51 protein-coding genes, 1 tRNA gene, 2 rRNA genes, 1 pseudogene and 1 riboswitch (2 of these 56 cut by a window edge) are annotated in these 57671 nt (G+C 47.0%); of the genes and pseudogenes, 20 read left to right on the top strand and 35 right to left on the bottom strand.

Features of this window, described 5'->3' with window-relative positions; translation table 11 throughout:
* A protein-coding gene (speE, locus tag PAV_RS09950) for a polyamine aminopropyltransferase (protein ID WP_005545692.1) crosses the window boundary here: on the bottom strand, positions 1-447 show its 5' portion. Its footprint begins 381 nt before the window's first position; only the first 447 of its 828 coding nucleotides appear in the window; it begins with the start codon at positions 445-447; the stop codon falls past the left edge of the window.
* A 397-nt stretch (positions 448-844) separates the two neighbouring features.
* Between speE and PAV_RS09945 the strand changes: the two genes are divergently transcribed.
* The gene (locus PAV_RS09945; protein WP_005545690.1) at positions 845-2914 is read left to right on the top strand and encodes a transglycosylase domain-containing protein; all 2070 of its coding nucleotides are present in this window, start codon (positions 845-847) and stop codon (positions 2912-2914) included.
* A 75-nt stretch (positions 2915-2989) separates the two neighbouring features.
* On the opposite strand, the gene abc-f is transcribed toward PAV_RS09945, so the two are convergent.
* Positions 2990-4975, bottom strand: a complete 1986-nt coding sequence (abc-f, locus tag PAV_RS09940; RefSeq protein ID WP_005545688.1) for a ribosomal protection-like ABC-F family protein — start codon at positions 4973-4975, stop codon at positions 2990-2992.
* 106 nt (positions 4976-5081) lie between these two features.
* The gene (locus PAV_RS34565; protein WP_005545686.1) at positions 5082-5234 is read right to left on the bottom strand and encodes an RAxF-45 family protein; all 153 of its coding nucleotides are present in this window, start codon (positions 5232-5234) and stop codon (positions 5082-5084) included.
* 254 nt (positions 5235-5488) lie between these two features.
* On the opposite strand from PAV_RS34565, the gene PAV_RS09935 reads away from it, so the two are divergent.
* Both PAV_RS09935 and PAV_RS09930 read left to right on the top strand, forming a co-directional pair.
* Positions 5489-6373: a LysR family transcriptional regulator gene (locus tag PAV_RS09935; RefSeq protein ID WP_005545685.1), complete on the top strand. Its 885-nt coding sequence runs from the start codon at positions 5489-5491 to the stop codon at positions 6371-6373.
* Between the two features lie 207 nt (positions 6374-6580).
* A complete protein-coding gene (locus PAV_RS09930; protein WP_005545684.1) occupies positions 6581-7789 on the top strand; it encodes an NAD(P)-dependent malic enzyme in 1209 nt (402 codons plus the stop codon).
* 183 nt (positions 7790-7972) lie between these two features.
* Here PAV_RS09930 and PAV_RS09925 read toward each other — a convergent pair whose 3' ends face one another.
* Positions 7973-8473, bottom strand: coding sequence for a YwhD family protein (locus PAV_RS09925; RefSeq protein WP_005545683.1), 501 nt, complete (start codon positions 8471-8473; stop codon positions 7973-7975).
* A 118-nt stretch (positions 8474-8591) separates the two neighbouring features.
* On the opposite strand from PAV_RS09925, the gene PAV_RS09920 reads away from it, so the two are divergent.
* The 3 genes from PAV_RS09920 to PAV_RS09910 all read left to right on the top strand — a co-directional run bounded on the left by PAV_RS09920 (position 8592) and on the right by PAV_RS09910 (position 12335).
* The gene (locus PAV_RS09920) at positions 8592-10568 is read left to right on the top strand and encodes a M1 family metallopeptidase (protein ID WP_005545682.1); all 1977 of its coding nucleotides are present in this window, start codon (positions 8592-8594) and stop codon (positions 10566-10568) included.
* A 4-nt stretch (positions 10569-10572) separates the two neighbouring features.
* Positions 10573-11394, top strand: coding sequence for a hypothetical protein (locus PAV_RS09915; RefSeq protein ID WP_005545680.1), 822 nt, complete (start codon positions 10573-10575; stop codon positions 11392-11394).
* A gap of 316 nt (positions 11395-11710) precedes the next feature.
* Positions 11711-11852: riboswitch (cyclic di-AMP (ydaO/yuaA leader) on the top strand.
* Positions 11853-11855: 3 nt separating this feature from the next.
* Positions 11856-12335, top strand: coding sequence for a C40 family peptidase (locus PAV_RS09910; protein ID WP_005545679.1), 480 nt, complete (start codon positions 11856-11858; stop codon positions 12333-12335).
* Between the two features lie 298 nt (positions 12336-12633).
* Here the strand turns inward: PAV_RS09910 and PAV_RS09905 are convergent, their stop codons facing one another.
* From PAV_RS09905 to PAV_RS09885, 5 genes are all read right to left on the bottom strand, one after another.
* Positions 12634-13155, bottom strand: a complete 522-nt coding sequence (locus tag PAV_RS09905; RefSeq protein WP_005545678.1) for a hypothetical protein — start codon at positions 13153-13155, stop codon at positions 12634-12636.
* A 171-nt stretch (positions 13156-13326) separates the two neighbouring features.
* Positions 13327-13932 (bottom strand): response regulator transcription factor, encoded by a 606-nt coding sequence (locus PAV_RS09900; protein WP_005545676.1) that lies wholly within the window; start codon positions 13930-13932, stop codon positions 13327-13329.
* On the bottom strand, positions 13929-15110 hold the full coding sequence (locus PAV_RS09895) for a sensor histidine kinase (RefSeq protein WP_005545674.1): 1182 nt from the start codon (positions 15108-15110) through the stop codon (positions 13929-13931). Before PAV_RS09895 ends, PAV_RS09900 begins: the two co-directional genes overlap by 4 nt.
* Positions 15111-15845 (bottom strand): ABC transporter permease, encoded by a 735-nt coding sequence (locus PAV_RS09890; RefSeq protein ID WP_005545671.1) that lies wholly within the window; start codon positions 15843-15845, stop codon positions 15111-15113.
* A gap of 89 nt (positions 15846-15934) precedes the next feature.
* Positions 15935-16843 (bottom strand): ABC transporter ATP-binding protein, encoded by a 909-nt coding sequence (locus PAV_RS09885; protein WP_005545670.1) that lies wholly within the window; start codon positions 16841-16843, stop codon positions 15935-15937.
* Between the two features lie 292 nt (positions 16844-17135).
* On the opposite strand from PAV_RS09885, the gene PAV_RS09880 reads away from it, so the two are divergent.
* The 3 genes from PAV_RS09880 to PAV_RS09870 all read left to right on the top strand — a co-directional run bounded on the left by PAV_RS09880 (position 17136) and on the right by PAV_RS09870 (position 20301).
* The gene (locus PAV_RS09880) at positions 17136-18500 is read left to right on the top strand and encodes an ABC transporter substrate-binding protein (protein ID WP_005545664.1); all 1365 of its coding nucleotides are present in this window, start codon (positions 17136-17138) and stop codon (positions 18498-18500) included.
* 90 nt (positions 18501-18590) lie between these two features.
* Positions 18591-19175, top strand: coding sequence for an RNA polymerase sigma factor (locus PAV_RS09875; protein ID WP_005545662.1), 585 nt, complete (start codon positions 18591-18593; stop codon positions 19173-19175).
* Entirely contained in the window at positions 19156-20301 is a 1146-nt protein-coding gene (locus tag PAV_RS09870; protein WP_005545661.1) for a DUF4179 domain-containing protein, read from the top strand. The genes PAV_RS09875 and PAV_RS09870 overlap by 20 nt, the downstream gene beginning before the upstream one ends.
* A 49-nt stretch (positions 20302-20350) precedes the next feature.
* On the opposite strand, the gene PAV_RS09865 is transcribed toward PAV_RS09870, so the two are convergent.
* Complete coding sequence (locus PAV_RS09865) at positions 20351-21097, bottom strand: YggS family pyridoxal phosphate-dependent enzyme (RefSeq protein ID WP_005545659.1); 747 nt, start codon at positions 21095-21097, stop codon at positions 20351-20353.
* A gap of 262 nt (positions 21098-21359) precedes the next feature.
* On the opposite strand from PAV_RS09865, the gene PAV_RS09860 reads away from it, so the two are divergent.
* From PAV_RS09860 to PAV_RS09850, 3 genes are all read left to right on the top strand, one after another.
* The gene (locus tag PAV_RS09860) at positions 21360-21650 is read left to right on the top strand and encodes an ArsR/SmtB family transcription factor (protein ID WP_005545657.1); all 291 of its coding nucleotides are present in this window, start codon (positions 21360-21362) and stop codon (positions 21648-21650) included.
* Entirely contained in the window at positions 21647-24130 is a 2484-nt protein-coding gene (locus PAV_RS09855; RefSeq protein WP_005545655.1) for a DsrE/DsrF/DrsH-like family protein, read from the top strand. The genes PAV_RS09860 and PAV_RS09855 overlap by 4 nt, the downstream gene beginning before the upstream one ends.
* 380 nt (positions 24131-24510) lie before the next feature.
* Entirely contained in the window at positions 24511-25692 is a 1182-nt protein-coding gene (locus PAV_RS09850; protein ID WP_005545653.1) for a GNAT family N-acetyltransferase, read from the top strand.
* A 121-nt stretch (positions 25693-25813) separates the two neighbouring features.
* Here the strand turns inward: PAV_RS09850 and PAV_RS09845 are convergent, their stop codons facing one another.
* The 3 genes from PAV_RS09845 to PAV_RS09835 all read right to left on the bottom strand — a co-directional run bounded on the left by PAV_RS09845 (position 25814) and on the right by PAV_RS09835 (position 28715).
* Positions 25814-26365, bottom strand: a complete 552-nt coding sequence (locus tag PAV_RS09845; RefSeq protein ID WP_005545650.1) for a GNAT family N-acetyltransferase — start codon at positions 26363-26365, stop codon at positions 25814-25816.
* A gap of 195 nt (positions 26366-26560) precedes the next feature.
* Positions 26561-28000 carry an alpha/beta hydrolase family protein gene (locus PAV_RS09840; protein ID WP_005545648.1) on the bottom strand — a complete coding sequence of 480 codons (1440 nt, stop codon included), beginning with the start codon at positions 27998-28000 and terminating at the stop codon, positions 26561-26563.
* Positions 28001-28127: 127 nt separating this feature from the next.
* Positions 28128-28715 (bottom strand): NAD(P)H-dependent oxidoreductase, encoded by a 588-nt coding sequence (locus PAV_RS09835; protein ID WP_005545647.1) that lies wholly within the window; start codon positions 28713-28715, stop codon positions 28128-28130.
* A 129-nt stretch (positions 28716-28844) separates the two neighbouring features.
* Here PAV_RS09835 and PAV_RS09830 point away from each other — a divergent pair, with 129 nt between their 5' ends.
* Positions 28845-29285, top strand: a complete 441-nt coding sequence (locus tag PAV_RS09830; RefSeq protein WP_005545645.1) for a MarR family winged helix-turn-helix transcriptional regulator — start codon at positions 28845-28847, stop codon at positions 29283-29285.
* A 76-nt stretch (positions 29286-29361) separates the two neighbouring features.
* Here the strand turns inward: PAV_RS09830 and PAV_RS09825 are convergent, their stop codons facing one another.
* Positions 29362-29778: an NUDIX hydrolase gene (locus PAV_RS09825; protein ID WP_005545644.1), complete on the bottom strand. Its 417-nt coding sequence runs from the start codon at positions 29776-29778 to the stop codon at positions 29362-29364.
* 162 nt (positions 29779-29940) lie between these two features.
* On the opposite strand from PAV_RS09825, the gene PAV_RS09820 reads away from it, so the two are divergent.
* The 3 genes from PAV_RS09820 (at position 29941) to PAV_RS09810 (ending at position 31681) form a co-directional block, all read left to right on the top strand.
* Positions 29941-30249, top strand: a complete 309-nt coding sequence (locus PAV_RS09820; protein WP_005545641.1) for a hypothetical protein — start codon at positions 29941-29943, stop codon at positions 30247-30249.
* On the top strand, positions 30224-30670 hold the full coding sequence (locus PAV_RS09815; RefSeq protein ID WP_326101577.1) for a phosphotransferase: 447 nt from the start codon (positions 30224-30226) through the stop codon (positions 30668-30670). The genes PAV_RS09820 and PAV_RS09815 overlap by 26 nt, the downstream gene beginning before the upstream one ends.
* Before the next feature lie 105 nt (positions 30671-30775).
* On the top strand, positions 30776-31681 hold the full coding sequence (locus tag PAV_RS09810) for a Gfo/Idh/MocA family protein (protein WP_005545637.1): 906 nt from the start codon (positions 30776-30778) through the stop codon (positions 31679-31681).
* Between the two features lie 317 nt (positions 31682-31998).
* Here the strand turns inward: PAV_RS09810 and PAV_RS09805 are convergent, their stop codons facing one another.
* Positions 31999-32850, bottom strand: a complete 852-nt coding sequence (locus PAV_RS09805; protein WP_005545635.1) for a sulfurtransferase — start codon at positions 32848-32850, stop codon at positions 31999-32001.
* 207 nt (positions 32851-33057) lie between these two features.
* Between PAV_RS09805 and PAV_RS09800 the strand changes: the two genes are divergently transcribed.
* The gene (locus tag PAV_RS09800; protein ID WP_051135105.1) at positions 33058-33576 is read left to right on the top strand and encodes a GNAT family N-acetyltransferase; all 519 of its coding nucleotides are present in this window, start codon (positions 33058-33060) and stop codon (positions 33574-33576) included.
* Positions 33577-33766: 190 nt separating this feature from the next.
* On the opposite strand, the pseudogene tnpA reads toward PAV_RS09800, so the two are convergent.
* From tnpA to PAV_RS09770, 6 genes and pseudogenes are all read right to left on the bottom strand, one after another.
* Positions 33767-34234: pseudogene (tnpA, locus tag PAV_RS09795) on the bottom strand (IS200/IS605 family transposase).
* Between the two features lie 189 nt (positions 34235-34423).
* The gene (locus PAV_RS09790; RefSeq protein ID WP_005545627.1) at positions 34424-34717 is read right to left on the bottom strand and encodes a hypothetical protein; all 294 of its coding nucleotides are present in this window, start codon (positions 34715-34717) and stop codon (positions 34424-34426) included.
* Positions 34718-35045: 328 nt separating this feature from the next.
* Positions 35046-36314: an acyl-CoA dehydrogenase family protein gene (locus PAV_RS09785; RefSeq protein WP_372515374.1), complete on the bottom strand. Its 1269-nt coding sequence runs from the start codon at positions 36312-36314 to the stop codon at positions 35046-35048.
* Between the two features lie 76 nt (positions 36315-36390).
* Entirely contained in the window at positions 36391-37197 is an 807-nt protein-coding gene (locus tag PAV_RS09780) for an ATP-binding cassette domain-containing protein (RefSeq protein WP_005545625.1), read from the bottom strand.
* 129 nt (positions 37198-37326) lie between these two features.
* On the bottom strand, positions 37327-38088 hold the full coding sequence (locus PAV_RS09775; protein WP_040735758.1) for an ABC transporter permease subunit: 762 nt from the start codon (positions 38086-38088) through the stop codon (positions 37327-37329).
* A 256-nt stretch (positions 38089-38344) separates the two neighbouring features.
* On the bottom strand, positions 38345-39463 hold the full coding sequence (locus PAV_RS09770) for a sulfonate ABC transporter substrate-binding protein (RefSeq protein ID WP_005545623.1): 1119 nt from the start codon (positions 39461-39463) through the stop codon (positions 38345-38347).
* A 399-nt stretch (positions 39464-39862) separates the two neighbouring features.
* Between PAV_RS09770 and motA the strand changes: the two genes are divergently transcribed.
* On the top strand, positions 39863-40654 hold the full coding sequence (motA, locus tag PAV_RS09765; RefSeq protein ID WP_005545622.1) for a flagellar motor stator protein MotA: 792 nt from the start codon (positions 39863-39865) through the stop codon (positions 40652-40654).
* Complete coding sequence (locus PAV_RS09760) at positions 40647-41474, top strand: flagellar motor protein MotB (protein ID WP_005545621.1); 828 nt, start codon at positions 40647-40649, stop codon at positions 41472-41474. Before motA ends, PAV_RS09760 begins: the two co-directional genes overlap by 8 nt.
* A gap of 97 nt (positions 41475-41571) precedes the next feature.
* On the opposite strand, the gene PAV_RS09755 is transcribed toward PAV_RS09760, so the two are convergent.
* Positions 41572-43914, bottom strand: coding sequence for a PAS domain S-box protein (locus PAV_RS09755; protein ID WP_005545620.1), 2343 nt, complete (start codon positions 43912-43914; stop codon positions 41572-41574).
* A 417-nt stretch (positions 43915-44331) separates the two neighbouring features.
* On the opposite strand from PAV_RS09755, the gene tadA reads away from it, so the two are divergent.
* Positions 44332-44820, top strand: coding sequence for a tRNA adenosine(34) deaminase TadA (tadA, locus tag PAV_RS09750; RefSeq protein ID WP_005545619.1), 489 nt, complete (start codon positions 44332-44334; stop codon positions 44818-44820).
* A gap of 115 nt (positions 44821-44935) precedes the next feature.
* Here the strand turns inward: tadA and PAV_RS09745 are convergent, their stop codons facing one another.
* From PAV_RS09745 to PAV_RS09690, 13 genes are all read right to left on the bottom strand, one after another.
* Entirely contained in the window at positions 44936-45874 is a 939-nt protein-coding gene (locus PAV_RS09745; protein WP_005545618.1) for a DUF6612 family protein, read from the bottom strand.
* Between the two features lie 271 nt (positions 45875-46145).
* Positions 46146-47039, bottom strand: a complete 894-nt coding sequence (locus PAV_RS09740; RefSeq protein WP_040735756.1) for a YitT family protein — start codon at positions 47037-47039, stop codon at positions 46146-46148.
* A 315-nt stretch (positions 47040-47354) separates the two neighbouring features.
* Positions 47355-47507 carry a small acid-soluble spore protein P gene (locus PAV_RS09735; protein ID WP_005545614.1) on the bottom strand — a complete coding sequence of 51 codons (153 nt, stop codon included), beginning with the start codon at positions 47505-47507 and terminating at the stop codon, positions 47355-47357.
* Positions 47508-47526: 19 nt separating this feature from the next.
* Entirely contained in the window at positions 47527-47697 is a 171-nt protein-coding gene (locus tag PAV_RS35250; RefSeq protein ID WP_005545612.1) for a hypothetical protein, read from the bottom strand.
* An 11-nt stretch (positions 47698-47708) separates the two neighbouring features.
* Positions 47709-48068 carry a hypothetical protein gene (locus tag PAV_RS09730; RefSeq protein WP_005545610.1) on the bottom strand — a complete coding sequence of 120 codons (360 nt, stop codon included), beginning with the start codon at positions 48066-48068 and terminating at the stop codon, positions 47709-47711.
* Positions 48069-48174: 106 nt separating this feature from the next.
* Positions 48175-48263: transfer RNA gene (locus PAV_RS09725), tRNA-Ser, on the bottom strand.
* Between the two features lie 78 nt (positions 48264-48341).
* Positions 48342-49619, bottom strand: coding sequence for a serine--tRNA ligase (serS, locus tag PAV_RS09720; RefSeq protein WP_005545608.1), 1278 nt, complete (start codon positions 49617-49619; stop codon positions 48342-48344).
* A 167-nt stretch (positions 49620-49786) separates the two neighbouring features.
* Complete coding sequence (gene pdxT / locus PAV_RS09715; protein WP_005545607.1) at positions 49787-50380, bottom strand: pyridoxal 5'-phosphate synthase glutaminase subunit PdxT; 594 nt, start codon at positions 50378-50380, stop codon at positions 49787-49789.
* A 119-nt stretch (positions 50381-50499) separates the two neighbouring features.
* Positions 50500-51381 (bottom strand): pyridoxal 5'-phosphate synthase lyase subunit PdxS, encoded by an 882-nt coding sequence (gene pdxS, locus PAV_RS09710; RefSeq protein WP_005545606.1) that lies wholly within the window; start codon positions 51379-51381, stop codon positions 50500-50502.
* Between the two features lie 135 nt (positions 51382-51516).
* Complete coding sequence (locus tag PAV_RS09705) at positions 51517-52905, bottom strand: D-alanyl-D-alanine carboxypeptidase family protein (RefSeq protein ID WP_005545605.1); 1389 nt, start codon at positions 52903-52905, stop codon at positions 51517-51519.
* 123 nt (positions 52906-53028) lie between these two features.
* The gene (gene guaB / locus PAV_RS09700) at positions 53029-54492 is read right to left on the bottom strand and encodes an IMP dehydrogenase (RefSeq protein ID WP_005545604.1); all 1464 of its coding nucleotides are present in this window, start codon (positions 54490-54492) and stop codon (positions 53029-53031) included.
* Between the two features lie 340 nt (positions 54493-54832).
* Positions 54833-54949, bottom strand: a 5S ribosomal RNA gene (gene rrf, locus PAV_RS09695).
* A 77-nt stretch (positions 54950-55026) separates the two neighbouring features.
* Positions 55027-57671, bottom strand: a 23S ribosomal RNA gene (locus PAV_RS09690) (it continues 283 nt past the right edge of the window).

The following is a 57671-nucleotide window of genomic DNA, read 5'->3' as shown; positions in this document are numbered from 1 at the left end:
ATATTCATTCTTGCTGTTCAAAATATGCATGTATCCATCATTCACGATAACTTCTACACGCGGGTTGTCCAGCTCGCCTGCAATTTCAGGCAAATACTGCTTGGAGTATTCGATGACTTTGCCGTCGATTTCAACGAGAACTGCCTTCTCTACTCCAGGGTGCTTCATGATTTCGCGGATAACTCCGCCGTCGCCGCCGCCGACGACAAGTACTTTTTTCGGATTCGGATGAGTTACAAGGGCCGGGTGTGCCACCATCTCATGGTATACGAACTCGTCTTTGATCGTCGTCATAACCATGCCATCCAGTACGAGCATCCGTCCAAATTCTTCGGTATCCAGCATCGCTAAATGCTGAAACGGCGTTTGCTCCTCCACGAATGTCTCGCGGATTTTTGCCGTAATGCCAAAGGTAGGCGTTTGCTTCTCTGTAAACCACAATTCCATAACATCAACCTTCTTTCATAATCATGGTATCGTTGGCTTAGTTCCCGAAATGCTCGTAATGGTTCCTATGTGTAACATTCGTAACACTTCATCTCCATTTTGCACCAAACACAAAGTATTATATCGGTTCCCCCCCAAAATGCAATCATTTTCCGAAGTCAAGTTGAATATTTGCACAATTTTCAGAACTATCAAAGCTCTGAAAGCCGCTTCACCACTGGATTTTTGAAATTGTGAAAAATGCTCTTGAATATTCTGCTTTTCATAGTTTCCAACCCTTTTTCAGTGCACAAAATGTGAAAAATTACTAATCAAAAGGAATAACCTTCCTCCGCTTTTTCCATACTGAATGGTAACCACTAAATAGCCCGTTGACGGTCGAACAGGAGGCGCTGCCATGCAGCGGTTAAGCGGTAAGAAGACAGAGGACAAACGGAGGCTCAGGATTTGCCGTTGGCTCAAAATAACAGGTTGTTCGGTTGCGCTCCTTTTAGGTGCTTGCGGCATCCTGCTTGGGTATCTGTATGTAACGGATCTGCCAGCGTCCGATATGCAACAGCCCTCTATCATCTACGACGGTCATGGAGCGGAACTAACGTCATTGGCAAGCGGTCAGAAGCAGCAGCACTCGGTCAGACTGTCCGATATCGCTCCAGACGTCATTCATGCAACCATTGCAACAGAAGATCGGCAATTCTACCATCATGTCGGCATCGACTTCAAAGGAATCGCACGCGCAATGCTCGTCAATATTGAATCGATGTCTAAAAAACAGGGAGCCAGCACCTTGACGCAGCAGCTTGCCCGCAATCTGTATCTCAACCACGAGCGGACATGGGCTCGCAAGGTGAAGGAAGCGCAATATGCGCTTCAACTGGAGATGAAATACAGCAAAGACGATATTTTAGAGCAATATCTGAATCAAGTATATTACGGACACGGCGCATACGGTATCGAGGCCGCAGCACAGCTTTACTTTGGCAAGAAGGCCCGTGACCTAACGCTGGCAGAGAGTGCAATTTTAGCTGGCATTCCACGCGGACCAAGCTATTATTCACCCTATTTCAATATGAAAAATGCTAAGGACAGACAAAAAGTTGTACTCCAGGGTATGGTGGAGACCGGATATATTACACAGAAGCAGGCGCAGAACGCCTACAATGAAACGGTAGCCATTCGGCCTAAGGAGGAGCGAAGCGAACTGCTTGTAGCTCCTTATTTCCGTGATTATGTCCGACAGGAGCTCGATTTGCTCGGCATTCCCGACCAGCAAATAGAGGCCGGAGGCTTGCGCGTATACACGACGCTTGATAAGCGGGCACAGGCAGCAGCCGAACAAGCGATATCGAAATTTATTCCCGTGGAAGGAGATTTACAGGCAGCTCTTGTCTCTATTGATCCCCGTAACGGCTATATGAAGGCGATGGTCGGCGGAAAAAATTATCGCATGAATCAATATAATCGCGTGTTCGCAAATACTCGCCAGCCCGGCTCGTCCTTCAAGCCATTTGTCTACTTGGCAGCGCTCGAGAAGCGAGCCATCACAGCAGTGACTCACTTCGTCAGCCAGCCGTCTACATTTACGTATGACAATGGCAGACAACAATATAAGCCAAGCAACTATGGCGGCAAGTATTACGGTAATATTGATTTACGCCATGCTATGGCGGTATCTGACAATATCTTTGCGGTAAGCACAATGATGAAGATCGGGCCTGAAGAGGTTATATCCCTTGCGCGTCGTCTCGGCATTGACAGCGGCATGAAGCCTCTCCCTTCTCTAGCGCTAGGCACATTCCCTGTTAGCCCGATCGAGATGGCATCCGCATACGGCGTATTCAGCAATGAAGGCAAACGCGCAATTCCCCGTTCCGTATTGAAGGTTATCGACAGCAGTGGCAATGTCTTATACGAAGCGCCGCCTGTTCAAGCGGAGCAAGTAGTTAAGCCAGCAGATGCTTACGTGCTTACCAGCCTGATGGAAAGTGTATTCGAATCCGGCGGCACCGGCAGCCGCGTAGCTCCTAGCATGAAGCGCCCTGTTGCCGGTAAAACGGGAACGACAGATACGGATGCCTGGATCGTCGGGTACACGCCAGAACTCTCAACAGCAGTCTGGGTCGGATATGACAAGGGCAGAATGATTTCAGTGACAGAGTCCCATAAGGCTGCTCCGATATTCGCTGAATATACGGAACAGGCATTGTCCAATGTACCACCTAAAATATTTACGGTTCCAGACAATGTCGTCAGCGTCTATATTGATACCGATACAGGTAAACTAGCAGGCGATAACTGCCCTAATAAGCGTCTGGAGACCTTCGTCAGCGGAACAGAGCCCACTGAATGGTGTGAACTCCATGTTCAATCACCGGCAGAGCCGCGAAAAAACGAAGAGAAGCGGCCGACAAAAGAATTGGAAAAACGCTCGTGGTGGCAGCACTTGAAGCGCTGGTGGAGTGAGTAATGCCATCCATCTATAACACAGCCCCTAGCTGCATTGCAGTCTAGGGGCTGTGTATTCGCTATTGTTGTTTTGGCCTTACTGCTCCTCTACGGCCATCCAGCCACGATACAGCTCATCTAATTGCTCGCGCAGCACATGCTGTCTTCCAAGCAGTTGTGTCCAATCAACATCCTTATCTCCTTCTGTAGACAATGCAGTCATCTCCTCTTCCAGTTGACAAAGCTGTTCTTCTACAGTTTCTATTTCCTGTTCCCATTGTCGTACGGGCTGATCTTTCCGTTTTCCTTGTGCCTGATTGCGGTATCCTCCTGCATTCATCTTGTCGCCGCCAGACTTTGATTGACGCGCTTGCGGACTCTGCTCCGACACATTCGTAGCTGCATGCGGAGCCACTGGCATCGATTCTAGATGTCTGGCTCGACTCACCCAGGACTGCAGCTTCTCCTTGCACTCATCGTAGTTACCGATATGAACAGAGAGCTGTGTCTGTTCCAGCACCCACAGCTTACGCGCAACTCGATTAATGAAATACCGATCATGCGAAATAACCAGCAGCGTTCCAGGGAAAGACTCCAGTGCCTCCTCCAACGCTTCTCTTGAGTCGATATCCAGATGATTGGTCGGTTCATCAAGCAACAGCAAATTCGGCTTCTGATACATAAGCAAGGCAAGCCGGAGCCTGCTCCACTCTCCGCCCGACAGATTCGCAATTCGCTTGAATACATCAGCACCGTAGAATAGGAATCTGGCAAGCTCCCCTCTGGCCGCTCCTTCTTCCATCGCGACTGTCTCGCAAAAATATCGGAGCACCGTTTTATCCTCAGCAGGCGGTGCTTCTTCCTGTGCCAGATAGCCTACATCCACACGCGAACCGACGCGAATATCCCCCTCATCTGGAGCAATGTGGCCAAGCAGCATTTTCATTAATGTACTTTTCCCTGCCCCATTGCCACCAAGCAAGGCAGTACGTTCACCGTATAACAACAGCCCGTTCACTTGGTTCAACAACTTTCGCCCGCCGTACACCTTAGTGATTCCATCAAGCGTGAGCACCTGCTTGCCAGAGCGATCCTCCTGCTTCAGCTTTAATTCCATGGTTCGCCGTTCCAGCACAGGACGCTTCAGCTTCTCCATCCGGTCGAGCGCCTTCTGCATGGAAGCGGCACGGCGATGGAAGCCCGGATTCGGCGGGTTCGAGCGATTTCCCCATTCGATCAGTTGCTTAATCGTCTCCTGCATCTTCTTAATCTTCTTCTGCTGTTCCTGATAGCTGGCAAATTGCTGCAGCAGCCTTTCTTCCTTCTCCTTCTGATAACCGGAATAGTTCGTATGATAGATGACTGCCTCTCCGTCCTCAATCTCCACCATTTTACCGGCCACACGATCAAGAAAATACCGATCATGCGAGACGATCATCACGGCTCCTGAATAAGCAAGCAGGAAAGATTCCAGCCATTCGATGGCTGCCATATCCAGATGATTGGTAGGCTCATCAAGCAGCAAAATGTCCGGTTGCTTCAACAGCAGTGCAGCGAGCCCTACCTTCGTCTTCTCTCCCCCGGAAAGTGAGGAGAAAGGACGATTGTATTGCTCTTCTGTGATTCCAAGTCCGGCACTGACCCGCCGAATGGAAGCCTCCATTTCATAGCCGCCTGCCCGCTCGAATCGCTCCATCAGTTGGCCATACTGCTGCAGCAATTGAGACATCTGCCCCTCGTCTTCGGCTGTTGAAGGATCTGACATTGCCGCTTCCATTCGCTTCATCTCCTGCTCCCACTTGCGCACTTCTGCATATCCTTCTGCCAGTACATCATATACCGCAGCAGACTCCGGCGCAGAAGGAACCTGATCAAGCAGCCCTACAGCCGCGCCTTTGCGTATAAAAATATCCCCTTGATCCGGCATGGAAGCGCCGTTCAACATTTGTAAAATTGTTGTTTTCCCAGAGCCATTGCGGCCAATCAGGCCAACCTTTTCTCCTTCTTTTACTTCAAATGAAACATCCGAGAGCACCAAATTGGCTCCATAATATTTTTTCACATGCCAAAGGCTTAGTATCACGTTCATTATCCTCCTCGGGGCGTGTGCACGACACTTGCCTCCCGATCCAGAACATAAAAAAGGCTGCAGGGAAATTCCCTACAGCCTTTGCATAAACCTAATCCGATCAGGTTAAGGCAGGAGAGTCTTCACGCCGTATTATCGTATTCGTATAGGTAAAAATGGACATACGTATCCCGTTGAGGGCTGCATCATGGATAATGCCAAATATAGCCACTGGCAATTGGCCAATACGAATACTCGACGTACTAAAGTTCATCTCCTACCTCACCTCCTGTTCCTGTTCTTCTTTAAAGGACACTATATTGGTATATTATACCTCAATTCATGAGCTCCGTAAAGGGACCTCTGAATCCCCTTTCATCGTTCCTTCGTATGTCATTATAGTCATCTCTGTATACAGCAATTATTCATAAATTCATTTAATTGTAATCTTTATCCATCGAAGAACCTTCTCGTTTCTTGTAGAATAGGACTCGCATTGGATTATCATATCGGAGGGAACCAAGCATCATGAATTTGCGGGAACTGGAATATTTCAAGGCGGTTAGTGAGCAGCACAGCTTTACCAAAGCGGCTGAACAGCTCTATGTGTCCCAGCCTTGCGTAACAGCGGCCGTTAATCGGCTGGAAGAGTTCTTGGGCGTACAATTGCTCGAACGCAACAAGAAGGAGAAGGCCGTGCGCGTCACAGCGGAAGGAGCTTTATTTCTAGCCCGGGTAGATAACATTTTGTCTGAAATTGATGAGGCTATCATGGAAGTTCGCAATTATAACAGCTCCAGTATTCATTTCGGTCTGCCGCCGATTATTGGGGCCTATTTATTCCCGTCCATGTTCGCTTACATAAGAAAGTGGTATCCGCACGTGCAATTCAAAGTAACGGAATACGGCTCCCGTGTAACAACAGAACTGCTTCGAGAGGGCAAGCTGGATCTCGGCATCATCGGGCAACAGAATAAAGAACCAATTGCTGGTCTTCACTCCGTGCTGCTCTATGAGGATCACTTGACTGTATGTGTACCGGATGATCACCCTTTAGCGAAGCGTAAATCGATATCCATTGCAGAGCTTAAGGAAGAGCACTTTATCGTGCTGACAAATGCTTATGTACACCATGAACAGCTCATGAAGGCCTGCACCCATTGTGGATTCAAGCCGCAAATTGTATTTGAGTCGGATGAAATCCAAACCGTGAAGTCGATGGTAGCCTCCGGTGCCGGCATTTCCTTGATCGTCTCGATGGCGGTGCAGAATATGCCTGGCCTTGTAACCGTCCCATTGGAAGAGCCAATGCCCTTTTATATTCAACTGTGCTGGAAAGAAGACCACCATCTGTCGAAGGACTGCCTCAGTATGATTGAATGTATGCGTGAGATGCCACTTCAGGGCGTGTAGAGATGCATAATAGATCCAGAGAACGATTATAAAATCACAAAAAAGTTATCCACCAGATTGATCATAAATAAAATTTATTAGCTTATATGCGGAACGTATTTCCCTTTTCTCTGTTAACGTAGCACAATGTAGCATGAGGCTTATCTGCAATTCCATTGGCGGAAGGGTACGCCTCCTTGGAGAGAATAACAGGGAGCTGATTGTAGTATGCCAGTAGCACTGGACATCAAAGAGGAATCGTTACAACTTCATAAGAAGCTGCACGGCAAAATTGAAGTAACAAGCAAAATTGAGGTCAATTCCCCAGAGGATTTGAGCCTTGTATATACACCAGGCGTAGCTGAATCATGCCGACTTATTGCAAATGATAAGAATGCGGCCAATGAATATACGTTACGCGGCAACATGATCGCCGTCGTTACAGACGGTTCCGCCGTTCTTGGACTAGGCGATATCGGCCCATATGCGGCTATGCCGGTCATGGAAGGCAAATGCATGCTGTTCAAGCAGTTCGGCAATGTCGATGCGTTCCCGATTTGTCTCTCCACGCAAAATGTAGACGAAATTGTCAATATCGTCAAAAACATGGAGCCGACTTTCTCCGGTATTAACCTGGAGGATATTTCTGCACCACGCTGCTTCGAAATTGAGCGGCGCCTGAAGGAAGAGACGAATATCCCGATCTTCCACGATGATCAGCACGGCACTGCCATTGTACTGCTTGCTGCTTTGATGAATGCGCTGAAAGTCGTACACAAACAAATGTCGAACATTCGCGCCGTGATTAACGGTGCTGGTTCTGCTGGTATTGCTATCGCGAAGCTGCTGCTGAAGGCAGGTGTTCAGCATGTGTCCCTTGTGGATTTAAAGGGCGTAGTTTGTGAGGGAGAGGAATGGATGAATCCTGCGCAAGCAGACATGGCGATGGTAACGAATCGCGAACATATTCGCGGTACACTGACCGAAGCCGTACGCGGGGCAGACGTATTTATCGGTGTATCCGCACCCAAGGTGCTTACACAGGAACATGTTCGTTCAATGAACGAGAAGCCGATTATTTTTGCCATGGCGAATCCAACTCCGGAAATCTTCCCGGACGAAGCGCTCGCGGCTGGAGCAGCGGTAGTATGTACGGGTCGTTCCGACTTCCCGAACCAAGTGAACAACCTGCTTGCATTCCCTGGCATCTTCCGTGGTGCGCTCGACGTTCGCGCTACCGACATTACAGATGACATGAAGCTGGCGGCAGCCCGCGGCATTGCAGCAATTGTAACGGATGCCGAGCTCAGCCCAACCTACATCATTCCGAATCCGCTCGATAAGCGAGTTGTACCTAGCGTTGCTTCTGCGATTGCACAGGTTGCTATCGAGACAGGAGCCGCGCGGGTGGACAAGATGCCAATATACCGTGTCTAAGCGTATTAATACCTTTCCTTAGTTGGAGCAACGGGTATCACCTTAGATGATTAAGTAAAGCTAAATAGAGCATGTAGCCCTATCTTTATCGATAGATAACTCACTATATACAGTTATATAAAAGAAGGCCGCTGTACTGATCCTGAGATCGGCATAGCGGCCTTCTTTTATAAGCCATTATTACTAAGATAACTGTTCCTTCACTTCTTCTGGCGTACGTTCCCACCATTCTGCATTGTGTGTCATAAGCAACTCACGCAGCGCAGCCTTATCCTCTGCATTCAGCTCATCGACGAGCACACGGCGCTTCATCGCGTAATCCATGCGATTAACATGATCAGCGAGCATCTTCCAGCCGCGCTTAGCCTCCGCATCAATCAGCATTTCACAAGCCGCCAAGCCGCCATAGAACGCACCTTCTGGTGAACGGTCAACAGCAACCCATACGATCCAGCATTGCCGTCCGTTCGGAACATCTTCCTTATTAGTAGAGAACTTAATGCCACGCTCCACCTTACTCTTCGCATGCATCGCTCCCAAATCAATGTACGCCTTCCCTTCATCGATGATGACAGGCGAGACATTGTTCAGATCGATACTGCCCGAACCAAATCCTTTATGCTTACCACTGCTCATGACATTCAAAGCCAGCGGCTTCTTAACTTTCTTATCTGAAGATTCCATTCCACTGTACACTCCTTCCTTGCCCACGAACTCAAAATCATTTTCATTTTAGCTAATAATCTGCAAAAAGCCAACATATACATGCTGTAGATGCTTGTCAACGGGAGGTTAAAAACGTATGACCCGAAGCAATGTATATCGCCGGCTCTTATTCACTGCCTTGCTCTTAGCCGCCTGCAGCTTCCTCCTCGTTTGGTTCTGGCCGTCTGGATCCGTCCCATCACTTGGACCCGAGGTGAATAAACAGGCGGTTCAGGAACCAATCACGCAGCAAGCTGTGGAGACTCCCAGTGTGGAGGTGCTAAGTGAACGTATTGCCGAATATCATATTGAAGTTAAGCTGGACGAGTCCACTCACACGCTGATCGGCAAGCAAACAGTCACTTGGACCAATCCCGGGAAAGCAACTGTAAATGAATTATACTTCCACTTTTATCCGAACGCATTCCGTTCGCCGGACACGACCTTCATGAAGGAGTCTGGAGGAAGATTGCGTGAAGACAGGTTGCCAGCCGACGGATATGGCGGTATGACGTTAAAATCGTTATCCACGGTTGACGGCATGTCCTTAATGAACCGCACACAATTCGTACAACCGGATGACGGCAATTCGAAGGACGAAACACTCATGAAGCTGCGACTTACGAAGCCCGTACGCAGTCAGGAAAAAGTTACGCTTCGCATGGAGTTCGAAGTCAAGCTTCCAAAAGTATTTGCACGTATGGGTCATGCCGATGATTTTGTGATGGCCGGCCAATGGTTCCCGAAGATTGCTGCATTTGAAAAAGCAGGTGTTCGCGGGCGATCCTCCGATGGATGGAATCTTCACCAATATCATGGCAATTCAGAATTCTACTCGAATTACGGCATTTACAGTGTGCGTATTCAAGTGCCTGACAATTACATCGTTGCTGCAACTGGATTTCCAACAAAGACGCCCGTTATTGCGGACGGGAAAAAATCGTATCAATTCTATGCAGATGACGTCCATGACTTTGCGTGGTCAGCCTCTCCGAAATTTGTTTATTTTGAAGAACCATTCTCCTCCAGCCAAGTTCCAGGAGTTCGAATCAAGCTGTATTTGGATCCGAAGCATAAGGATTTGAAGGAACGATATTTCTACGCTGCCAAGACCGCATTATCGAAGTTCAGCGAATGGTACGGCAAATATCCTTATTCCACTTTGTCCATTGTCGTTCCACCTAAGGCAGGTAATGGAGCCGGCGGTATGGAGTATCCAACCTTGATAACAGCGTTTGGGGCAGAAGATGAGAGTCCAGGCTATGACTTGGAGCGAACCGTCATTCATGAAATTGGGCATCAATATTTCTATGGAATTCTTGCGTCTAATGAATTTGAAGAAGCTTGGCTTGATGAAGGTTTTACTTCCTATGCGGAAGATAAGCTGATGGAACAGGAATTCGGCGTACATCCTAATAATGCGGTACAAGCGAGCTATATTACAGATCCGGCTCCACTCAAGCTGGAAGCTTGGCGATACAACAACCAAGATCATTACGCGGAAAATGTGTACATGCGTGCCAAGCTGGTTCTTCTCGCTATTGAGAAGCAGGTTGGAGAAAAGATGATGAACCGCATCATGAAAACCTATACGCAGAAATATCGTTTCAAGCATCCAACAACAGCCGATTTCCAGCGCGTCGTTGAACAGGTAACGAATCGCAAGTGGATTGATTTCTTCCAACAATATGTGTACAACGGTCAAATGGCAGACTTCGCTGTAGAAAATATTGAATCTCGTACGATTGAAGCAAATGGCTCTATCAAATATGAAGCGACTGTTCACATTCGCAAGCTGGGAGCCAATTATCCTTCTATTCCAATCGTGTTTGGATTTACCGATGGAACTACAACACGCAAGTCATGGAATGGAGAAGGAGATCGAATTCAGTATACGATAACCCATAAAACACCGCTTAGCTGGGTAATGGTCGATCCACTGTACACTATTGTCGTCGAAAACAAGCATATCAACAATTACATGCGTGCTCATGTCGACGAACCTATTCGTACGCGGGTTAACTTGTCCGTTATCAAGGTAATCGAAGCAATTACGAACATTCTGGGGTGGTGATCGCGTGAAAACCTATGTTCGATCAGGCTGGAATTGGTGCAAAGATCATATTTACATTTGGATTATTCTATTTTTGTACCAACTGTTATGGGGGTTCTTCCTCTACCGTTTCGTCGATGGAATCGTGACGCCTATCCTGCGCCGCTACCCAGATCCTGCACCTACTGAAATGAGCAAGCAGCTCTTTCTAACAGAAAGCCAATTCCATCTAATGAAGACAAATGACTATATGCCATACTTTTGGGCCCTTATCGGCTTCATCGCCATCCATTTGCTGCTTACGCCCTTTATTCATGCGGGCGTATTCCATGCTATGTCACGTCCCAAGCAGCAGGGGCTGGCCTTCTTTCAAGGTATCAAGCTTGTATGGAAGCCCATGCTTGTCCTATATTTGTTAGAAGTTCTCCTCATCACGGTCCCTGCCATATGGTTCGTTCCCTATACTGCGAATGCACTGTCAACATCGAATTCTCTTACTTCCTTGCTTATGGCCATAGCCCCCTTTGCAATCGCTTGGCTTATTGGCGGCTGGCTCGTTCACCAACTTTTCCTGTTCCTGAACTTTGGTGCCGCATCAGATACACCATTAATTCGCTCTGTGACGGCTGGTACGCGGCGCCTGCTGCCCATCCTCGGGCTATCTCTAATATTTATCGGAACTACAATTGGAATAGGCATTCTGTCTACATCCGCTGCCGCAATGTTCACAGGCATTACCGCACTCATTATTCAACAGGCGCTGCCTGCAATTATGACTATGCTGAAAATGTGGGGATTATCTGCTCGTCATGCGGTATGGCAGGAAGCTGAACAGCAAATGAAATAAACAAAATAAATGAAGCAATAGATCAAGAAGTAATGAATAGATAGGAATGAAAATAAGGACATCATGAAGTGATAACATTACAAAAGTTACAAGGCGTTACGATGAAATGATGCACAGCAGCATAAGAAAAATAAAAAACTTGTCTATCAGCGAAAAATAACGCTGATTTGACAAGTTTTTTCGTGTCAAGGACAAAAAATATTTGTCAAAGGAAAAATCGTCTGTTACAATAAATCTAGATTTATTACAACTTTGTCATGAAAGCGGCACTAACTCTTGCAAAATTGTTACTATCGCACGCAGCAATACATATCCCAAAACCAGATTGCCGAATTTCCGGATAGTCCGGAAAGCGGGGGAACCAGTTTTTACGGGTGAATTGATCTTGAAACACAGGGATCATAGGGGTCCTTCAACCGAACCCTCCAGCTAACCTCGCAGGCACGGAAGGAGCTTTCCCTTTGAAGAAGAAGCTAGTTACAGCGGTACTCGGGCTGAGCGTTTTGTTTACATCGCTCGGAGCGGGAAGCACATTCGCAGCATCCAAAATGGACAACACGATTGACGGTTTGCTAGGCATTTCGTACAAGTATGGTGGAACATCAACGAGTGGCTTTGATTGCTCTGGATTTACCAAGTACGTGTTCAAAAAGTTCGAAATTGATCTCCCTCGCACATCTTCGTCGCAATTCGACTCTGGCGACAAAGTAAGCAAAGACGAGCTTCGTCCAGGAGACCTAGTTTTCTTTGACACAAGCGGCGGCAACGGTGTATCTCATGTCGGTATTTACGTAGGCGATAACAAATTCGCACACGCTTCGACTAGCAAGGGTACGCGCATCGACAGCCTAAGCATGGACTACTACGAGAAGCGCTATGTAGGTGCTCGTCGAGTTTTGAGCGAGAATGACTTTTCGTCTATTGCTACAGACGATAAATAGCTTACTAGTTTCCTGCACTCTTAATATTATTGAACGACTGCATAACCCGATGAGAAGCGCTACGCGCCTTTTCGTCGGGTTGTTTCATTTAATCCCCTCGCATCCGTAACATTTCGGCTCCTTTATCCTATGCAGCTCTGCATGCCAATGATTCATGCTTCTATATATATTTACGAAATCATTACCTTTTGGTTTCTGCACAATTTCCTAGCCTATATAACACAGGGACATACGCTGCCGCGCATGTCCCAATATTTAAAATCTGGATATTCAGCATACTTGTATCGGCGCTGCACACTTATTTGGCTGACCCGTTTAATTCTTGGAATTTCGCCTTTATCTCTTCTGGTGTGAGCCCATCTGCGTCTGCTGCTGCCTTATGCTTTTCTTCCTCATGCTGAAGCTGCGTTTGACGATCCTCGACAGGCTTCCCGTTATCGTGATGTTTCTCGTGGAACAGTCGTCCTTTTATGCCCAATTTCTCACGCAGTTCCTGACGAATTTGCTTGCTGCTTTTCCCTTCTGTCGAAATGCCATGCTTCTTGGCGAGCAATTGAACCTTTTTCTCATGAAGCTGTTTCATTTCTGTACGGAGCTCTTTCATCTGAGCTTGTATCTGCTCTAACTGCTTGTCTGTCTCCGAATCCTGCTGCTTCGCATTGGACTGTCCTACCTTCGTTGCGGCTACACTTACGGCAGTCTGGCCTTTGGCCTTATCTGACACAGCATTTTCCCCATTGCTGCTTTGCGCTGCTGCAGGCGATGCCATCAACAGAAGCATCAGACATGTCCATGCTGCTACGGTTGAATTGCGTTTCATTGGTTCCACCTCCTTATGTAAGGGATGGCTATAGTATGTTCGTTAATCCTGAAATGAAACTGAAAATGAGCTAAATATTCGTTTATGGTGGGTCACACCTGAATAAGACAAGACTTGCAGGAAACGTCTCACGTCCACGCCGCCCTGTATCTTGTACATCCAGTTGTTTATTTAGTCCAGCCAGCCTTTTTCCCGCGCAATTCGAATGGCCTCAATTCGCGTGCCCGCTCCGACTTTACTGAGCGCATCTGACATATAATTGCGTACCGTTCCGTAGGACAAGAACAACTTTGCACTAATATCCTGCATGGACTGCCCTTCTTCTGCAAGTTTCAGCACTTCCTTCTCCCTTGGAGACAAAGGGCAAGGATCCTCCCAAGCCGCTAGTGTCAATTCGGGACTCATCACCCGCTTGCCCGCGTATACTTTGCGAATGGCATCCGACAATTCATCACTTGGGCTGTCCTTAAGTAAATACCCCCCTACACTGGATGCCATTGCACGCTGGAGATAGCCCGAGCGAGCAAATGTTGTCAGCATAATGATTCGGCATGCCCATCCTTTTTTCTTGACCGCATCCGCAACATCCAGCCCCGTCATGAGCGGCATTTCAATATCCAATACAGCAATATCGGGATGCAGCTCCTCTATTAATTCCAGCGCAACTTTTCCATTCTCCGCTTGACCAACCACTTCGATATCACCTTCAAGGGACAATAAGGTGGCTAATGCACTGCGCAGCATCTGCTGATCTTCTCCAAGTATTACTCGGATCATTGCCCTTCTCTCTCCTTCCCATCACGAATAACGCGAGGTATAACTAACGATAATGCCGTCCCTTTGTGAGGGGCGGAATCTACCACAAGTGTTCCATCTACAAGCTGCAGACGCTGCCTGAGACCTGCCATGCCCGTCCCACTTGATTGCTTAAGCTGATGCTCATTAATACCTACACCGTTATCTGCAATATTCAATCGTACTAAGGACTCCTCAACTTCAAGCAATACAGTACAGCACTTGGCTTGGCTGTGCCTCACAACATTCGTTAACGTTTCCCGAAAGCACATGGCTAGAATCGTTTCCTGCAGAGCCGACAGCGGCAATCGGGATACCATAGTTGAGACTGTAGCAGGTTGGGCGATACCCTCTCCACGTTCCTGAAAGCTCAGTTCTATTCCTGCAGCTGCGCAAAGTTGTCTGCCATGTTCGTATTCCTCTGCAAGCTTAACGATCTTCATCTCAGTTACGAGCTGACGCATCTGCTTCAACGCCGCACGCGAGGTTTCCCGAATTTCCCTCGCTTCTGCAATTGCCCGCTCCGGATTACGTGTAATCAGCTTTTCTGTCACTTCACTCTTCAGCGTAATTAAAGACAACGTATGTCCAAGTGTATCATGCAATTCCCGCGCAATGCGCTGTCTCTCTTCCTGCTGTGCCATTCGCTCAAGCTGTGACGTAGCAGCCTGCAATCGTTCCGCCATCTGCTTGTACTGCCCTGCTGCCTGCATGATGAACGGCATGAATAGGATACCGAACAAAGGCGGCAACAACAGCGTATGCAGGGAAGACCATACGGTTATGGTATCCAAGCGTTGAAATAACCCTATTATAATGCCTACTGTCATGACAGCAGCTATACCCAAAATAACTGTTGTTTTTTGCTTGCTTATCATCTGTGCGATCATAAACACCATATAAGCATACATAGGGTGATAGAATAGGATAAACATGAGAATAATCACAACCTGAACAGTCAACCATAGCAATACCTGCTTCTCATAATGGTACTGCAGCCAAAATGCGATCACGAGAAACAGAAGCAGCGTGAACCCCAGCCAAAACTTGGCAGAGGTTTCACGCAGCAGGAAAAAAATAGGCACACATAAGTTGGCAAGGGAGATATAAGGCTCTACCCCCTCTTTTTCGGGAAATAATCTCTTCTTACCTACGTTCACTTACATCGCTTCCCGTCTGTTGAAGATATAACTCGATATTACCATGAAGATAATGCCGCAGCCCAGTAGAATAGCCCAATCCAGCAGTGCAGGACTACTGCCAGCAAGCATATTCCATGCACCATGTGCATAACGGTAGGATGGCAGCCATTCCCCAATTGCCTGCATCCAGCCCGGCAATGTCTTCAGCGGCATCCACAAGCCCCCCATGATGGCAAAACCCATGAGCAAAATATTAGCAACCGCAATGGATGCGTCAGCGCTCTTCATCGTTCCAAGAAGCGAGCCGATCGCGAGGAATGGAATGCTTCCAAGCCACAGCCACAATCCGCATGTCATCCATTGTACAGCAGTAAGCTCAATATGATAGGCAAAGTAGGCAGCAGGGAAAATAATCAGAATGACCAGCATATGCACCAGCATATGCGATACGATCTTAGCTCCGATCCATACCGATGGAGAGAGCGGTGTTAGGCGAAGCAAACGCGTCCATCCGTCACGACGCTCGTATGCTAAGCGAATGCCGAACTGGCTCATTGCCGTGCCGATCAGGCTGAATGCAGTCATCGACATTAACGAAAAGGCCCCATATGTCGTTGATTCAATAGACTTCGATGCACCATTTAAACTAGCAAACAAGAAATAAAAAGCGATTGGCATGCCAAGCGAGAATAGTAAGAAGAATGGACTGCGCATAATTCGCAGACTCTCTGCTTTGATTTGAGCTTGCAACATTAATAATTCCTCCTGATAAATGATTCGATTTTTCGATATGTGAGGGGAAACTCTCTTCCCTAATCCGTTTATTTGTAGACCGTAGACAGTTATATAATTTCACGTGCAGCTTCATGCGATTTTGTAATTGTACGGAAGGCATCTTCAAGCTTAGCCGATTGGATATCAATATCACGTACGCCCCAGCCGGATTGCATCAACGCGGATAATACCTCATCTGTATTCCGAACGTGGATACGAATCTTACCCGATGCACGTTCTACCTTCACGACACCCGGAAGCTGCATGAGCGCCTCGTCCTGCTGTTCGACTTGTAAGCTGAAGGACACTGTCCGCAGTGTCGTTTGCGCCTTGAGCTGTTGTGAGGTTCCGCTGGCCGCTACCGCCCCTCCTGCAATGATGGCGATATGGTCAGATACTGCATCAGCTTCTTCCAAGTCATGTGTCGTAAGCACAACGGTACGTCCGTCGTTCGACAGAGCGCGAACCGTATCCCAGAAGCGATCGCGTGCTTCTACGTCCATGCCGACCGTCGGTTCGTCGAGCAGGACAAGCTCGGGATTGCCGGCCAGGCTTTGTGCGAAGGCCAATCTTCGACGCTGTCCGCCGGATAGCGAGGATGCGCGCCGCTTGGCTTCTGCATGCAGACCCGATAGGTCGAGCAGTCTGGATAGCGGAAGCGGGTTGCGATAGTAACTCCGGAACAAATTTAATACCTCCGCAACATTCAAGCCGTCCGCCGCCTTTACATCCTGCATGAGGGCACCTACCCGCTGCCGAAGTTCTTTCGTCCCCGCAGGTTGGCCAAGCACCTTGATCTCCCCTGATGTCGGCTTTTGCAATCCAAGGATCATGGAAATCGTCGTTGTCTTGCCCGCACCGTTCGGGCCAAGCAGTGCACTAATCTGTCCACGCTCAAAGCGGAGATCGATATTGTTTACAGCGCGAAAGCCGCCAAATTGCTTTACAAGGTTGGTACATTCGATTGCGTATGTCATCTATGATCATCCTTTACTTTTCTTTTTTGCTGTATTGTAAGCGCTGATTGTTCACCTGCCGTATTGCTTATGTAAGTATTGTACGGCAGTCGTAGTTGAACCAATTAGTGTACGATGTCATCAACTGCATATGACAAATGTCAGAAATTAAGTGGCAGTATTCGGAATGCTGACCGCTTCTTTATATAAAGGGCACTTTTTAAAATCAACGACTTTCCCAAGCCTTAATTTTGGCAGCCCCGTCACAAAACAGCATGTCTGTCCGTTGTATAAGCAGAAAAGGAGAGATAGCATGAAAAAGAAGTGGAAGCGTGGAATTGCACTGATCATTGTCATGTCTTTACTAAGCGGTTGTTACGGAGAACAAAAACAAAATGAGATATTGGAAAGTGGAAAAATCAAAGTCATGTACTATGATGAACCGTCGTTCTATAACGATTACGGGAATCTCTTCAAGATGAAGTATCCAAAAATCGAATTTGATGTCATCAACATGAATAACGTGCACGTAAATCGCGAGCAAAACGGCGCTTGGGACTACCATGTAGAATTAAAGAAATTAATTGAGGCACATAAGCCTGATGTGCTGCTGCTAAACGAGAATTTGTTCGAAGATTATGCGCGTCAGGGGCTGCTGTACGACATCGAAACTATGATTGCAAAGGACAAGTTCGATATCGACGCAATTTCTCCCGGACTTATCGAGATGATTAGGGGGAAAGGAGACGGCAAGCTATACGGATTAGCCCCGTATTTTTACGCAGATGTCCTGTATTTTAACCGAGATTTGTTCAAGCAGCATCAGATTGATGTGCCGACGAACAAGATGACCTGGAAGCAATTGTTTGAGTTATCGAGAAGATTCACCAATACGAGCACTGGCGAAAAGACAGTAGTTGGATTATATCAGGACTACGGTGTGGAGCACATGTTACAGCAGGTCGTGTCTTCCTCCGAGTTACGATTACTCGATGCAAAGACAGACAAGCTGCTTATCAACTCGGACGGTTGGAGAGAAGCAATAAAACTTGTAACAGACGCCATACGCGATAAATATATCTATCTGCAGGCTTCAAATCGAACTAGCGAAGAGATGATCGAAGGCTTTTTTAGAGGTCAAGCTGCGATGACACTCAATGGACCTTGGCTTGCGAAAGAATTGAAAGCACGCGCTCTCTTCGACAAAGCATCGAAATCGTTCGAATGGGATATCGTTACTATGCCTGTTGCTTCTTCCTCCCCAGATGAATCGGCAAATGTGCATGTCCCGGAAATTTTTGCGATAGCCGGAGACTCGTCAAATAAGCAGGCGGCATGGGAGTTCGTCAAGTTCGTAAATAGCGCGGACATGGCTATGTCCGCATCGCGGACGGTAAACGGAAAATTGCCGGCACGCCCTGGCTTGCTCCAAGATATTGAAGGCAAAAGCTCGGAACCTTTTTATTTGCTTACGCCCAAAAAAGCACCTTCTTTCGAGGAATCTCTAGGCAGTACAGCCGCGTATAAAGAGTTCAATCAATTATTCCAACCTGTCTTGTCAGAGGAATTGCAAGCGATTATCGATGATAGGCAGACCGTTGAGGAAGCGATAGCCGTGTTGGAAGTGAAGGGACAAGAAGCACTGCAAAAAGCAAAAAACAAAATATCTGAAAAATAATGCACTGAAACAGTGCTCTTATTACCCAAAAGTGAAGCTATAATAAGGCATTGTTAATCCGGGCTGTATGAAAGGAGGATCCATACGGCTATGCCATCCAGCTTAGATTATCAAACTGTTGAGACTTTAGAACATGCCATTGCTCAAGTCAAGCGTGGAGATAAAGAAGCCTACACCCATATCATCCATCGATTTCAGAAACAAATTTATCTATACTGCTACTATTTGTTGGGCAGCAAGGAAGAAGCCGAGGACGCTGTTCAGGACATATTTATTAAAGGCTTTCAACGTATCCACCTTTTCGAGCCTCAGGTATCTTTTTCAGCCTGGATCTATAAGATTGCCTACAATCATTGCTTGGATATTTTGAACCGCAGAAGTAGACGCCGAAAAATACTCTCCCTGTTAAAACGCGATCAAATCAATGATCAAGAGCTTAAGTATGAAGATCTGGTTTATCAATTGCTGGACAAGCTTTCTACAGAAGAGCGGCATATTTTGTTATTAAGGGCCGTAGAAGAATATAGCTTCGATGAAATTAGCGAGATTATGGATATAAAGCCATCAACGATTCGAAAGAAATATGAACGTTTGCGGAAAAAACTGCTTCGATATCAAGCCAGTCCATCCACAGAGGAAGGAGGTCTTCATAAGCATGTCATCAAGCCATCGTAACGGTGTAGATAGTGAACAGTTAGAGGCATGGATTCGCCAAACGCCGACAAATCCCGATTTTACGGGCCAAATTATGAATCGATTGGATACCGAGCCACTATTTGTTGAAGCTTCACGCAAAACACGTCGCAGTCCAGCAGTCCGTTCCATTGTCACATCGATTGCTGCAGCAGTTGCTGCATTCGTCTTATTAATAGGGGTCTCCTTCCTGTCTCCCACGGTAGCCGAGTCCATGAGACATGTGCCGGGCGTGAGCAGTCTTTTTCGCCTTGCGGGAGATCTAGGTCTGCAGGCAGCTGACGAAAAAGGACTTGTCACCTCATCTGGGCAGAGTGTGACCCATCATGGTCTGACACTTTCGATTCCGGTAGCAACCTATGACGGAGTACGAGTGGCAGTTGGCATTGAACGATCGGGCTTATTAGGGTTGCAGGAGAGCAGTAGCCGCAAACCCTTAACGGAATCTTTAAGTAATATTCAACTCCTTATTAATGGAAAAAGGATTGACGAATATACATACAACCAGCACTCGGTTGGCATCATTACTTCCCCAGGGGAAAATGAAAATTCGGCGATCCTTATGTTCTCCGATATGCGAAATCCAGAAGGGAAATCCTTGCCCGACAAGTTCGATTTAACGGTTAAGCTTACCGTGTCAGGCATACAAGAGCCTTATCAAATGACGATTCCCGTTTCCATGCAAACAAAGGATTCAGTCCTCATGAAGCCGTACATTTCGAAAGCTGGCAGTCCATTCACCATCACATACAATAAAGTGGAATTAACGCCGATTACGACGAGTCTCGCCGCAAGGCTAGAAATATCGAAAGGCAATTCGATTACGGTCAATGATTTGCCGATTGGATTTGAAATCTACGATGATAAAGGACGCACAGTCAAATTGCTAAACGGTTCAGGATTACATGAGGACAACGGAAAAACGATCCTGTTCAATTTACTTTACCAGCCATACGACCCTATTCCGACGTCCATTACGATCAAGCCTTATCTAAATCTTATCAATGAGCAGGATAAATCCCAATTCAAGTTTGGAGCAGTTGGAAAGCCACTTATCAAATATATCCCCGAGCTCGAAGTTACATTTCCCGTTACACCTTCGAAATAGAAAAGAAGAGAGCCCCACGGCTCTCTTCTTCCATCCCTATTCCACCCATTTATTCGGATTTTACGCTCTCATTCCAATAGTGGCTGTCTGGATAGATGCGCTTGCCGAAAATGGCAGAGCCCACACGCACCAGCGTTGATCCTTCCTCAATTGCCGTTTCGAAATCTCCAGACATCCCCATCGACATAACTTCCATGTTGACGTTTGGCAGTGCAAGTTCTTGCGCTTCACGACGAATATTCTGGAGCAACTTGAAGCATTTGCGTACTTTTTCTTGATCGTCGGTGAACAGCCCGATTGTCATTAGCCCCTTAATGCGGAGCGTGTCCAGCTTGGCTACCTCCTGAATTAAAGCAAGTGCATCCTCTGGGGCAGCGCCGAATTTGCTTTCCTCATACGATGTATTCACCTGGATAAGGACATCCATCGTACGGCCTTCCTTTTGCAGCCGCTCATGGAGTGCCGTAGCCAGCTTCATGCGGTCGACGGATTGAATGCATGTTGCAAATTTAAGTACATCCTTCACCTTGTTTGTTTGCAAATGGCCGATAAAGTGGAAGTCTAGCGACGGATTAGCCGAAGTAAGCGGCTCCCGCTTCTGCAGTCCTTCCTGAACTTTATTTTCCCCAATTAAGTTCTCCCCTGCGTCCAATGCCATCTGAATTCGTTCAACCGGAACTGTCTTCGTAACGAGCATCAGCTTTACTTCCTCAGGGTTGCGCCCACTGCGCTTACAAGCCTGCTCGATACGTTCGCGGATCACTCGTATGTTATGTTCAATATCGCTTAGTTGCATCGTTATCACCACATTATTTTAGGATTTATGTCCATTCTAGCACACATAATCGGGTAAGGCTGTTCCCTTCTGCACAATATAAGGCTGAATCCAGCGCCTCCGATTCCAGTTATTAGTTTCATCCTCTTATGTTGATTTTATTTTCATTATATATTAATATCGTAATATAACGATATAACGATTTATTTACTGCAACACCTTCTTGCAGATAATGAGCCATTCTATCTATTCACTTTCCTAGAAACGCTAAAGGAGACATGATATGAATAATGACTATGAACGTTTTAATGATACTGCCGAGCTGCTAAAGGCTCTGGCACATCCTGTTCGCCTCTGTATCGTGAAGGGGCTGCTGGATAAAGGGAGCTGCAATGTATCCTTCATGCAGGACTGCCTTGGCTTGCCGCAATCCACGGTATCCCAACACCTGCAGAAGCTGCGCAGCATGGGGATTGTAACCGCACATCGCAACGGTCTAGAAGTGAACTATCAGGTAGAGAACGAGAAGGTAAAACAGCTCGTTAAAGCATTTTTCGGGGAGGAGACATCATGAGCAAAAAGGTACTGATCGTTGGAGGAGTAGCTGGAGGGGCTTCTGCCGCAGCACGTCTGCGCAGACTGGATGAGGATGCCCACATCGTCATATTTGAAAGGGATGCTTATGTATCGTTCGCTAACTGCGGGCTTCCCTACTATATCGGAGATACCATTCAAGATCGCAACAAGCTGTTCGTGCAGACACCAGAAGCTATGCACCGCCGATTCAATATCGATGTGCGCGTGCACAGCGAAGTCATCGGCATTGATACGCAAGCGAAAAAGGTACGGGTACGCAGCAAAGAGAAAGGGGAATACGAGGAATCGTATGATTCCCTGATTCTGTCCCCCGGTGCGAAGCCGGTACGTCCACCGCTTCCAGGTATTGAGAGTAAACGAATTTATACGCTTCGTAATATTCCTGATACGGATCGCGTGAAGACGCGCGTGATGGAAGATGGCACCCGCTCTGCTGTCGTCATTGGCGGTGGATTCATCGGGGTGGAGATGGCCGAGAATTTGCGCGAAATTGGGCTGGATGTCACGTTAGTAGAGGCTGGACCAGCCATTCTTGCTCCATTTGACGCAGAAATGGCAGGAATTCTATCTAAGGAGATGGAGCAGCACGGTACATCTCTCATTGTAAATGACCGTGTGCAATCGTTCCGTGATACGAACGGCGGAATAGAAACACAGCTGGCCAGCGGCAAAGTGCTCGCAAGCGATATGGTCATTCTCGCAATCGGGGTAGCACCGGACACGGGCTTTATTCGAGATAGCGGCATTGAGCTGGGGCCACGTGGTCACATTATCGTAAATGATCACTTGCAAACCAATGTAGAAGATGTTTATGCCGTAGGAGACGCAGTTGAGGTTGTCGATTTCGTAAATGGGACAAAAACAGCGATCCCGCTTGCAGGGCCAGCCAACAAGCAAGGGCGCATCGCAGCAGACAATGTAAGCGGACTTGGCACTTCCTATAAAGGTTCGCAAGGCACATCCATCCTGAAGGTATTCGGATTAACCGGTGCTGCAACAGGGAATAACGAAAAAACATTGCAACGATTAGAGTTGCCATACAAGGTTACTTATGTACATCCGAATTCCCATGCCGGGTACTATCCGGGTGCCAAGCCAATGACAATCAAGCTTATTTTTAATGAGGAAGGCATCGTGCTCGGAAGCCAAATTGTCGGCTATGACGGCGTAGACAAACGGATGGACGTCATTGCTACGGTTATACGCTTAGGCGGTACCGTTACTGATCTTACGGAGCTCGAATTGTCCTATGCACCACCGTATTCTTCCGCTAAAGATCCTGTGAACATGGCCGGGTACACAGCTGAGAATATACGGACAGGCGCTGTAGACGTGTTCACGCCTGCCGATCTGGAACAGCGTAATCCACACACTACAATGCTTGTTGACGTACGTACGGATATGGAGCATCAGAATGGTCATATTCCTGACTCGCTGTCTATTCCCGTGGATGAGCTGAGAGGCCGTCTGCACGAGCTCGATCGGGAGAAAGAAATCTGGGTCTACTGCCAAGTTGGTCTGCGCGGTTATACAGCGTCACGTATCCTAAGTCAGCATGGCTTCAAAGTGAAGAACTTAACGGGTGGATATAAGACATATCAGCATACACAATATACCCCCGGTCAGATTACGCCGCCTGCCAGGCCTGACCAAGACACGGCGGTGAGTCCAGTAAAAGAAAGCAATGAACAGAAAGATACACAGTACTCCTTCGATCGCACCCTGGACGCATGTGGTTTATGCTGCCCAGGTCCACTCATGCAAGTGAAGCAGCAGATGGATGTGATGCAGGAAGGTCAAGTGTTGAAAGTAAATGCATCCGATCCCGGCTTCTATGAGGATATCCAAGCTTGGGCAGGTATGAGCAAGCAGGAGCTGCTGCATGTTCAGAAACACACGGATGGGACGATTGAAGCCCATATTCGCAAGCTGCCGCCTACATCCTCTGCAAAGGAGCCGCAACTGGCAGACACACGCAGTGTGTCCTCAGATCGCAGTACCATGATCGTGTTCAGCGGCGATCTCGATAAGGCCATCGCCTCCTTCATTATTGCGAACGGGGCAGCCGCTTCAGGAAAGAAAGTGACATTGTTCTTCACGTTTTGGGGTCTGAATATTTTGCGCAAGCCGGACAAGATTCCCGTTAACAAAAGCTTTATCGGTAGAATGTTCGGTGCTATGATGCCGCGAGGGAGCCAGAAGCTGGGCTTGTCGAAGATGAACATGATGGGCATCGGACCGAAAATGATTCGCTCGGTGATGAACAATAACAATGTATCCTCGCTAGAAGAGTTGATTGAATCTGCAATTCAGCAGGGTGTCGAAATCGTTGCCTGTCAGATGTCGATGGATGTCATGGGCATCGCCCATGAGGAGCTAATCGATGGCGTTATCATCGGCGGTGTAGGCTACTATCTAGGCAAGGCTGATCAATCGGGCATTAATTTATTTATTTAATATATCATTCCTTTCTTGTTCTATAGAGCAATCAAAGGACAATTCGAACTACAAGGCTGCAGATCAATGATCTGCAGCCTATTTACTTATTTTACAGTCATCTCATTTCTCCATTTTTACCTGCCACCTTATACCTATCGCAGCTTACTCATCTTTAACTACCAACCTCTTGCCACAACAAATACCTTGAATATTTTTCCTGTTTGCACCATAATAAGCCGTGACATCTATGAATACCACCTTCGTGCAACCTTATCCTACAAGTTAAAGGAGTGATGATGTTTGATTACGAACAAACTAATCAAAGCGCATGTGAGAGGTATGGATTTCTAGTATCGATTCTATGAATCCTCTCATATGTGTATGGGAGGCCAACCAATATGGTATATTCACAGCAAATGGCTCATGGCAGAGAGCTTGCTAACGAGGAGTTCCACCAAGCGGCGGAACTTATTCACTCATTCCCGCAGCATTTATCGGTGAAAGGCGTACTTTCAGGCGTTGTAGCTGGCCGTGTATTCCTTGCCCATGACGGTAAACTGGCGTTATTAACGAGTCCGCAGGGGATGATTTTTCTGGGAGGAAATCCTACAGCCTCGTGCGAGGGAGCTCATCCGTTTTTGTGGGAAATCAATCAATTGCTTGCTAAAGAACTGCTGCCAAGCCTTGCTTCTGACGGAGAGCTGGACTATGTATTGTTTTATCCTAGCGATGACGATGTATGGCAAGCAGCACTGGAGTTGGTTATGAAGGATATCCTGCCTATGCGAAGCGGCCGCATGACATTCACGTGTGATCCACGCAGCGTGGATCCCGTTATGGATGATCGCGTAATGCCGCTTACCCTCAGTCTACTCAAGCAGGAGAATCTGACAGGGGCCGAAGAGCTCATCGATGAAATCTTAGAGGTCTGGCCCTCACTGGAAGCTTTCGAGGGAAACGGCTTTGGATGCGTGGCTGTCCAGCACACGGGCGACGGGCCGGCCATAATAAGCTGGTGCCTGACCGATTGGGTCGTCGGGAACGAATGCGAGTTGGGTATCGAAACGGATGAAGGATACCGCAATCAAGGCTGGGCGCGCAAGACGGTATCCGGAACGCTCTTGCTGGCCAAGCAGCGCGGCATTACCCGCGTCGGATGGCAATGCTGGTCGAGCAATATCGGGTCGCAGCGCACAGCTTTATCCGTCGGATTTAAGCAGCTTGCTGATTTCCCGGTTCTGTTCGGTTGGAACCTCCCGCTGAACAATCTCCTCGTTAACGGCAACCATTACATGCACGGCGATGAACGATATGGCGTAAGCAAGGATTATGCCCGTTCTGCATGGAGCTATTCGCAAGCGTTGGATCAAGGCTGGGACTGGGGCGGCGATGCGGCATTGTATTGGAATGCAGCCTGCATGTTCTATCTGACCGGTGAACAGGAACGAGCAGTCCATTTTTACAAACTAGCCATTGAAAAAGGATGGGCTGATATCCCTCAGCCTCATGATCACGTGTATGTATATAGAGAGGCAGACAGCGAAGTAATTGCCCGTACTCTTGCGGAAGCTTGCCGATAGGCTGCCCCTAGATATACGCGATTGCTTTCCAAACACAAAAAGCCATGGAGCTCTGCCTTTAACAGGCGGACACTCTATGGCTTCCCTATTTATAAGGAATCGTTCATACAAATTGATCAACTCACTTTTGCAGGGCATCGTATTCACTACGAACTAAGCCAAAAATGAGCTCATCGTAGTATTGCCCCTTCGTAAAGACCATATCTCTCAGTCTTCCTTCCTGCCGGAACCCTAGACGCTCATGCATTGAAATTGATGCTTCATTATATGCATATACATGCGCAGTCACCTTGTGATAACGCAGTTCTTCGAAATAGTAGCGCAGCAATACCTGAATCGCATCCGAAGCATAACCCTTGCGCCAATGCTCTCGGAATATCGACACGCCATATTTGAATGTGCCATTTCGCTTATCCACGCCATGCGCGTTCATTCCGCCCACCATTTCACCCGCAAGCGTTTCAATGGCAAACCGAAACTGATCGCCTTCCGGCGCTGCAGCCGCCCGCTGTTCCGTCCATAATCGAGCACCTTCTTCGGATCTGGGAAAATGAACCTCATCGCATAATCGGGCAATCTCCGTATCATAATCATTGGCGTGGAAATTCTCCCAATCGCTGGCGACAATGGATCGCAATCTGACCCTTTTCCCTTCCCAAATATGATATACCATACTCGCTCCTCCTCATTAGATGCTGTCCACTCATTTCCTCATACGAGGGCGGAGATCTTGAGCATAAATCAACCCTATTACTGTTAGCGATTACATGGTTCTCATTCCCTTCCTAGTCATGGATTATATCATGAACCATATATTTGGTAAATTAATGAAATGTAGTGTCTTTAATGCGTGCTGATTCAATCAGTCTTATCCCTTCTCCAATGAAAACTCCGGATTGTCTCCGATACTCTGTTCCAACTTCTCAAATGGTCGTCCCTTTAAGTAATGGTTAAAAAAATCGAGCGAATACTCGTTAATGAGACGATGTGCAGGACGCAGATTAACCCCTACTGTATTTTCGAGTAAAGGCGATATCAAATACATGTCACAGAAGGCTAAATGATCCATGTTTTTTATTTTCATCCAGTAGTTTCCTCCCTCTGCAACATGCTTATAACGTTCAAATATGTCACCAAAGTACTTGTTTAAAGCTTTTCTCGTTGTACCTTCAGCAGCGGCTATTTGGTTTGCACCGGCAAGCGTTCTATCCGCACTTATCATCAACAACGGCTTCTTCACCCCGCCTTCCGGAATCCGAAGCTGACCAAATAAGCCCCCGTCCAAATTAATTGCTGCCTTAATTCTAGCGTCAGACATCAGCATTTGAACACTGGTTGCTCCACCATAGGAATGACCGAACATACCGACATTTTTCATATCCATTCTTCCTGTAAAGCGATGGTCTGGATCACCATTCGCCAGCTTCTCCACTTGATTGAGCACAAATTTGGCGTCATCCACCCATACCTTATTCAATTCATCCAAGTGCCCAACTGACGGATCCTGGGGAATAAAATTCGCAACGCGGCCGTCATCGAACACCGATGCAATGCTATTATACGTGTGATCGATGCCCACAACGATATACCCATAGCTGACCAATTGTTCAATCTGAAAAGTATTATGGCTTTTATGCCCACCCATGCCGTGAGAAAACAGAAGTACTGGATATGTCGCTTCTTTATCGGATATTTCCGCATTTTCGATCGCGTGCGTTTTAACGTATTTCATACTTGTGAATAACATTTTATGCATATCAAAGTTTTGACTGTACGCATTTTCGAAAACATCCGAAGCAGGTACATAGGGAGCCGTTTTCCCCTTTGCAGTCGAACTAGCCGGATACCAAATTTGTACCATCAGTTCGCGCTTATCGCCTGATTTGGGTTTAATCGTTTCCTCTCGCTGGCTATCCTTCCAATCATATGTCACTGTCCCAATCTTGTACGGGCCTGAAGGCTTCTCAAAGGTAAACACCGGGTACCAAAGGGGAAGAGACACTGCGAAATAAGAATATAGAACTGCCAGTGTTATCATAACAATTTGCCTAATTACGGACCTCTTTCCTACAACCCCCTCAGACTTGAGCAGATACCTTGCTGCAAGGATACAGATCGGAAGAAACGTTATCACGTAGACCGGAATCATCTGCCACCGCATTCCTTCGACGAACCCATGTATGAGCACCAATAACGCAGATATGTCGAAACCAATGAACAGCATCCGATTCGTTTTGTTCCTTGCAAATATCAGCCAGCCAAGCAATAGAATATTCATCACGACTGACAACAATTCAAGCGATCTCATAAGAATTGAACCTCCTCATTTATAATTTACAGCGGGTTAATTTTCACATTACAGTCCACTGTATAGGGACATTCAAAACTTACTAATTTATTCGTTATCCGTAACAATATGAACCATACTCAGCCACTTATCGAGACATTAATTTAAAATAATGGTAAATCTTATTCATTTTTCTACCCTGCTTGCCTTTCGAACTTTCCATACTTCCAAATTCAAAAAACTTCACATCTTTAATGCCTACATACTGAAACAAAGCCCTTTTCATCAACACTTTATGTACATTGCGATACCAGAAAAACGGATACAGGGCCGGGCCTTTCATGGTGGATATACAGACAACAGATTTCCCTTTCAGCAGACCTTCCGGCAGCAATCCACCATGATCTCGGTATGCAAAATCGGAAGCAAATAATTGATCAAAGTATCCGAGCAGCATTGCGGGGGGACGCAGCCACCAAATCGGATACACGAATACCAATTTATCGGCTTTGCGAATTTGCTCCCGATACTTCTCTAGGCTTGGATCGAGATGCATATCTCTCCTCCGCTTTGTTTTGTGAAACACCAGTACCGGATCGAAGCTCTCCTCATATAAATCGAGAACTTGAATCTCCTCAATGTTCTCGTTCTCCTTGCATCCTTGTATGACCTGTTGTAAAAAGGCGTAGTTCAGACTGTTATGATTCGGATGTGTGTATACGATTAATACATTCATCTTCCCACCACCAATTTAGTTTAATTATCATTTGATAACAAAACAGTAACACTCGCCAATTTAGTTGTCAAATGATAATTGTGTATTGACAATTAATTTGCTATTGTGTTCAGGTAAGAGGTGAATGTTGTGGACAAGAAAGAACTTTTTCATCAGTTCGTGAGCTTTACAACCTCCGTGCACGAAGTGACGCATGAATTAACGAGGGACATTAAGCCAGACGATATTACGCCCGTTCAATATCGTATTTTGGAGTATATTGCGGTTAGCCAACCCCTTACCCTGAGCCAAATTAGTGACTGCATGCATATGTCTATGCCGAACACAAGTCGTGAGCTCAAGAAATTAACGGAGAAGCATCTATGTGAAAAATTCGAAGCTGCAGATGACAGACGCAAGCAGTTGATTCGGCTTTCGGAGACTGGACAAAAGATGATGGACGAGGCCTTTTGGCGGATTGGCGAGCGTTTTTTTAAGCGAATTGATGATTTTTCTGAAGAAGACATGAAAGACATACAACGGGCATTAGATATTCTTCAGTCTAAAGTGTTTTATAGAGAGCAGGAATAAGTGCAGCCCACTTCATGGATTGCAAAAAGACGAGAGAACACGCTAAACAAAGCGTAAACCCTCGTCTTTTCACATATCAATCACGTAGAACCTCGTCCTTATACATATTTACCTGTTCGATCATATGCCCAATATTGCCCTCTCCTGCATACAAGGCCATATCGAAGAAATTATGGGTTAATTCCGACCAATACAGCTCATTCTCATCGCCATGAATCATTACGTCATGCTTCAACTTGCCTACATAGACTTCCACATAACAATTTTGATAATGATACGTAAAGTCCATCAAATGATGCAGAGTGATGTCCTTCTGAGAAATACTTGTTTCTTCTGCCAGCTCCCGATAAGCACTTTCCATTCCCGTTTCGCCAGCCTCTATTTTTCCACCTACTAGGTTGCTTAATCCTTTATACGGCTCTTTTGCTCGTTTGCACATTAGCAACTTGTCGAGTTCTTTATTGTAAACCATGATGACATTATAGCCCTGCATCTCTTCATCTCCCGACTCACAATTAACATAAAATGGGTCTCGAAAAGTATCGAGACCCTATTCAACATCATATCAACCCGGCCATTATAAGTCTATATTTTTTGGGTTTTCGTGTAAAATTCTCCTGTGTAAGGTTGTCCCCCATCATTCAGGAGGAAGCATATGATTTCAGAACGCGTATCTGCCTATTGCACCAAAATACCTTTATTAGCTGAAGTAACCGAGTGGGCTCTTTTACGAGAGTGGGCGCTCTCGGAGGTATACCGTATTACTTTACGTTCAGGGGAAACTCGCATATTGAAATGGGGCGGCAAGGAAATGGCTCAAGAAGCAGCCAATTACCGTCGTCTCATCAATCCTTTGCATATAGTAGCCCCTCGCATTTTTGATTTTTATGAGTCAGAACGCAGTGCAGTTATGATTATGGAAGACGCGGGGAAGTACAATTTGGAGCAGCAGCCCTGCCCTTAGCAAGCTGCATGACATATTCCCACAACAGTTGGAGAGACTGTATCACACCCAGCCTCTTACACTCGTTCACCATGATTATCATGCGAAAAACCTGCTCATTCAGGGAACACAGATTATGCCGATTGACTGGTCGATTTCGTATCTTAGCCCCCATCTAGGCGACTTGCATTGCCTCATTGATGAAGCACGCGAATATAGTCATGTACCTAGAGAAGAGATGCTGTCCGCCTTTCATAGCGCGATGGAGCAGGATTGCTCTATGGAGCAGCTTAAATGGCAAGTGAACATCGGCGGGTTATGCTGGCTTGTTAAAACGCTGAAATGGCTCGTATATGGCGGAACGGATACGATTCCCGGTTCAGACGAGTGGGTGCCAGATTTGATGGATGAGGTAGAACTCCTCGTGAACAAAATTGTGTAGCTTCGTGCGCGCTTAGACTAAAATATAGCCTGAAACCTATATCTCAGGCTATGTTGTATTTTATAATATGGAATCCCAAGTTATGAAAGGGAAGGGGGATTTATCATGAAAATCGGCATGATCGGTATTGGCGATATAGCACGTAAAGCATATTTGCCTATACTAGGCACCCGATCGGATATTGAACTATCCATTGCCAGCCGCAATCAAGAAGTGGTGGATGAGGTCGGGCGACAATACCGGATCCGAAACCAGTTCTCTACCGTACAGGAATTAATTTCATCTAACATCGATGCTGCTTTCGTGCATACTTCCACAGATTCGCATGTCGATATTTTACGTCAACTTATCGCTGCAGGAATTCATGTATTTATAGATAAGCCCATCGCCTATTCGTTACATGAATCAGAGGAAGTGGTTTCTTTGGCTCAACAGCACAAAGTGAAGCTTATGGTCGGATTTAACCGCCGGTTTATGCCAATGTACAAAAATGCAAAAGAAACAATTCCGACAATCGAAACAGCCTTCATGCAAAAAAATCGGATTGGCCCCGTTTCACCAGTACGACAGACGGTTTTTGATGATTTCATTCACGTCGTAGACACGCTGCTGTACTATGTAGGCAAACCAGAGACGATCATGGTTAACGGCAAGGTCGAGGATGGGTTATTGCATTACTTAGTACTCAATTTGATGAGCCAAAAGACGACCGGACTCGGAATGATGAACCGACAGACGGGAATCACGGAAGAACGACTGGAAATCATGGGATGTCAGCACAAGATCGTCGTCCAGAATTGCGTTCACACCACAACATATGCAAATCATTCAGAACAGCACTCCACTTTTGGCGATTGGATCTCGACTCTCTATCGCCGCGGTTTTGTTGACATGATAGACCATTTCATCGAATGTATTCAGAGCGGAAACGATTTCCTATCCAGCGGAGAGAAGTCACTGCAAACTCATCGCATCTGTGAAGACATTACTCAGCAATTGGAGCGATTATGAATCGGATACTGCCGCTACGCTATCCAACAAGGCCTAATCGTTCCGGCAATCCTATTTACCGAACATCTGTCCAATATAACAATTTGGACGTTTCCCCCACACCTGAATAAGGTTCGAGACGGTCTTATACATAAGGTCTGATTGTCGTGTCTATCGTAGCGAGCTACCTTCGGCAGCGCGGCACAATACGTTTAGCGGTGGAGCTGTCTGCTCTGCTCCACCGCTGCTTCGTATGCCGGTTACTCCTATTCTTCCTGTGATTGACTCACTTCGCCGTCGCCATATGCCCAAGAGATAAAGAAATAGCGCAATGATGCTTACTCTTCCCCCGTCGCAATCGGATTATCATCATAGGAACTCCAATCGCTCCAGCTGCCGGCATACAGCTTCGCACCCTTTACTCCCGTCTGCCACAAAGATAATAAGTTCGGGCAGGCTGTCACACCCGATCCACAATAGACGATTACTTCCTCCGCTCCCTGCACGACCGGCCTCCACTGCTCGCGTTGCGTCTTTACAGGCAGCCAGTGTCCCGCTTCGTCAAGACGATTCCGCCAGAATTGGTTCACTGCGCCCGGGATATGACCTGCTTTTGCATCAATAGGCTCAAGGCGTCCTGCATATCGGTCGGGCTCGCGAGAATCAATCATGACCACACCTGGCCGTCCCAGTCGCTCTCGAATATCGTCCACATGCAGCACCATCTCCGGACGAACCTGCGGTTTATAGCTGAGCGGTGCTGACTCCGGAACTTCTGTCGACACAGGATGTCCCGCTTCCACCCACGCACTGTAACCACCATCCATCACATAGACATAGCCTTCATGGCCGATATATTGCAGCAGCCACCACAGGCGGCTAGCCATGGCTCCACCTTGGTCATCATAGACAATCACGGTCGTGGAACGATCAATGCCGCTCGCTCCAAGCTTCTGCGCCAATTCCCCAATTTCCGGTAATGGGTGACGCCCGCCATGTACCTCACGCGGTGATGACAAGTCCCGATCCAAATCAAAATAAAACGCCCCCGGTAGATGCCCTTCCTCATACGCTGTCTGTCCGCGTTCCGGCTCAGTTAACCAAAAACGGCAGTCCGCTACTGCCGCCTGCCCTTCTTCAAGCAGCTTCACAGCTTCCTCCACTGTTATAATCACCGTATACTCCTGCATGTTCCTACCTCCCGAATCAAAATATCTTTTGCCTATGCAACAAAAACCATTGTCACTCAGATGATAAGACAACCATTTGCCAAACTCCTCTCCCCATGTCACAATGGGAGAAAATCCACGCGATAAGTCTTGTATCGCCCGAAGGAGGAGAACAGACTAATGAGTTCGCCTCATGATCCATCAGCATCTGCTAACCATAATCATTCGATGTCTGGCCATCACCATCCTGCACATCCAGAACCATTATTTCGTATTCACCCGATGACTGAGGAGGATGCACAGGATATTTGCACATGGAAATACGAGCCGCCTTATCAATTGTATGGATTCCTCCCGTGGAAACAGATGAAGGCGCTTGGCGTTGAAATGGGCGACCCCGATATTCGCCGCAAGCAATATGTATCCGTTAAGGATCGGAACGAAGAGCTCATCGGCTTTGCGCAATATTTTCCGCTTGTTGGAGTTACTCGCATAGGATTAGGCATGCGGCCCGATCTGCTTGGAAAGGGAATGGGTGCTGCGTTCGTGCAAGCTATTGTGGGCGATGCATCGCAACGTCATCCAGAGGATGAAATCGACCTCGAGGTGCTCACCTGGAACAACCGTGCAATTCGTGCCTATCAAAAGGCCGGATTTTTCATTACAGATACTTACGAACGGCCTACACCAGAAGGAATGGGTGAATTCCACTGCATGGTGTATCAGCCCGAAGCTGCTCCGGTATAGTAAACCACCAATATGATGCTGGTTTGCAAAACAAATTCTTTCATTCAGGAATCAGAACCACCCGTCCAACGGGTGGTTTGCACTTGGGTATAACCCCCTGTTGCCAAACTGCGCCTAAAGACGCTAGCCTGACCTCAAATCCGTTCAGGCTCAGTGTAATTTGTCACTTTCACTTACCAGTTAAACTGGGTTACTTCTTTTTGTTCCTTCTATCACTAAATGGATCTTCATACTCTTTTACACTCAATTTATCTACTGCTTGGTCATGTGCTCCCTGTTCGCGACTTTGCTACGGTTGCTTCATTTAAGCCCACCGTACTCACATAATATCCTTCTGCCCAAAATTTTCTGTTCCCATATTTATACTTTAGGTTCGCGTGCTTCTCAAATATCATTAGCGACTTTTTCCCTTTAGATATCCCATAAATGCTGATACTGAAATTTTTGGTGGGATTGCTACCAGCATGTGTACATGATCTGGCATCATATGACCTTCTATAATTTCTACTCCCTTATACTTGCATAAGCGTTTAAAGATTTCGATTAAGTCCTTCCTTACTTGATTATAGATTTCTTTCCGTCTATACTTCGGGGTGAACACAATGTGGTATTTGCACATCCACTTTGTGTGCGCTAAACTATAGTTCTTGTTTGCCATCTAAGACCATTCCTTCCATTGAGCCTGAACATCTCAATGTTATCGCAATGGTCTGGTGGTCAAACCTTTGATCCCTCCACCCGCATAGCAGGTGGTTTTTTGTTTCGCGCGTTTCACGCTCTCAACTGGCTAAAGCCTAAACAACAAGAGCTGCCCGGTACGGGCAGCTCTTCGGTATTTTGTAAAGTTTTAGATGAGGGAAATCGTAGCTACTGTATCGCTCTCTACCACAATCTCGATGGTGTGGAACTGCGGATCATACTGTACGCTGCCGCTTCCGATAAACAGCAGCCGGTCCTCCCCTAGACCGTAGAACACATCATCTGCGAGTGCCTCCAGCACTTCCTTGCGTTCAGCTTGTCCGAGCTCAGCCCAGTCTTCCTCAGTCATTTCGAAAAAGGTATACCCGTCCGGAATCAGTCCTATTGCGTTCGTCAATTCTTCCAAAATATCTTGATATGGTCTCCCGAATGAAACGCCCATCTACGCTGCTCCTCTCGAATCAACTATGTCTTCCGTATTGTAGCATAGAATGCCTTCTCACTCGAACAGCTATTGCATTAAGAGCGCCTATCTTTACTATCTGCCGCGCTTTTGTTTCTTGTCAGTCAGTTCACTTTTCAGCTTTCACATTTCCTTCGTAAAAACTGATTCATGCTAATTCTCCTGTTCCTCCTACAACAACAATCACAACACAACAGAACAAAGAGCAGACTCATCGTTCTGCTCCTGGCAACATGCTATAGATTTTTATATGAAGAACCACCCCTCTAATATAAGAGCAATCTTAAAGTAAGTATCTTCAACCCTGCTAAGAGAGATTTCTGCTTTTCCAATCTTGAACGGAAGCTCTTGCAAGCTGAGTTAGTGCGATATCCTCCATCGGAGGATTATGCAGCCCGAATCGCACATCACGATACATTCGCTGCAACGGATGATCCATACGAAGACTGTACGCGCCAACAATACGCATCGCCTTATCGACAATTGACTGCGCCGCCTGCACGACGAATACCTTCGCCGCTGCAAGATCAACAGCCCGCAGTGCTTCTCTCTCGGCGCCTCCCACTTCCCAGGACTTTGCCACACCATAGAGGAATCTTCGTGCCGCTGTCCATTCCAGTTCAATCTCACCTAGGTGCCGCTCCACGTTCGGCGTACTTGCTATGGGCTCCGACAATGATGGGGGCGTATATGCGGTAGCAAAGGAAATCGCTTCATCGCGGGCAGCTGTGGCGATGCCTAAATAACACGCTGGGATATGAAGAAGATACGGATTTGGCAGTGAGCGATCACGTTGATTATGCCTATATAGGAGTGCGTCCTCTGTCACTTTTACCTGCTCTAGCACCAGGTCATGACTTGCTGTTCCGCGCATCCCAGCCATATTCCAAGTCCATTCAATCGACACCCCGGCAGCATCATGCGGTATCAACAGCTCAATCACGTCCTCACTATCCTCAAGCGCAGCTGTTACAATGAACCACTCCAACAGCGGAGCAAAAGTTGTGAACGTCTTGCGGCCACTTACCACATATCCCCCGCTTTCGATAGGTTTGGCTGTAGTTCGTGTCTTGCCGCCACGAGAAGGACTTCCGCCCCCGACCTCCATAACTGCGCGATTTAACAGTCCGCCTTCATGCACGATGCGGCGACACACCTCGGCAAAGCTTCCTTCTGGCCAAGTACGGCGCTCCGCCAACTCGTGGATGATGCTCATGTGCCACCCCATCCCAAGTGCCACAGACGGATTGGCTTGAGCCAGCAGTTCTTGCGCCTTCAACCATGCAGTAAGCGGCATTGCCAGGCCTCCGTATTCCTCTGGAACGTTCCATGACGGATAGCCAATTTTCTTCAACTTCTCTACATGATGCGAAGGCAGACCATGCTTCCTATCCAGATCTGCTGCATCCTCCCGCATCTGCCTAGCAATTTGCTCTACCTGCGCTAAGCCCCGCTTTACTTTACATTCTGGAGCTGCCGTCTGCGTATGTGATTTCTTCCTTTCTGCCGGCAGTTCATCAATATGCCCAGTGTCCAGCCTCTCCAGTGAATGCTCAACCCCTTGTATCACGTCCATCCCCCCTCTTTATCCTATTTCATATCCGGCACATGTTATTTCAGTAATTATGCAAATTAAAGACTCCGATCTCTCATTAAACTGCATGATCTGCAAATATATGCTCCAGCACCCGCCGCTCCATTGCTCCAAACTCTTGATCGGTTACCTGACGCGGTCTGGAACATGGATTGGCAACATCCAGTGCAATTCGACCCTGATCAATGAGCACGATGCGATCCGCTAATCGCACAGCCTCATTCACATCATGCGTGACGAGCAGTATTGTAAACCGCTGATCTCCCCATAAGGACGCAATCAATTGCTGCATCTCCAGCTTCGTCAGTGCATCCAGCGCACTAAGCGGCTCATCCAGCAGCAACAGCTTTGGCTTGCGTACCAACGCTCTTGCCAGCGCAACTCGCTGCTTCTGCCCGCCCGAAAGGGTATTCGGCCAATCATGCTGGCGGCTATCGAGTCCAACCTGATGAAGCGCTTGTTCTGCTCTTGGCCTCCAATCTCCCTGCAAACCAATTCCTACATTATCAACGACCGTTTTCCATGGAATCAGTCTACTGTCCTGGAACATGACCGTGGTTCCTCCCCGAATTCCGTCAACCGGTACACCTCCTACAAGCAGCTTGCCCTCCGTTGCTTGCTCCAACCCCGCCAAGAGACGAAGCAGCGTACTTTTACCGCAGCCGCTACGTCCCACGACGGCGACGAACTGCCCCACTGGTATCGTCAGATCAATGTGATCCAAGACTTGATGCTCACCAAAATATTTACTTACGCCACTGATCTTCACTTCCGCTCCTTCGATATTGGCTTGATCAGCCGCCTCCTTTGATTGAAGCGGCCATCGTGTCTGCGTTAGTGGACGCATGGCCTGATATCCTCCCATAGTTCGACTGCCTCCTTCTCTCCTTCAAGGATGAAATGGATGTTGCTATCCACACAATCTGCAACAATAAAAGCTGAACCTGCCTATCGTCTAAGCCTACAGCAAGCCGAGTATTTGGTAGTCCGCTTCTTAATGTCCTACCCGATGCTCAGTACTCCAGCGCAGTGCCTTGCGCTCCAGCAGCTTCGCGAACACATCGGCTCCTTTACCGAACGCCGCATATAACAAAATGCTTAATATAATAATGTCAGTCTGCATAAACTCACGTGCATTGAGCGCCAAATAACCGACTCCAGCATCAGTGGCAATTGTCTCCGCAACGATTAGAGTCAGCCACATGACACCGAGCGCATATCGCAAGCCAACAAATATGGAGGGCAGTGCCCCCGGCAATATAATGTGCCGAAATAATGACCCGGATCGCAGACCATACACCTTTGCCATCTCCACAACACCTGGATCAACGCTGCGGATGCCATGATACGTATTTACATAAATCGGGAACATGACGCCAAGAGAGACAAGGAAAATTTTGGCCCCTTCATCAATGCCCAGCCAAATGATGACGAGTGGGACAAGAGCTAAATGAGGAATATTGCGCAGCATTTGAATCGATGTATCGAACAGCCGATAAAACCCCAAGTATCGGCCGCTAAGCACGCCCAATAAGAAACCAATCCCGCCACCAATAACGAAGCCGATGAGGGCGCGCTGAAGACTGACACCAATATGATAGCCGAGCGTTCCGTTTATGGTCAGTTCCCACAATGTGTGCAGTACCTTGGTCGGTGTTGGCAACAGTTGTGCAGACACTACTTCAGACGAGGAAGCCCACTGCCAAATCGCTAAAAAAACAATCGGCAGCAGCCAAGGCGCACTAACTGCTGCAATCCTGTTCCCCCAGCCATCCTTACGTCGCGAATCAGCAGCATAAGCATGAACCGTATTTTTATGTTTTGCATTTGCCGAATCCCTTTTCCCCGGTGATCCCAGCGATTTAGGACCTATAAGAGATGAAGATGGTGCCGCGCCTGACTTCTCCACTGATCCGCTGCCTGCATAGATGGATCGCGAGTCTTCTTCTTGTCGATTCGCCAACTTCGTGGACGATACAGCATCTGTCGTACGCATTGCGATTCCCCCTTTATCACTTGCTCCTCACAGGCCCTTGTACGGCCCAAGGCGCATCCAACGGCATCCGATCAGCTACCTTGATAGGGTTCGGTATTAAACCAATCCGATAATACGTATCCGCTAGCTGCTGCTGCGCGTTGATAATTTCCGAATTGAACAATTCGACCCCATAGGTGCGACGCTTCACTGCAAGCTCGATAGCTGCCTTTTCGATTCCCTGTGTTTCGGACAGCAGCTTAATCACATCATCCTTATGGGTGTTGGCCCATTCATCCGACACTTGAATTTCCTCTAAAATAGTCCGTATCTGTTCTGGGTGTTCCTTGGCAAACTGCTCATTGGCATAATAGAACGTACGATTCGGCGAGTATCCTTGACCATCCGTTAACGTCATTGGCTTCAAATCTGTCTGTATAGCTGCAAAGAACGGATCCCAGGAGCCTAGCGCATCCACCTGTCTCGTTTCAAACACCGCTCGCCCTTCCGACGCATCCTTGACGTAAACGAACTGAACATCTTCAAGCTTCAGACCTGCTTTCTCTATCGCCAGCACTGCCAGGTAATGATGATTACCGCCTTTGCCTACCGCGAGCTTCTTCCCCTTCAAGTCGGCAATTGATTGCACTCCTGATTCCAGATAAGTGACGATTCCCATTCCCTCCGGATTCGGATGATCATTGCCCACATATACAAATGGCTTATTGCCTGCTTGTGCGAATACACCTGATCCATCCGCTGCATGCCCGAAGTCGATGCTGCCACTGCTCAGTGCTTCAAGCAAGAAGTTCCCCCCGGCAAATACCTTCCACTCCACCTCATATCCCGCTTCCTTCAGGCGTTTATCCAAATTGCCATTCACCTTCAGAATGTTTAAAGTGTTGCCCTTTTGATAGCCGATGCGAATCACTTTGCGAGACCCGTTCTTGCCTGCACCGGAGGTGTCGGCTACCGCCCCATTTTGGGCGCCCGTTCCGGCTCCAACCGATGCGCAACCCGCCAATAACGCCATCAAGCAGAACCATGAGATGAGAATTATTACAACACGCACACGCAGTTGTCTGTTCGTAAGATGTTCAGATGGCGCCTTAACAGTAACCAAATTATCCAATGCATATAGTTGGTCTTTAGACATTGAAAGCCCCCATTTCACAATGAAATTCTTTCACCCCGTTGTCATTTCTCCTTGAACAACCCGCCTAAAACTTTGTGCAAAAATCTCGTTATCATTTGAGCCCAGCCTTTTTCCTTCAGAGCTGTTCATCGCAATGAAACCACACTCCCCACTGAATCACCATATATTCCGATTAACTTACTAAGTATTTAGATGACATTTTATTCTCCTTGCCTCTTTCTTGTCAATCCTATTTTTTCCTCTAACTTTTGAGCCAGGGAACAAAATGTTCATTAAATAAATAGAGCTGTTTTGCCGATAAAAAGAATATTGCATCTTTTTTTACGTATTTCGGCTAACGCTGTCGAATACGCTCGCAGGAAGCACCATTATACTCATGGATGAGGTGTGTATGGAATTATGGAAAAATCTACGATCATTGGTCTCGTGCTCGGCCTTGCTGCCGTCACGCTAGGGATGTACTTTAAGGGGGCGCCTATCTCGAACCTCGCCAACCCAGCAGCCATTATGATTATCTTTGTTGGTACTGCGGGTTCCCTGTTCATTGCCTTCCCGATGAAGGAACTGAAAAAATTTCCTAAGCTTATCGGGCTGCTCTTCAAAAAGCAAGATTTGGTTGACCGTGTTCAATTGATCCAACTCTTCATGGAATGGGCGTCAATTACGCGCCGTGAAGGCTTGCTTGCTTTGGAAACACGTATAGACGAAATTGAAGACGAATTCCTCCGCAACGGAATGCGGATGATTATTGACGGCAATGATCAAGACTTCGTGCGTGACGTGCTCATGGAAGACATTCATGCAACCGAAGAAAGACACCATTCTGGAGCGCTCATTTTCTCGCAAGCGGGCATGTACGCCCCTACGCTTGGGGTATTGGGTGCCGTAATCGGTCTGATTGCCGCCCTATCGCAAATGTCGGAAATGGAGCACCTGGCTAAAGCGATTGCCGCAGCGTTCGTTGCTACATTGATGGGGATATTCTCCGGTTATGTGCTATGGCATCCGATCGCCAATAAGCTGAAGCGCCTGTCGCACAGCGAAATTGAAATTCGACTCATGATGGTCGAGGGACTGTTGTCCATTCAATCCGGCGTATCTACCATTGCAATTAACCAAAAGCTCTCTGTCTTCTTGACTCCACAAGAGCGTGCTCTTATGAGTGTTAAGGAGGGGGCAAGCGTTGAGTAAGAAATTACGAACACCCCCGAAGGAAGAACATACAGATGAGACATGGCTCATTCCGTATGCCGATATTTTGACACTGCTGCTCGCTCTTTTCATCGTGCTCTATGCCATGTCGGCGGTTGATGCGAAAAAATTCGAGCAAATGAGCCAAGCCTTCAGTTCAGCGTTGGATTCCGGCGGTGGAGGGGCTGGTATTTTAAATGAATCAGCTATTATTCGCTCAGACGGATCGAAATCCAGCATGGTTGAAGCGAATCCTAAAAACTTCACCAAATCGCGCAATCACGAGCGAGAACAATATATGTTGCATGCCAAGCAAGAACAGCAGCAGCTTGAGCAGCTTCAGAATAAGATGAATCAGTATATCTCCAACAATGGGTTAACTGATCAGTTGAATACGAAACTTAATCACTCTGAGTTGAAAATTACAATTAAAGATAGCGCGCTCTTCGATTCCGGTAAGGCCAACTTGAAGGGTGATTCGAAGCAGCTTGCAGCTACAATCGGCGACATGTTGAAGCAGTATCAAGGCTTCTCTGTCGTCATTAGCGGGCACACAGACAATCGCCCTATCCGCAACAGCAGATTTGAGTCGAACTGGGATCTGAGCTCTGCACGGGCGCTTAGCTTCATGAAGGTCGTCTTGGAACGCTCCGGACTTGATCCGAAGCTATTCCAAGCGGTTGGGATGGGCGAGTATCATCCTGTAGCTGACAACAGCAGCGCTGAAGGTCAAGCGAAGAATCGCCGAGTAGAGGTATCCGTTCTTCGCAAATACACGGATAAGAATAAAGCGGCGAATGAATTAACTGAGCAAAACTGAGTCGTTACCGTACAGATAATACAACGAACAAATAGGGGTGCCCTGATAGAGTCGTAATATCGTCTCTATCAAGGCACCCCTTCGTTTTAAACTATCCTTATGACGAGATTGCGGTTAACGTAGGCTGCGGTACGGTAAGATCACCACTGCCCTCCTCTTCTGCGCCAATTGCAGGCAACGAAATCGTTACCTCAGTTCCAATGTTCTGTTCACTAGTAATTTCAATCAATCCTCGATGGTTATGAATAATTCGCTGACTTACCATGAGGCCAAGACCTGTTCCGTATTCCTTGCTTGTGAAGAATGGATCTCCAAGTTGGGACAAATGCTCTTCCGGTATACCGATACCATGATCTAGAATTTTCACCACAACTAGACCCTTATGTCGTGATTGTACAGCAATTTCGACCATGCCACCTTCCGGCATTGCCTCCATCGCATTTTTCATCACATTGATAAATACCTGCTTCAGTTGGTTCTCTTCACAATTCACTAACGGTACAAATTCATCGAACTGGGTGGCGAAGTGCACGTTATTCAAGTTTGCCTGACTGTCCAGTAAAGCGACAACATCTGTTACAATGCGGCGTACATCTTTCGGCTGGAATTGAATAGCCTGAGGCTTGGCCAGTACAAGGAATTCACTAACAATCAAGTTGATGCGCTCCAGCTCCGCCAGCATCATGTCCATATGATTATCATTCAATGATCTCGTACGCTGCTGCAGCTGCAGGAAGCCTTTCAGCGTCGTTAAAGGATTTCGAATCTCATGCGCAACACCTGCTGCCAACTGTCCAACCGTCGTGAGCTTCTCGGAACGGCGCAATAATTCCTCCATTCGCTTACGGCTGGTTATATCCCGAGTAATGCTGGCCCAAGCGATACAGTCTCCACCCTCATTGTACATTGGCGAAGTGGTGACACTAACATCCAGAACACGCCCGTCCTTCGTCAGACGCGTCGTCTCCCAGTTGCTTACATATTCGCCATGACGCTTAGCCTCATGAATTTTCCGTTCTTCTTCCAGCTTATCCTCCGGAATATTGCACAAGGGCTTGCCCAACACCTCTTCCGAGGTCCAGCCGAACATATCGACGAACGCTTGATTTACACGCTCAATTCGTCCCTTCAAATCCGTCACATGAATGGCATCATTCGATTGGTTAATGAACGATTCCAAATGCTCTTTCATGGCACGGTTCTCCAAATAGGACATCCGCAGTCGTTCTGTAGAAGCATCCAAATTGCGTGCCATCGTATTGATTCGCTGCGCCAGTATGCCAAGCTCATCATTGCGATCAATATTCAATTGCGTATTGAAATGACCTACCGAAATCATATTGATCTTGTTCAATATCGATTGCAGAGGGCGTATGAGGATGCCAGACAGCATATAACTGCCAATAAGAACAATCTCCAATAACACAATGCCTACGGCGACATTGCGCATTAACTGGTCATGCAGCGCTTCTACGAGCGTTCTAGCATCCATTGAAATATTCAATACATAGGCTGTTGTACCGATGATCGGTATGAATCCCTTAATAATCGTTCTGCTGCCGAATTCACTTTCGTAAAATAGTGGTTTTTTTCGCTCCAAGGCATTCCGAATGTATTCTTCATCACGTGCATGTTTCAATGTATATTCGCCATACAGGACACGGCTTTTTGTGTCATCTACAATTTGCACGCCATCGCTGCGAATTTTGGATACAGGCTCATTATTAAAGTGGTCGGCATTCAGAGCTGCGATCTCCACAATATTGGACTGAGCATTTAACGTCTGCTCGATTAAGATATTGGGCTTCGTTAGTTCAAAGAAGGTCTCCACTTTATCATCACGAATAAACGGATTAATAATATAATCCCGCTTACCGTCGTAATAATACCCCCACTTATCGATATGCTCCGGATTGGAAGAAGACACATCGAAGGGGCCTGCCCAAAAATCTTTGCGCTTCTGCCCTTGGGTAATCCATACTTGCTGATCCTCGAGCAATTGAGTAAAAGCGGTATACCAATATCCCCACTGTCTAGTCGACATTCCGATTTCCTTCGGATCAGAGGATCGAGCAATTGTAATATCATCACCGTTCGCCGTCTGATGCAAAAGGGAAATGTGGGATATTCCGATATCTTTGCTTATTTGCTGCAGCTGCTCGTTCGTAATACTATCAATTCGGGATGGGAGCTTATCCGCAGCATACATAGATGCAATATGCAGCTTCTCCGCCAATTGCTCCTCAAATGAAGCAGCTGCCATGCGGGATTGCTGAACGGATACGTTGATCTGCTGAGCAATTGCATTCATTCGCTGCTGAATTTCCTCAACAAGCTTATCCTTGGTAATGTTGTAGGTGAGGATCATATGAAGCAAAAGGACGACAAACACGATACAAGCTATGGAAATTGATAATTTCGCTTTGATGGAAAGTCTCATGCTTCACCTCTATCAGGCCTATCCATCAGAATCTAGGTCAATGGAGATAATGTCGGATATCCTGACAAATGTTGGATTTCGTTGGAGTATCTCTTCGAATCATATCGTAATATAGGGCGATTTGTCGATGGTTTTGGCGATTATTGTAGGAAGAAGGTATAATAATATCGACAAGTTCCGACCCTGCCGATATGAATAACACATAGTTATCAACAACTTATACACATAATGTGAACAGTTATGGATAAGATGTGTATAATCCTGTGCACAATTATTAGTTATCCACAGGATTATACACACACTGTTAACAACGAATATTTGTTCGATGAATAACGGCTATACTTTTACACATCTTTGCGTCTAATGCAATTATACTTGGCAGCAATAGAGGCAGGGATAAGAGAAAGGAAGTTAAAGTTGGAAATACAATCGATTGAACCTGAACAAGAAACTCAGCACGAATACTGGATGCGCATGGCTATTGAAGAAGCCCACAAGGCCGAAGCGATTGGAGAGGTGCCCATTGGCGCCGTTGTCGTACATCAGAACGAAATTATTGGTCGTGGCTACAATTTACGAGAGACTTCGCTGGATTCAACGGCCCATGCCGAGATGATTGCCATTAGGGAAGCGAGTGAGCACCTGCAGGCATGGCGATTACTTGATTGCACTTTATACGTTACCTTGGAGCCTTGCCCAATGTGTGCCGGGGCTATCGTTCAATCACGCGTACCTACCGTTGTATATGGGACGACGGATCCCAAGGCAGGTTGTGCGGGCACGCTTATGAACCTTCTTCAGGAGCCCCGCTTCAACCATCGTGCAGAAGTTATTGAAGGCGTACTGCGGGAAGAATGCGCGGCAATGCTAACGCAATTTTTTCGTCGTTTGCGCGGCAAAGCTTAATCTATATGCAAAAAGAAAGAAGCCGCAGGCTCAACCTAGTTGAACCATGCGGCTTCTCCCTTTGTTAATATACCGCCGCTCTCTAAGAGAACGACGACCTTCCTTTGACTTTATCTTAATAGCCACCGAACATTTGCTGCAATTGTTCCATCGTCAGAACATCGGATGGTACTGGTTTAAATTCAACCTTCTCGTTGATCTTGCTCAATTCACTTGTCAAACGAGCGGCAATCTTCGATTTCACACCATCGTCGCCAGTTACATCCAAGTTTGCTACAACAACTTGGTATGCAGGGTATTGATCCTTGTTAACTGCTGTAGTCACGCTCAGCTCGTTAATCTTCAACGACTTCTTCATTTCTTCGATGCCCTTTTTCAGTTCACTGTCATCTGTTTTCATTTCTTGCTTCATTTTCTCAACTTGGTCTTTTTCCACTTTAAGCAGCTTGCTGTACTCTTCCTTGCCTAATACATCAGCGATTGCAGGCAACGCATCCTTAACGAATGTTGTAACGAATTGCTCCAAGTTCTCATTTGTAACATTGAACTTCACAATTTGCTTCGCATCTACACTTTCAGGAAGACCAGCGTCTTTTTTCTCAACTATGGAGAAATATGTTTTCTCATCGAACTTGCCAAGAAGTGCTTTGAACAAATCGTTGCTCAGGTTTTGCATTGCCTTCAAATCCTTTGCGGATGGCATCTCTTGACCTGAATCTTCAGCAAGTTTCTTCAAGTCCAGTTCAACTGTCTTCCCAACCAATTCATCAGGAATTTGACCAGCCAACATCGGAATATTCGGAATCTTTACCCACATTTTATTTTCATCCATGGAGAATGGAAGAGAGAACTTCATTTCCATGTCGCCTTTAAGGCTAATTTCAACATTCGCTTCCATCTTGATTGGCTCTTGTTGTACAACGCCATTTACGCTAAGCTCAGCATTTTTCAGCATATTGAGAACCATTTTTGCATTTGGATCAAGTGCTGCCGAACCATTATCCACTTGAAGATCTTCTAACTTAATCGATGTATTAAATGCATAAGATTTCATATCGAGGGACTTACCTAAAGAACCCTCGATTAATTCCTTCGGACTAGACTTCGCTCCACACCCCGTAATAATTAAAGCTAGAGCAAATATTAGTGCTAATGCGCTCTTCTAACCTCTTTTCAACTTGTTCAACCCCTATTCCTCATAATAAGTATGTCTAAAAATACCCAGTATATATTAACCTATACGTATGGCATTGAAAATAGTTCCTTTGAAATATATTTCATGACTCTATTTTTAAACATGTGAACTTCGTCCTATCGTATCTTTCTTAATGGATGTCTTTCTTCTTGAATCTTCCACCCTTGACGTCATGAATGTTGCCGATTGCAAGAAACGCTTGCTCGTCAAGCTCTTCTACGATCCCTTTGAGCTTCGCTTCCTCCAATCGAGTAATGACGGTGAAAATCACTTTTTTCTCATCCCCGGAGAACCCACCTTCACCCTTCATATAGGTTACTCCTCGGCCAAGACGGCTAAGCAGCGCATCTCCAATTTCCTTGTGATTGTCACTTATAATCCATACTGCCTTCGAATCGTTCAATCCCTCAACCGTAATATCAATCATTTTGAACGCAATGTAATACGCGATAAGGGAATACATTGCACGATCCCAGCCAAATACGAAGCCAGCACTCGTGAGTATGAACAGGTTGAAAAACATAATAATTTCGCCTACGGAGAAAGGGGTTCGCTTATTGAGTAAAATCGCTACTATTTCTGTGCCATCCAACGATCCGCCGTATCGAATGACTAGCCCAACGCCGATCCCAAGAATAATCCCGCCAAATACAGCAGCTAGGAACGTATTTTCCGTAAAGGCGCTCACATCATGCAGCAGCATCGTACTGAGCGACATGACAAGGACGCCGAGCAATGTGGAAAGGGCAAATGTTTTGCCAATTTGCTTGTAGCCGACAATTAGGAAGGGCAAGTTAAGAAGAAATAGAAAAACGCCTAGTGGTATCGAGGTTACATAAGACAAAATAATCGAAATACCGGTTACACCGCCGTCCGTTATTTGATTCGGGACGAGGAATAATTCAAGTCCGACCCCCATCAGGACAGATCCAACGACAATAAAGATAATTCGCTTGAGAAGCTTAATCAGGCCAATCTTCGTGTGCTGATACTGTCGTACATTAGCAACCGCTGCACCGTCCATGGCATTCAGTTGGGCGAATGCTTCAAAATGATCCGGTTCTTGCGAAGCCGATGCTTGATTCTCCTTAGAACTACTGTTGTCAGTATTGGTGTTCGTCGTCAGATGCTCCATCGCTTTCACCTCTCTATACAAGCCTCAAAATACACTACACTCTTTATTATATCGGAATTCCTTTCTATGTTGGACCCTACTGGGAAATATTAATAAGGAAAGCACTAGTGAATGACAACAATAACTCTTTATCATGACACAAAAAAACACAGATCTCCCTTGCGCATAACAAGGAAAATCCGTGTTGATTGTTTCCACTTTGACTTATCCCTCAGGATTGTTGTGACTCACATGATTCGCATTCTTCGTCTTCTTAGACCCTGACAATGGCTCTTGCATCGCATTCCGTTCATTGCCTGCTTGATGCCGGCTGGATTGTTCCTTGTCAGGTACAGGCACTGCTCTTGGCTTGCTCATTGCGTACGCTCCTCTGTCATTATAAATGTTCCAAATCCGTTGGCTTATCATGATTCAATGCATCCTGATGACGCCGATCGTTATGATCCTGCTGCAATTGCTGGGCATGATGACTAGTAACAGGTGCCTGCTCCAAGTCCTTGATGACATTGCTCAAATTTTTGTCCAGACCATCCTTCGCTTTCGTCATCTTCATTCCTCCTAGTGTACTTGGCCGTGATTGGTTACATCATGCAGTGCTTGCGCACACTCATGTATGTGACGCATATAATTTTGAACGAGCTCCTGCACAACCTCTGTCCGCTCATCGATATGAACTCCGCTCTTCTCGACATCAATTAGATTGAGCTTGACCTCGCGCGTATCCACATAAGCGCAATGGAAATCGAATGAGTACATTTGACGGCCGGCTGTATCGATATGAATAACGAGTGCCTGTGGATTCGCACCGTCAGGCAATACTTTGGCTTGATCGCCAGGGTTCAGCCTTGTAGGCAGCGTCTGCTGCCAAGCACTCACAAGTGTCGACTGATCAACTTGCAGCTTTTCTTCCTGATTCATAAGAGCAACACCTCCACTGTTCAATTACAGTTTGCGGTCAGCGGAGCCATTTTATACAGCAAAAAACCCACATCTCTAAGGATGTGGGTTCTACATTTGAATGTTATGGCGGAGAGGGTGGGATTCGAACCCACGTGAGCTTGCACCCTAACGGTTTTCAAGACCGCCCCGTTATGACCACTTCGGTACCTCTCCATATTTGACTGCCCGAATCGAGTCGGACAGTCTTTATTTTATCATATGCATTGTTACAATGCAATAGTGTTCTTTCAATTATTTGCGAATGGCTTCCATTCCACCCATATATGGACGGAGTACTTCTGGAATGACAATCGAACCGTCTTCCTGCTGGTAATTTTCCATAATCGCAGCGACTGTACGGCCAATTGCAAGGCCGGAACCATTTAATGTATGAACGAACTCAGGCTTAGACTTCGTATCGCGACGGAAGCGAATATTCGCACGGCGCGCCTGGAAATCTTCAAAGTTCGAGCAAGAAGATATTTCACGGTACGAACCACTGCTTGGCAACCATACTTCCAAGTCATACGTCTTCGCAGAGCTGAACCCCAGATCTCCCGTGCACAACGCCATAACGCGATATGGCAGGCCGAGGAGCTGCAAAATCTTCTCTGCATTGTTCGTAAGGGACTCCAGTTCTGTATAAGAATCCTCAGGCTTGACCAGCTTCACAAGTTCAACCTTATTGAATTGATGCTGACGAATCAAACCACGTGTATCGCGTCCAGCTGCACCTGCCTCAGAGCGGAAGCAAGAGCTGTACGCCGTATAGTAACGAGGCACTTGATCATCTGTTAAGATTTCGTCCCGGTGGAGGTTCGTTACAGGAACCTCTGCTGTCGGGATCAGATAATACTCTGTCCCTTCAATCTTGAATAAATCCTCTTCGAACTTCGGCAGCTGACCTGTACCGATCAGGCTGTCGCGGTTTACGATGAGCGGAGGGAGCACTTCTTCATATCCATGCTGTGTCGTGTGCACGTCGAGCATGAAGCTGATGAGTGCACGCTCTAAGCGTGCTCCAGCACCTTTGTAGAACACGAAGCGAGAGCCTGTGACCTTAGCGGCCGATTCGAAGTCCAGAATGCCAAGATCCTGAGCCAAATCCCAATGAGCTTTCGTTTCAAAGGAAAATGAAGTAGGCTCGCTCCAACGGCGAACTTCAACATTGTCATCTTCCGATTTCCCTACTGGCGTACTTTCATGCGGTACATTTGGAATGGACAGCGTTATCTGTTCCATTTGCATTTCAATTTGACGAATCTCTTCATCGAGCTCTTTAATCCGATCGCCTACTTCACGCATTTGCGCAATCAGTTCGTCGGCTGACTCGCCTGCCTTTTTCTTTTTCGCTACTTCTTGAGACACAACATTACGTTGATTTTTCAACTGTTCAGTCTCTTGCAGCATTTCGCGGCGACGTGCGTCAAGCTCCGGGAAGTCCGCGATCATATCCTCCGTTTTACCTCGATGTTGGAGCGCAGTAGCTACGCGTCCATACTCATTTCTTAACAATTTGATATCTAGCACCGATTGACCCTCCTGCCAGAAACGGATACACGACTCAACTCTATTGCCATAGCCAAGGATTACACCGTTTCTATCCGTATCATTCTATATCACTATTATACCGTATATCTGATAAAAACACCTTAACTCTCCTTATCTCGAGGAAGAGTCAAAGTGTTCGCTTTCCTTTAGCCTGCTACATTTTCAGCTTGTTTAACCATATCGACGAAATATCGATGCAGGCTTACGTCGGATGTCAGCTCTGGATGGAACGAGCAAGCTAACAGCGAATCTTGTCTCGCTGTCACAATCTCACCATTGACTTCGCACAGCACATCCACGCGTTCACCAACTGATTGAATAAGCGGGGCACGAATAAACACAGCTCGTACAGGTTGCTCAATGCCCTTCACATTCAAATCTGCTTCAAAACTCTCACGTTGCCGTCCAAATGCGTTGCGCAATACCGTCATATCCATAAGCCGCAGATGCGGTTCCTCTAGTCCTTGCTGACCTTCTACTCGCTCTGCCAGACAAATAAGTCCCGCACATGTACCGAATATCGGCTTTCCCGCAGCCGCAAATGCACGAAGCGCTTCGATAAAACCGTACTTACGCATGAGCTTGCCAATGGTAGTACTCTCTCCACCAGGAATGATAAGCCCTTGCAGCTCATCCAGCTGTTCTGGCCGCTTCACGGCTACCGCATGAGCTCCCGCTGCCTCCAAGCTGCGCATATGTTCCGCTACCGCGCCTTGCAGCGCCAATACTCCGATGTTCATCCGTGAAGTCCCTTCTTTCCCCTGAGGTTTGTACTTTTTACACCATTTGGTGATTGGGTTCTAACGCAGACTAGGAAGCACCATATTGATGCTTCCTACAGCCTGCCATGTTATTGATCTTACCAGCCGCGATCCTGCATACGCTCAGACGGCGCGAGCTTGGAAATCTCAATACCCTTCATTGGTGTACCAAGGTTCTTGGACACATTTGCAATCAACGCATAATCTTCATAATGAGTTGTCGCCTCTACGATTGCACGAGCGAACTTCTCAGGACTGTCAGATTTGAAAATACCAGAGCCTACAAATACGCCGTCTGCACCCAAATGCATCATCAACGCTGCATCTGCAGGGGTTGCAACACCGCCTGCTGCGAAGTTGACAACTGGGAGCTTGCCTCTCTCATGTACTTCAAGAAGCAAGTCATACGCTACGCCCAAGTTTTTCGCTTCTGCATACAGCTCATCTTTGGACAAGCTTTGTACTTTGCGCACTTGGCTAGTAATTAGACGCATGTGGCGAACAGCCTCAACAATATTGCCTGTTCCCGGCTCACCCTTCGTACGGATCATAGCCGCACCTTCGCTAATGCGACGGAGCGCTTCGCCCAAGTCCTTAGCGCCGCATACGAATGGCACAGTGAATGTATTTTTATCAATATGGAATACTTCATCTGCTGGAGTCAGCACTTCAGATTCATCAATGTAATCAACGCCAAGGGATTCCAATACTTTGGCTTCTACATAATGACCAATACGTGCCTTTGCCATAACTGGAATCGATACAACCTTCATAACCTCTTCTACGATTGTCGGATCTGCCATACGAGCTACGCCACCAGCTGCACGAATGTCAGATGGGACACGTTCAAGCGCCATAACCGCTGTAGCGCCTGCTGCTTCAGCAATTTTCGCTTGCTCCGCATTCATGACGTCCATGATGACGCCGCCCTTTTGCATTTCTGCCATACCACGTTTTACTCGAGCTGTACCTGTTTCCATTTTGTTTGCCCCCCGCCACTAATCAGTCATTTCCTATTGCTACAGTTTCATTCCTCTATTTTACATGATGGTCAATCGAATAGACAATTGATTTTGTCATAGACGTAGACCATTTCATAGATCAATACTTCGAAACTAGAACAAATTTTTGATAGATTTGAACAAATCAGCAAAGAACTCTCCAATTGCACGGAAGAATAGACGCCACCAACTGCCCTTTTCCACATCTTCTGTGGCAATCATATTCACCGTTTTCTTCTGCTCGGCTCCATTGTCCTTGTAGGTAAACGTAACGGTTCCCACTTGCTGACCCTTCTTAATTGGCGCAATAAGCTCGCTTGCCGGCTTCAAATTTACTTCTGTTGTTACTTTACCTTCGGTACTTGCACCCTTCGGAATCACAAATGACGCACCAGACTCAGCAACAATCGGCACTTCTGTCTCGACACCTTTTTTGATCGGAGCTGTCTCTACTCCTACTACTGTCTTTTTCGGTGCAATTTCGTTCTTTACTTCAAAATGCTCAAAGCCATGGTTTAGCAATTTAGCTGTTTCTTCGAAACGAGCCCCTTTATTTGCTGCCCCCATAACAACCGAGATCAGACGCATATTATCACGTACAGCCGTACCTGCAAAACAATATTGCGCTATATCAGTAAATCCGGTTTTCATTCCATCCAAACCTTGATATGCATAACGCTTGAAGTTCACAACATCCTTATTCGCTTCAAGCATCCAGTTTAAGTTGGAAATTGGCGTTTTATCACGTTCTCTAAATTTATAGGATTGAATTTTTGTAAACTCGCTGAATTCTGGATGATCGTTAACGATTGCACGAACTAGCTTTGCAACATCCATAGCAGACATCATAGTCTCTGCTTTTTCAGCGGGACGGAAGTCTTTTGGCATACTAGCCCAATCTAATCCAGTAGAGTTGATGTAATGTGTCTTCGTCATCCCAAGACGTTTTGCCGTCTCGTTCATAATTTTTACGAATTCTGCTTCACTGCCAGCAATATGTTCAGCTAGAGCAACTGTCGCATCATTGGCGGATCCGATTGCCATCGCAATATACAAATCCCGAACTTTATGCTTGTCCCCTTCTGCTAAGAAGATGCGCGACCCTTCCGTTACTGAAGCATTTTTCTTTGTAACAACCTCATCATCAAAGCTCAACTCTTTGTTCTTTACTTTTTCCATGACAATATATTCTGTCATCATCTTCGTCATACTGGCTGGAGGATACGCAATTTCCGAGTCAACATCGACTAATACTTTTCCGGTAGAGGCCTCCATGAGTACCGCTGAGCGAAGCTGCAAGTCAAGCTTCTTCTTATCTGTAATGACTTGTCCCGCATTTCCATTTGTTGTAGCTACTTGCTTTGTTTGCGTTTGTGCAGCCGCCTCAGCAGCCACCATTCCTGCAGATGGCAATAAGGCAAAGCTCAATATTTGACATGCGGTAACCAAAGCGACCGCTCGTTTCCATTTGTTTTGTTTTACTGTTGTATGTTGCTTAGACACTACGTACAACTCCTCTCCCTGTTGAGTCCCATTGCTATTCTAACATAGCCGGACACGCAAAAAAAAGACAGGGTTGTAATACCCTGTCTTTCCTTGTCGACATTTTCCGTGTTTGCAACACAATTACATGGAATAGTTCGGAGCTTCTTTTGTAATTTGCACATCATGCGGATGACTTTCACGCAATCCTGCGCCAGAAATTTTCACGAAATGAGTATCGTTCTGAAGCTCTTTCAGGTTATGTGTACCACAGTACCCCATACCTGCTCTCAATCCACCAAGCAGTTGGTGAATGGTGTCAGCAAGAGGCCCTTTGTAAGCTACGCGGCCTTCGATGCCTTCTGGTACGAGCTTCTTCTCGTTGCTGCTATCTTGGAAATAACGATCTTTACTACCCTGCTTCATGGCGCCAAGGGAGCCCATGCCGCGGTACACTTTAAAACGACGTCCTTGGTAAATCTCAGATTCACCAGGGCTCTCTTCCGTACCTGCGAACAAGCTGCCCAGCATAACTGCACTCGCGCCAGCAGCGATGGCCTTTGTAATATCACCAGAATATTTAATACCACCATCCGCAATTACAGGGATACCATACTCACGTGCTACGCTCGCACAGTCATAAACTGCTGTAATTTGCGGTACGCCGATACCCGCGATAACGCGAGTTGTACAGATAGAACCTGGTCCGATTCCAACCTTTACCACTGAAGCGCCTGCTTCGATCAAGTCACGAGTTGCCTCACCTGTAGCTACGTTCCCTGCGATGATTGTCAAATCTGGGTATAGGCCGCGCAACTTGCGTACTGCTTCAATGATGTTGATATGGTGACCATGAGCCGAGTCTACTACAATTAGGTCAACACCAGCTTGTACAAGCAGTTCAGCACGTTCAAACGAATCTTGAGAGATACCGATTGCCGCACCGCACAGGAGACGTCCTTGAGCGTCCTTTGCAGCCTTCGGATATTGAATTGCCTTCTCAATATCCTTGATTGTGATAAGCCCCTTCAGGACGTTGGATTCATCAACCAGAGGTAGCTTCTCGATCTTGTGCTGCTGCAAAATAACTTCTGCTTCTTGAAGCGTAGTTCCTACTGGAGCAGTTACCAAGTTCTCATGAGTCATAACTTCCTTAATTCGAATGCTATAGTCATGAACGAAACGAAGGTCGCGGTTTGTCAAAATACCTACAAGCTTATGTTCTCCGTCTACAATTGGAACACCGGAAATACGATATTTTGCCATTACACGATCCGCATCTTCAACAGTATGTTCCGGGGAAAGAGAGAATGGGTTTGTGATAACGCCGCTCTCTGAGCGCTTAACCCGATCCACTTCTTCAGCTTGTTGTTCAGCAGACATATTTTTATGAATAATACCGATACCGCCTTCACGGGCAATTGCAATTGCCAATGGAGCTTCTGTAACTGTATCCATCCCGGCACTAATCATTGGAATATTCAACTTCACCTTATCACTCAAGACAGTCGATACGTCTGTTTCCCGTGGCAGTACACTCGATTTACGAGGTACTAACAGCACATCGTCAAAAGTCAAACCTTCCTTAACAAATTTAGATTCCCACACCAGAAAGTTCCTCCCTGTGATTGTATTGGCGCATTCATTATCCAAACCCTTATTACAAAAGGCTTGTCCTATGATTCACGTCATCTCTAAAAATATATTATTGCAATCTTAGCAAAGCAGTATGTGGCTGTCAAGGATATGCGACTTGTTTTGGAATCCGTTTTTTCAGGAGCTTTCATTTCATTTCGAAACGAATGAATGTCCACTGCACGTGCACATTTTACATGGATATTTATCGTTAGTATGAGATGGTTAGCTGATCTCCATTCATTATCTAAACGGTTATGACATGCATATACGAAAAACCACCGTTGAGTAATCTCAACAGTGGTTTTTGTGTGCTTGGCGACGTCCTACTCTCCCGGGACCCTGCGGTCCAAGTACCATCGGCGCTGGAGGGCTTAACGGTCGTGTTCGGGATGGGTACGCGTGGAACCCCTCCGCCATCGCCACCAAACAGCATTGGCTTAGTGCCAATATAAAGTTCAAGGTCATACCTTGAAAACTGAATGCGAAAGTTCGTGTTGAATCAAATAGGATAAGCCCTCGACCGATTAGTATTGGTCAGCTCCACACATTGCTGTGCTTCCACCTCCAACCTATCTACCTCGTCGTCTTCAAGGGGTCTTACTAATTGGGAAATCTCATCTTGAGGGGGGCTTCACGCTTAGATGCTTTCAGCGCTTATCCCTTCCGCACATAGCTACCCAGCTATGCTCCTGGCGGAACAACTGGTACACCAGCGGTGCGTCCATCCCGGTCCTCTCGTACTAAGGACAGCTCCTCTCAAATTTCCTACGCCCGCGACAGATAGGGACCGAACTGTCTCACGACGTTCTGAACCCAGCTCGCGTACCGCTTTAATGGGCGAACAGCCCAACCCTTGGGACCTACTTCAGCCCCAGGATGCGATGAGCCGACATCGAGGTGCCAAACCTCCCCGTCGATGTGGACTCTTGGGGGAGATAAGCCTGTTATCCCCAGGGTAGCTTTTATCCGTTGAGCGATGGCCCTTCCATGCGGAACCACCGGATCACTAAGCCCGACTTTCGTCCCTGCTCGACTTGTAGGTCTCGCAGTCAAGCTCCCTTATGCCTTTGCACTCTTCGAATGATTTCCAACCATTCTGAGGGAACCTTGGGGCGCCTCCGTTACTCTTTAGGAGGCGACCGCCCCAGTCAAACTACCCACCTGACACTGTCCCCGAACCGGATCACGGTCCTAGGTTAGAACTCCGATACGAACAGGGTGGTATCCCAACGGCGCCTCCACCTAAGCTGGCGCTCAGGCTTCTCAGGCTCCCACCTATCCTGTACAGTCCGTACCAAAGTCCAATATCAAGCTGTAGTAAAGCTCCATGGGGTCTTTCCGTCTTGTCGCGGGTAACCTGCATCTTCACAGGTATTAAAATTTCACCGGATCTCTCGTTGAGACAGCGCCCAAGTCGTTACGCCATTCGTGCGGGTCAGAATTTACCTGACAAGGAATTTCGCTACCTTAGGACCGTTATAGTTACGGCCGCCGTTTACTGGGGCTTCGGTTCATAGCTTCGCCTTGCGGCTAACCACTCCCCTTAACCTTCCAGCACCGGGCAGGCGTCAGCCCGTATACTTCGCCTTGCGGCTTCGCACAGACCTGTGTTTTTGCTAAACAGTCGCTTGGGCCTTTTCACTGCGGCCCCCTCGGGCTATTCACCCTACCGAGGCACCCCTTCTCCCGAAGTTACGGGGTCATTTTGCCGAGTTCCTTAACGAGAGTTCTTCCGCGCGCCTTAGAATTCTCTTCTCACCTACCTGTGTCGGTTTGCGGTACGGGCACCTTCACCTGGCTAGAGGCTTTTCTTGGCAGCATGAAATCAAGACCTTCGGTACTGTAATTTTCCCTCCCCATCACAGCCTAGCCTTATCGATGTGCGGATTTGCCTACACATCAGCCTCACTGCTTGGACGAGCATCCATCAGCTCGCGTCCCTATCCTTCTGCGTCCCCCCATTGCTCATAACGGTTACGGTGGTACAGGAATTTCAACCTGTTGTCCTTCGACTATGCCTTTCGGCCTCGCCTTAGGTCCCGACTTACCCTGAGTGGACGAGCCTTCCTCAGGAACCCTTAGGTTTTCGGCGGACATGATTCTCACATGTCTTTTCGTTACTCATACCGGCATTCTCACTTGTGTACAGTCCAGCAGTCCTCTCGGTCTACCTTCAACCCGGTACACAACGCTCCCCTACCACTGATACATACGTATCAATCCATAGCTTCGGCAGTATGTTTAGCCCCGTTACATTTTCGGCGCAGAGTCACTCGACCAGTGAGCTATTACGCACTCTTTAAATGATGGCTGCTTCTAAGCCAACATCCTGGTTGTCTGGGCAACTCCACATCCTTTCCCACTTAACATACATTTAGGGGCCTTAGCTGATGGTCTGGGCTGTTTCCCTCTTGACAATGGACCTTAGCACCCACTGTCTGACTCCCGGATATAAGTCGATGGCATTCGGAGTTTGACTGAACTTGGTAACCCTTGGCGGGCCCCGCATCCAATCAGTGCTCTACCTCCATGACTCTTTACTCCGAGGCTAGCCCTAAAGCTATTTCGGGGAGAACCAGCTATCTCCGAGTTCGATTGGAATTTCTCCGCTACCCCCACCTCATCCCCGCACTTTTCAACGTGCGTGGGTTCGGGCCTCCAGTGCGTGTTACCGCACCTTCACCCTGGACAGGGGTAGATCACACGGTTTCGGGTCTACGCCTACGTACTTATTCGCCCTATTCAGACTCGCTTTCGCTTCGGCTCCAGCTCTTCACCTTAACCTTGCACGCAAACGTAACTCGCCGGTTCATTCTACAAAAGGCACGCCATCACCCATGAATAGGGCTCTGACTTCTTGTAAGCACACGGTTTCAGGTTCTATTTCACTCCCCTTCCGGGGTGCTTTTCACCTTTCCCTCACGGTACTGCTTCACTATCGGTCACCAGGGAGTATTTAGCCTTAGCAGATGGTCCTGCCAGATTCCCACGGGGTTTCACGTGTCCCGCGGTACTCGGGATCCGTCTCGGAGGGCATTTACTTTCGATTACAGGGCTATTACCTTCTATGGCGGGCCTTTCCAGACCTCTTCGTCTAATAAACACCTTTCTGACTCCATGTGAGACGTCCCACAACCCCAAGGAGCAAG

The sequence above is a fragment of the Paenibacillus alvei DSM 29 genome (assembly GCF_000293805.1).
GTDB classification, from domain to species: domain Bacteria; phylum Bacillota; class Bacilli; order Paenibacillales; family Paenibacillaceae; genus Paenibacillus_B; species Paenibacillus_B alvei.
This window is presented reverse-complemented; position numbering and strand designations above follow the sequence as displayed.

What these genes read in the sequence shown, in the direction of transcription:
- PAV_RS09945 (WP_005545690.1), top strand. Translation starts at nt 845, where the DNA reads ATGCAGCGGTTAAGCGGTAAGAAGACAGAGGACAAACGGAGGCTCAGG.
- PAV_RS34565 (WP_005545686.1), bottom strand. Translation starts at nt 5,234, where the DNA reads ATGAACTTTAGTACGTCGAGTATTCGTATTGGCCAATTGCCAGTGGCT.
- PAV_RS09935 (WP_005545685.1), top strand. Translation starts at nt 5,489, where the DNA reads ATGAATTTGCGGGAACTGGAATATTTCAAGGCGGTTAGTGAGCAGCAC.
- PAV_RS09930 (WP_005545684.1), top strand. Translation starts at nt 6,581, where the DNA reads ATGCCAGTAGCACTGGACATCAAAGAGGAATCGTTACAACTTCATAAG.
- PAV_RS09925 (WP_005545683.1), bottom strand. Translation starts at nt 8,473, where the DNA reads ATGGAATCTTCAGATAAGAAAGTTAAGAAGCCGCTGGCTTTGAATGTC.
- PAV_RS09920 (WP_005545682.1), top strand. Translation starts at nt 8,592, where the DNA reads ATGACCCGAAGCAATGTATATCGCCGGCTCTTATTCACTGCCTTGCTC.
- PAV_RS09905 (WP_005545678.1), bottom strand. Translation starts at nt 13,155, where the DNA reads ATGAAACGCAATTCAACCGTAGCAGCATGGACATGTCTGATGCTTCTG.
- PAV_RS09900 (WP_005545676.1), bottom strand. Translation starts at nt 13,932, where the DNA reads ATGATCCGAGTAATACTTGGAGAAGATCAGCAGATGCTGCGCAGTGCA.
- PAV_RS09890 (WP_005545671.1), bottom strand. Translation starts at nt 15,845, where the DNA reads ATGTTGCAAGCTCAAATCAAAGCAGAGAGTCTGCGAATTATGCGCAGT.
- PAV_RS09885 (WP_005545670.1), bottom strand. Translation starts at nt 16,843, where the DNA reads ATGACATACGCAATCGAATGTACCAACCTTGTAAAGCAATTTGGCGGC.
- PAV_RS09880 (WP_005545664.1), top strand. Translation starts at nt 17,136, where the DNA reads ATGAAAAAGAAGTGGAAGCGTGGAATTGCACTGATCATTGTCATGTCT.
- PAV_RS09875 (WP_005545662.1), top strand. Translation starts at nt 18,591, where the DNA reads ATGCCATCCAGCTTAGATTATCAAACTGTTGAGACTTTAGAACATGCC.
- PAV_RS09870 (WP_005545661.1), top strand. Translation starts at nt 19,156, where the DNA reads ATGTCATCAAGCCATCGTAACGGTGTAGATAGTGAACAGTTAGAGGCA.
- PAV_RS09865 (WP_005545659.1), bottom strand. Translation starts at nt 21,097, where the DNA reads ATGCAACTAAGCGATATTGAACATAACATACGAGTGATCCGCGAACGT.
- PAV_RS09860 (WP_005545657.1), top strand. Translation starts at nt 21,360, where the DNA reads ATGAATAATGACTATGAACGTTTTAATGATACTGCCGAGCTGCTAAAG.
- PAV_RS09855 (WP_005545655.1), top strand. Translation starts at nt 21,647, where the DNA reads ATGAGCAAAAAGGTACTGATCGTTGGAGGAGTAGCTGGAGGGGCTTCT.
- PAV_RS09850 (WP_005545653.1), top strand. Translation starts at nt 24,511, where the DNA reads ATGGTATATTCACAGCAAATGGCTCATGGCAGAGAGCTTGCTAACGAG.
- PAV_RS09845 (WP_005545650.1), bottom strand. Translation starts at nt 26,365, where the DNA reads ATGGTATATCATATTTGGGAAGGGAAAAGGGTCAGATTGCGATCCATT.
- PAV_RS09840 (WP_005545648.1), bottom strand. Translation starts at nt 28,000, where the DNA reads ATGAGATCGCTTGAATTGTTGTCAGTCGTGATGAATATTCTATTGCTT.
- PAV_RS09835 (WP_005545647.1), bottom strand. Translation starts at nt 28,715, where the DNA reads ATGAATGTATTAATCGTATACACACATCCGAATCATAACAGTCTGAAC.
- PAV_RS09825 (WP_005545644.1), bottom strand. Translation starts at nt 29,778, where the DNA reads ATGCAGGGCTATAATGTCATCATGGTTTACAATAAAGAACTCGACAAG.
- PAV_RS09820 (WP_005545641.1), top strand. Translation starts at nt 29,941, where the DNA reads ATGATTTCAGAACGCGTATCTGCCTATTGCACCAAAATACCTTTATTA.
- PAV_RS09810 (WP_005545637.1), top strand. Translation starts at nt 30,776, where the DNA reads ATGAAAATCGGCATGATCGGTATTGGCGATATAGCACGTAAAGCATAT.
- PAV_RS09805 (WP_005545635.1), bottom strand. Translation starts at nt 32,850, where the DNA reads ATGCAGGAGTATACGGTGATTATAACAGTGGAGGAAGCTGTGAAGCTG.
- PAV_RS09800 (WP_051135105.1), top strand. Translation starts at nt 33,058, where the DNA reads ATGTCTGGCCATCACCATCCTGCACATCCAGAACCATTATTTCGTATT.
- PAV_RS09790 (WP_005545627.1), bottom strand. Translation starts at nt 34,717, where the DNA reads ATGGGCGTTTCATTCGGGAGACCATATCAAGATATTTTGGAAGAATTG.
- PAV_RS09785 (WP_372515374.1), bottom strand. Translation starts at nt 36,314, where the DNA reads ATGGACGTGATACAAGGGGTTGAGCATTCACTGGAGAGGCTGGACACT.
- PAV_RS09780 (WP_005545625.1), bottom strand. Translation starts at nt 37,197, where the DNA reads ATGGGAGGATATCAGGCCATGCGTCCACTAACGCAGACACGATGGCCG.
- PAV_RS09770 (WP_005545623.1), bottom strand. Translation starts at nt 39,463, where the DNA reads ATGTCTAAAGACCAACTATATGCATTGGATAATTTGGTTACTGTTAAG.
- motA (WP_005545622.1), top strand. Translation starts at nt 39,863, where the DNA reads ATGGAAAAATCTACGATCATTGGTCTCGTGCTCGGCCTTGCTGCCGTC.
- PAV_RS09755 (WP_005545620.1), bottom strand. Translation starts at nt 43,914, where the DNA reads ATGAGACTTTCCATCAAAGCGAAATTATCAATTTCCATAGCTTGTATC.
- PAV_RS09745 (WP_005545618.1), bottom strand. Translation starts at nt 45,874, where the DNA reads ATGAAATCTTATGCATTTAATACATCGATTAAGTTAGAAGATCTTCAA.
- PAV_RS09740 (WP_040735756.1), bottom strand. Translation starts at nt 47,039, where the DNA reads ATGGACGGTGCAGCGGTTGCTAATGTACGACAGTATCAGCACACGAAG.
- PAV_RS09735 (WP_005545614.1), bottom strand. Translation starts at nt 47,507, where the DNA reads ATGAGCAAGCCAAGAGCAGTGCCTGTACCTGACAAGGAACAATCCAGC.
- PAV_RS35250 (WP_005545612.1), bottom strand. Translation starts at nt 47,697, where the DNA reads ATGACGAAAGCGAAGGATGGTCTGGACAAAAATTTGAGCAATGTCATC.
- PAV_RS09730 (WP_005545610.1), bottom strand. Translation starts at nt 48,068, where the DNA reads ATGAATCAGGAAGAAAAGCTGCAAGTTGATCAGTCGACACTTGTGAGT.
- pdxT (WP_005545607.1), bottom strand. Translation starts at nt 50,380, where the DNA reads ATGAACATCGGAGTATTGGCGCTGCAAGGCGCGGTAGCGGAACATATG.
- pdxS (WP_005545606.1), bottom strand. Translation starts at nt 51,381, where the DNA reads ATGGAAACAGGTACAGCTCGAGTAAAACGTGGTATGGCAGAAATGCAA.